The 57,230-nt window shown below is 64.6% G+C and carries 51 protein-coding genes (1 of these 51 running past the window's edge); 21 read left to right on the plus strand and 30 right to left on the minus strand.

Going from position 1 to position 57,230, the window contains the following annotated elements; genetic code table 11:
• Positions 1-281: 281 nt before the first annotated feature.
• The 4 genes from EN804_RS31825 to EN804_RS31840 all read right to left on the minus strand — a co-directional run bounded on the left by EN804_RS31825 (position 282) and on the right by EN804_RS31840 (position 4,541).
• Positions 282-1,370: a Gfo/Idh/MocA family oxidoreductase gene (locus EN804_RS31825; protein ID WP_135922076.1), complete on the minus strand. Its 1,089-nt coding sequence runs from the start codon at positions 1,368-1,370 to the stop codon at positions 282-284.
• A 274-nt stretch (positions 1,371-1,644) separates the two neighbouring features.
• The gene (locus tag EN804_RS31830) at positions 1,645-2,808 is read right to left on the minus strand and encodes an ABC transporter substrate-binding protein (protein ID WP_135922077.1); all 1,164 of its coding nucleotides are present in this window, start codon (positions 2,806-2,808) and stop codon (positions 1,645-1,647) included.
• Positions 2,809-2,874: 66 nt separating this feature from the next.
• On the minus strand, positions 2,875-3,717 hold the full coding sequence (locus EN804_RS31835; protein WP_135922078.1) for an ABC transporter permease: 843 nt from the start codon (positions 3,715-3,717) through the stop codon (positions 2,875-2,877).
• Entirely contained in the window at positions 3,714-4,541 is an 828-nt protein-coding gene (locus tag EN804_RS31840; RefSeq protein ID WP_135867728.1) for an ABC transporter ATP-binding protein, read from the minus strand. The genes EN804_RS31835 and EN804_RS31840 overlap by 4 nt, the downstream gene beginning before the upstream one ends.
• Before the next feature lie 314 nt (positions 4,542-4,855).
• On the opposite strand from EN804_RS31840, the gene EN804_RS31845 reads away from it, so the two are divergent.
• The 3 genes from EN804_RS31845 to EN804_RS31855 all read left to right on the plus strand — a co-directional run bounded on the left by EN804_RS31845 (position 4,856) and on the right by EN804_RS31855 (position 8,474).
• Positions 4,856-5,794: a MurR/RpiR family transcriptional regulator gene (locus EN804_RS31845; protein WP_135922079.1), complete on the plus strand. Its 939-nt coding sequence runs from the start codon at positions 4,856-4,858 to the stop codon at positions 5,792-5,794.
• 173 nt (positions 5,795-5,967) lie between these two features.
• Positions 5,968-7,764, plus strand: a complete 1,797-nt coding sequence (locus EN804_RS31850) for an NAD(P)/FAD-dependent oxidoreductase (RefSeq protein ID WP_135922117.1) — start codon at positions 5,968-5,970, stop codon at positions 7,762-7,764.
• A gap of 128 nt (positions 7,765-7,892) precedes the next feature.
• Positions 7,893-8,474 (plus strand): CatB-related O-acetyltransferase, encoded by a 582-nt coding sequence (locus tag EN804_RS31855; RefSeq protein ID WP_135883960.1) that lies wholly within the window; start codon positions 7,893-7,895, stop codon positions 8,472-8,474.
• Between the two features lie 53 nt (positions 8,475-8,527).
• Here EN804_RS31855 and EN804_RS31860 read toward each other — a convergent pair whose 3' ends face one another.
• Positions 8,528-9,763, minus strand: coding sequence for an amidohydrolase/deacetylase family metallohydrolase (locus EN804_RS31860; protein WP_135922080.1), 1,236 nt, complete (start codon positions 9,761-9,763; stop codon positions 8,528-8,530).
• 30 nt (positions 9,764-9,793) lie between these two features.
• A complete protein-coding gene (locus tag EN804_RS31865) occupies positions 9,794-10,159 on the minus strand; it encodes a RidA family protein (protein WP_135922081.1) in 366 nt (121 codons plus the stop codon).
• A 219-nt stretch (positions 10,160-10,378) separates the two neighbouring features.
• Between EN804_RS31865 and EN804_RS31870 the strand changes: the two genes are divergently transcribed.
• Positions 10,379-10,864 carry a hypothetical protein gene (locus EN804_RS31870; protein WP_135922082.1) on the plus strand — a complete coding sequence of 162 codons (486 nt, stop codon included), beginning with the start codon at positions 10,379-10,381 and terminating at the stop codon, positions 10,862-10,864.
• Between the two features lie 4 nt (positions 10,865-10,868).
• On the opposite strand, the gene EN804_RS31875 is transcribed toward EN804_RS31870, so the two are convergent.
• Positions 10,869-11,504 (minus strand): isoprenylcysteine carboxylmethyltransferase family protein, encoded by a 636-nt coding sequence (locus EN804_RS31875; RefSeq protein ID WP_135922083.1) that lies wholly within the window; start codon positions 11,502-11,504, stop codon positions 10,869-10,871.
• Between the two features lie 234 nt (positions 11,505-11,738).
• On the opposite strand from EN804_RS31875, the gene EN804_RS31880 reads away from it, so the two are divergent.
• From EN804_RS31880 to EN804_RS31890, 3 genes are all read left to right on the plus strand, one after another.
• The gene (locus EN804_RS31880) at positions 11,739-12,524 is read left to right on the plus strand and encodes a hypothetical protein (RefSeq protein ID WP_135922084.1); all 786 of its coding nucleotides are present in this window, start codon (positions 11,739-11,741) and stop codon (positions 12,522-12,524) included.
• Positions 12,525-12,631: 107 nt separating this feature from the next.
• Positions 12,632-13,315 carry a winged helix-turn-helix domain-containing protein gene (locus EN804_RS31885; RefSeq protein WP_135883964.1) on the plus strand — a complete coding sequence of 228 codons (684 nt, stop codon included), beginning with the start codon at positions 12,632-12,634 and terminating at the stop codon, positions 13,313-13,315.
• Positions 13,312-14,682, plus strand: a complete 1,371-nt coding sequence (locus EN804_RS31890; protein WP_135922085.1) for an ATP-binding protein — start codon at positions 13,312-13,314, stop codon at positions 14,680-14,682. Before EN804_RS31885 ends, EN804_RS31890 begins: the two co-directional genes overlap by 4 nt.
• 447 nt (positions 14,683-15,129) lie before the next feature.
• Here EN804_RS31890 and EN804_RS31895 read toward each other — a convergent pair whose 3' ends face one another.
• Positions 15,130-15,558, minus strand: a complete 429-nt coding sequence (locus tag EN804_RS31895) for an Lrp/AsnC family transcriptional regulator (protein WP_135922086.1) — start codon at positions 15,556-15,558, stop codon at positions 15,130-15,132.
• 122 nt (positions 15,559-15,680) lie between these two features.
• Between EN804_RS31895 and EN804_RS31900 the strand changes: the two genes are divergently transcribed.
• The gene (locus EN804_RS31900) at positions 15,681-16,784 is read left to right on the plus strand and encodes a saccharopine dehydrogenase family protein (RefSeq protein WP_135922087.1); all 1,104 of its coding nucleotides are present in this window, start codon (positions 15,681-15,683) and stop codon (positions 16,782-16,784) included.
• Positions 16,785-16,842: 58 nt separating this feature from the next.
• Here the strand turns inward: EN804_RS31900 and lpdA are convergent, their stop codons facing one another.
• The 4 genes from lpdA to EN804_RS31925 form a co-directional block, all read right to left on the minus strand.
• A complete protein-coding gene (gene lpdA, locus EN804_RS31905) occupies positions 16,843-18,240 on the minus strand; it encodes a dihydrolipoyl dehydrogenase (RefSeq protein ID WP_135922088.1) in 1,398 nt (465 codons plus the stop codon).
• Between the two features lie 239 nt (positions 18,241-18,479).
• A complete protein-coding gene (locus EN804_RS31915) occupies positions 18,480-19,808 on the minus strand; it encodes a dihydrolipoamide acetyltransferase family protein (RefSeq protein ID WP_135922089.1) in 1,329 nt (442 codons plus the stop codon).
• Positions 19,809-19,819: 11 nt separating this feature from the next.
• A complete protein-coding gene (locus tag EN804_RS31920; protein WP_135922090.1) occupies positions 19,820-20,833 on the minus strand; it encodes an alpha-ketoacid dehydrogenase subunit beta in 1,014 nt (337 codons plus the stop codon).
• A 3-nt stretch (positions 20,834-20,836) separates the two neighbouring features.
• Positions 20,837-22,069: a thiamine pyrophosphate-dependent enzyme gene (locus EN804_RS31925; RefSeq protein ID WP_135922091.1), complete on the minus strand. Its 1,233-nt coding sequence runs from the start codon at positions 22,067-22,069 to the stop codon at positions 20,837-20,839.
• A gap of 559 nt (positions 22,070-22,628) precedes the next feature.
• On the opposite strand from EN804_RS31925, the gene holA reads away from it, so the two are divergent.
• The gene (gene holA / locus EN804_RS31935; protein ID WP_127873598.1) at positions 22,629-23,672 is read left to right on the plus strand and encodes a DNA polymerase III subunit delta; all 1,044 of its coding nucleotides are present in this window, start codon (positions 22,629-22,631) and stop codon (positions 23,670-23,672) included.
• A gap of 35 nt (positions 23,673-23,707) precedes the next feature.
• Here the strand turns inward: holA and EN804_RS31940 are convergent, their stop codons facing one another.
• From EN804_RS31940 to mnmE, 7 genes are all read right to left on the minus strand, one after another.
• A complete protein-coding gene (locus EN804_RS31940) occupies positions 23,708-24,496 on the minus strand; it encodes a DUF2182 domain-containing protein (protein ID WP_135922093.1) in 789 nt (262 codons plus the stop codon).
• A gap of 33 nt (positions 24,497-24,529) precedes the next feature.
• Entirely contained in the window at positions 24,530-25,156 is a 627-nt protein-coding gene (locus EN804_RS31945; protein ID WP_127873596.1) for a DUF1326 domain-containing protein, read from the minus strand.
• A gap of 617 nt (positions 25,157-25,773) precedes the next feature.
• The gene (locus EN804_RS31955; protein ID WP_135867806.1) at positions 25,774-26,658 is read right to left on the minus strand and encodes a ParB/RepB/Spo0J family partition protein; all 885 of its coding nucleotides are present in this window, start codon (positions 26,656-26,658) and stop codon (positions 25,774-25,776) included.
• Between the two features lie 66 nt (positions 26,659-26,724).
• The gene (locus tag EN804_RS31960; protein ID WP_031251964.1) at positions 26,725-27,525 is read right to left on the minus strand and encodes a ParA family protein; all 801 of its coding nucleotides are present in this window, start codon (positions 27,523-27,525) and stop codon (positions 26,725-26,727) included.
• 55 nt (positions 27,526-27,580) lie between these two features.
• Positions 27,581-28,213, minus strand: a complete 633-nt coding sequence (gene rsmG, locus EN804_RS31965) for a 16S rRNA (guanine(527)-N(7))-methyltransferase RsmG (RefSeq protein ID WP_135922095.1) — start codon at positions 28,211-28,213, stop codon at positions 27,581-27,583.
• On the minus strand, positions 28,210-30,093 hold the full coding sequence (gene mnmG, locus EN804_RS31970) for a tRNA uridine-5-carboxymethylaminomethyl(34) synthesis enzyme MnmG (protein WP_135922096.1): 1,884 nt from the start codon (positions 30,091-30,093) through the stop codon (positions 28,210-28,212). Before mnmG ends, rsmG begins: the two co-directional genes overlap by 4 nt.
• A gap of 201 nt (positions 30,094-30,294) precedes the next feature.
• Positions 30,295-31,623: a tRNA uridine-5-carboxymethylaminomethyl(34) synthesis GTPase MnmE gene (gene mnmE, locus EN804_RS31975; RefSeq protein ID WP_135922097.1), complete on the minus strand. Its 1,329-nt coding sequence runs from the start codon at positions 31,621-31,623 to the stop codon at positions 30,295-30,297.
• A 73-nt stretch (positions 31,624-31,696) separates the two neighbouring features.
• Here mnmE and EN804_RS31980 point away from each other — a divergent pair, with 73 nt between their 5' ends.
• Positions 31,697-33,715 carry a thioredoxin domain-containing protein gene (locus EN804_RS31980; RefSeq protein ID WP_135922118.1) on the plus strand — a complete coding sequence of 673 codons (2,019 nt, stop codon included), beginning with the start codon at positions 31,697-31,699 and terminating at the stop codon, positions 33,713-33,715.
• An 80-nt stretch (positions 33,716-33,795) separates the two neighbouring features.
• Here the strand turns inward: EN804_RS31980 and rho are convergent, their stop codons facing one another.
• The 3 genes from rho to hemE form a co-directional block, all read right to left on the minus strand.
• A complete protein-coding gene (gene rho / locus EN804_RS31985; protein WP_027145740.1) occupies positions 33,796-35,061 on the minus strand; it encodes a transcription termination factor Rho in 1,266 nt (421 codons plus the stop codon).
• A gap of 166 nt (positions 35,062-35,227) precedes the next feature.
• The gene (hemJ, locus tag EN804_RS31990; RefSeq protein WP_135922098.1) at positions 35,228-35,764 is read right to left on the minus strand and encodes a protoporphyrinogen oxidase HemJ; all 537 of its coding nucleotides are present in this window, start codon (positions 35,762-35,764) and stop codon (positions 35,228-35,230) included.
• Complete coding sequence (gene hemE, locus EN804_RS31995; protein WP_135922099.1) at positions 35,764-36,795, minus strand: uroporphyrinogen decarboxylase; 1,032 nt, start codon at positions 36,793-36,795, stop codon at positions 35,764-35,766. The genes hemJ and hemE overlap by 1 nt, the downstream gene beginning before the upstream one ends.
• A 403-nt stretch (positions 36,796-37,198) precedes the next feature.
• On the opposite strand from hemE, the gene EN804_RS32000 reads away from it, so the two are divergent.
• The 5 genes from EN804_RS32000 (at position 37,199) to dnaQ (ending at position 41,116) form a co-directional block, all read left to right on the plus strand.
• Positions 37,199-38,020 (plus strand): pyruvate, water dikinase regulatory protein, encoded by an 822-nt coding sequence (locus EN804_RS32000; RefSeq protein WP_127276242.1) that lies wholly within the window; start codon positions 37,199-37,201, stop codon positions 38,018-38,020.
• A gap of 123 nt (positions 38,021-38,143) precedes the next feature.
• Positions 38,144-38,743: a Maf-like protein gene (locus EN804_RS32005; RefSeq protein ID WP_135922100.1), complete on the plus strand. Its 600-nt coding sequence runs from the start codon at positions 38,144-38,146 to the stop codon at positions 38,741-38,743.
• On the plus strand, positions 38,736-39,578 hold the full coding sequence (locus EN804_RS32010) for a shikimate dehydrogenase (protein ID WP_135922101.1): 843 nt from the start codon (positions 38,736-38,738) through the stop codon (positions 39,576-39,578). The genes EN804_RS32005 and EN804_RS32010 overlap by 8 nt, the downstream gene beginning before the upstream one ends.
• A complete protein-coding gene (gene coaE, locus EN804_RS32015; protein WP_135922102.1) occupies positions 39,575-40,156 on the plus strand; it encodes a dephospho-CoA kinase in 582 nt (193 codons plus the stop codon). The genes EN804_RS32010 and coaE overlap by 4 nt, the downstream gene beginning before the upstream one ends.
• 234 nt (positions 40,157-40,390) lie before the next feature.
• Entirely contained in the window at positions 40,391-41,116 is a 726-nt protein-coding gene (dnaQ, locus tag EN804_RS32020; RefSeq protein ID WP_127276253.1) for a DNA polymerase III subunit epsilon, read from the plus strand.
• A gap of 9 nt (positions 41,117-41,125) precedes the next feature.
• Here the strand turns inward: dnaQ and EN804_RS32025 are convergent, their stop codons facing one another.
• From EN804_RS32025 to EN804_RS32085, 8 genes are all read right to left on the minus strand, one after another.
• Positions 41,126-42,076: an alpha/beta hydrolase gene (locus tag EN804_RS32025; protein WP_135922103.1), complete on the minus strand. Its 951-nt coding sequence runs from the start codon at positions 42,074-42,076 to the stop codon at positions 41,126-41,128.
• Positions 42,077-42,094: 18 nt separating this feature from the next.
• Positions 42,095-42,775, minus strand: coding sequence for an isochorismatase family protein (locus EN804_RS32030; protein ID WP_135867826.1), 681 nt, complete (start codon positions 42,773-42,775; stop codon positions 42,095-42,097).
• A gap of 451 nt (positions 42,776-43,226) precedes the next feature.
• Entirely contained in the window at positions 43,227-44,531 is a 1,305-nt protein-coding gene (locus tag EN804_RS32040) for a Xaa-Pro peptidase family protein (protein ID WP_135922104.1), read from the minus strand.
• A 320-nt stretch (positions 44,532-44,851) separates the two neighbouring features.
• A complete protein-coding gene (locus tag EN804_RS32050) occupies positions 44,852-45,820 on the minus strand; it encodes a GlxA family transcriptional regulator (protein ID WP_135922105.1) in 969 nt (322 codons plus the stop codon).
• A 281-nt stretch (positions 45,821-46,101) separates the two neighbouring features.
• A complete protein-coding gene (locus EN804_RS32060) occupies positions 46,102-47,271 on the minus strand; it encodes a PLP-dependent aspartate aminotransferase family protein (RefSeq protein ID WP_135922106.1) in 1,170 nt (389 codons plus the stop codon).
• On the minus strand, positions 47,268-48,722 hold the full coding sequence (locus tag EN804_RS32065) for a pyridoxal-phosphate dependent enzyme (RefSeq protein ID WP_135922107.1): 1,455 nt from the start codon (positions 48,720-48,722) through the stop codon (positions 47,268-47,270). The genes EN804_RS32060 and EN804_RS32065 overlap by 4 nt, the downstream gene beginning before the upstream one ends.
• 1,233 nt (positions 48,723-49,955) lie before the next feature.
• The gene (locus EN804_RS32080; protein WP_135922108.1) at positions 49,956-51,299 is read right to left on the minus strand and encodes an FAD/NAD(P)-binding protein; all 1,344 of its coding nucleotides are present in this window, start codon (positions 51,297-51,299) and stop codon (positions 49,956-49,958) included.
• Positions 51,300-51,330: 31 nt separating this feature from the next.
• Positions 51,331-51,792, minus strand: a complete 462-nt coding sequence (locus EN804_RS32085; RefSeq protein WP_135922109.1) for an Rrf2 family transcriptional regulator — start codon at positions 51,790-51,792, stop codon at positions 51,331-51,333.
• Between the two features lie 633 nt (positions 51,793-52,425).
• Between EN804_RS32085 and tauA the strand changes: the two genes are divergently transcribed.
• From tauA to ssuD, 6 genes are all read left to right on the plus strand, one after another.
• Positions 52,426-53,439, plus strand: coding sequence for a taurine ABC transporter substrate-binding protein (gene tauA, locus EN804_RS32090; protein ID WP_135922110.1), 1,014 nt, complete (start codon positions 52,426-52,428; stop codon positions 53,437-53,439).
• 169 nt (positions 53,440-53,608) lie between these two features.
• Entirely contained in the window at positions 53,609-54,382 is a 774-nt protein-coding gene (locus tag EN804_RS32095; RefSeq protein WP_135922111.1) for a taurine ABC transporter ATP-binding protein, read from the plus strand.
• Positions 54,379-55,239, plus strand: a complete 861-nt coding sequence (locus tag EN804_RS32100; protein WP_135922112.1) for an ABC transporter permease subunit — start codon at positions 54,379-54,381, stop codon at positions 55,237-55,239. The genes EN804_RS32095 and EN804_RS32100 overlap by 4 nt, the downstream gene beginning before the upstream one ends.
• A gap of 19 nt (positions 55,240-55,258) precedes the next feature.
• Complete coding sequence (locus tag EN804_RS32105; RefSeq protein WP_135884001.1) at positions 55,259-55,447, plus strand: hypothetical protein; 189 nt, start codon at positions 55,259-55,261, stop codon at positions 55,445-55,447.
• A gap of 227 nt (positions 55,448-55,674) precedes the next feature.
• Positions 55,675-56,628, plus strand: coding sequence for a sulfonate ABC transporter substrate-binding protein (locus tag EN804_RS32110; protein WP_127873552.1), 954 nt, complete (start codon positions 55,675-55,677; stop codon positions 56,626-56,628).
• Positions 56,629-56,704: 76 nt separating this feature from the next.
• Positions 56,705-57,230 carry the 5' portion of an FMNH2-dependent alkanesulfonate monooxygenase gene (gene ssuD, locus EN804_RS32115; protein WP_189524607.1) on the plus strand. The gene runs 626 nt beyond the window's last position, so only the first 526 of its 1,152 coding nucleotides appear in the window; the start codon lies at positions 56,705-56,707; the stop codon falls past the right edge of the window.

The following is a 57,230-nucleotide window of genomic DNA, read 5'->3' on the forward strand; positions in this document are numbered from 1 at the left end:
TCTCTTCACCCGAAAGGCAATCCACAACAAACCGTAGCCGCTCGTCCATGATCCCAGTTTCTCGCCAAACCATCGCCGGTCCTCCCGGCGGACAAGAAAACTGTCACCCATGCTATCGGTCCATTCTGTTACCTATCTATCCGGTTCGGACACATCTCCCTTCTCCCCGTCACTATACGGGGAGAAGGTGCCGGCAGGCGGATGAGGGGCGGCGCATACTTGAAGCGATTATCCTCTCTTTGCCGGTGCTCTCACGGACGCTGTGGTGTCGCAGCACCGCATCAGCCCAGTTCCACCGTCCGCCCCAGCTCGATGCTCTGTTCGGCCGCGAGCACGATGCGCAGGCTGTTGACCGCCGCGTCCATCTGCTCGGTCAGATCGAGGTCCTCGCGGATGGCGCGCAGGAAGAAGGCCTGCTCGCGGTCGCACAATTCCTGATGGCCGGGCTCGTCCTCCATGCTGACGATCTCGTCCGGTTTCTTGAAGTTCTTGTCGCCGTCGACCGCGGCATAGTGGATCTTGAGCGCATCGGTCTTGGTGTGGCGATCGATGTCAGCGGAGTTCGACACTTCAGCGTCGGAAGCGGTGCTGGCGGCTTGTCCGGCGACGATCGACACCGCACCCTTCGGCCCGACGACGTCCTTCACGAAATAGGCCGTCTCGCTCATCATCGGCCCCCAGCCGGCCTCGTACCAGCCGACCGAGCCGTCGTCGAAGGTGACGTGCAGGTGGCCGTAATTCTGCTTGTCGGCCTCTGCCCACAATTTGGCGCCGATGCCGTGCACGCGGACCGGCTTCGCGCCGGTCAGCTGGCACATGACGTCGACATAATGCACGCCGCAATCGACGATCGGGATCAGCGAATCGATCAGGTTCTTGTGCCAGTGCCACGCGCTGCCGCTGCTCTGCTGGTTGAGGTTGAGGCGCATCACCAGCGGCTTTCCCAACGTTTTGCCGACCTCGATGAATTTGATCCATGAGGGATGGACGCGCAGGATATAGCCGAGCACCAGCTTGCGGTTTTTCGCCCGCGCGGCGGCCACCACCTTCTCGGCATCCTGGATGTTGGTCGCGAGCGGCTTTTCCATGAACACATGGCAGTTGGCCGCGATCGCCTTCAGCGCGTATTCGGCATGCGTGTTGGGCCAGCTGTTGATCGAGACGGCGTCCGGCTTGGTCTCCTTCAGCGCCACGTCGAAATCTTCGTAGAGCGGATAGCCGGCAAGTTCGGACGGGATCTTGGTGTTGCTCTTGATCGAGCGGCTCATGATGCCGACGATCTGAAAACCCTCGGAGCGGTGATAGGCGCTGGCGTGCGACGCACCCATATTGCCGAGACCCACCACCAGCACTTTTACCTTGTCGGCCACTACTGCCTCCCGTTCCTTAATCATTAAAACCATGTGCGAGGGGCTCAGTTGCCGCACGTGTTGATCGCTTGCCCGGGCAATCATCTTAGGTTTGCGCAGCCCCTCATTGCCCTGCCGGGCATTTCTCCCCGTATAGTGACGGGGAGAAAGACGCTGTCATCACCGATTTTCGCCAATCGCCAGCGTTGGAGCGCTTCCCTTCTCCCCGTCACTATACGGGGAGAAGGTGCCGGTAGGCGGATGAGGGGCGGCGCTGGCCTCGAAAATTGGCACCCTACTTCACCGCCGAATCGAACAGATGCGCCTTGATCTTCTCGACATCGAGCGCGGCGAAGCCTTCCGACAGTTTGACGCCGTCGGCATCAGCCTTGACCTTGGCCTTGTCGAAGTCGTTAGCGGCCGGGATCAGGTCGTTGGTGCAGACATCCTCGGCCTTCACCGGATTGGTGATCTGGCCGATCTTGTGGATCTCGTCGAAGAAGCCCTGCCAGCTCGCCATGTCGTGCGAGCCCCAGCCGCCGCGCTTGTCCATGTCGCCACGGAAGACGTTGATCTGCTGCAGGATCGAGGTGGTGCCGAGTTCCGGCCCGAGATTCTTGGCCAGCGTCGGGAACTGCTCGAACACCGCCTCGACCGCCGCGCGCGGATTTTGATACCCGAACTCCAGGCCCATCGCCCAGCCGCGCAGGTACTTTTCCAGGAACGCCTTCTTGTCGGGATCGGCGAGGTCGGCGGCGCGCACGACGAAGGTGTTGGCGGGCAGCTTGGAGTTCTTCACGCCGAGCCAGTATTCGAAGTCGAGACCCTTGGCGATCCATTCTGCGCGCAAGCCTTCCCATGACAGCGCCGCGTCGCCCTGGCCGCCGGCAAGCGCGGTGCCCCAGGTCGGCCAACCGGCCTCGACATATTTGACCTTCTTGATGTCGACGCCTTGCGCGGCCAGCAGCGGATCGGTGATCGACTGCCAGGCGGCGGAACCGAGCAGGATGGTCTTGCCTTCGAGCTTCTTCAGGTCGTTCGAGCCCTCGCCCTTGCGGAAGGCGATGGAGAACGTGTCGCGCGCGCCCATGTGGAACACCGACTTCAGCTTCATGCCGTTCTGGATGGCGAAGGAGAACACGCCGGGCGAGGGAAAGCCCATGTCGGCCTGGCCGACATCGACGAACTTCACCGTTGCCGTGCCGTCGGACGGTCCCGGCTGCATGTCGGTGTCGAGCCCATCGAAATAGCCGGCCTTCTTGGCCGCCCAGTAGGGATAGTCGTCGAGCACTTCGAGCGTGCCGCGCGGCGAGATCCAGGTGAATTTTCCATAGGCCTCGGCCTTGGCCTCGAGGCCCGACGCGCCGAGCGCGGTTGCCGTCACCAACCCGGCGCCGGTGACCTGCAGGAAGGTACGGCGGCTCATTCCCGCCTGGTGGATGAAATTGTCGTTGGTCATGGCATTCCCCTTTTTGTTTGATGTTGGTCAGGCGCCCTCCTCCGGGGCGCGGTCATTGCCCTCTGCTCAAGCCTCCCAGCTCGCCCATTTCTTGCCGATGAGGAAGAACAGCACGTAGATCAGAATGCCGAGCATCGACAGGATCAGCACCACGGCGAAGAATTGTGGCATCTGGATCATCGACGAATAGGTGGTGAGCCGGTTGCCGAGGCCGAAGCCGCCGCCCACCATCTCGGCGCCGACCGCGGTGAGCAGGCCGAAGATGGCGCCGATCATCAGCCCGACCAGGATCATCGGCAGCGCCATCGGCGCGCGGATCTTCCAGAAGATCTGCAAGGTGCTGGCGCCGTAGGACCGTGCCAGCGCGATCTTGGCGCTGTCGACGCGGCGAAAGCCGGTGGCGGCGTTGATCATCACCATCGGCCCGGCGGCCAGCGCCACCGCGATGATGCGCGGCGTGTAGCCAAAGCCGAAGCGCAGGATCAAAAGCGGCACCAGCGCCAGCATCGGCGTGGTGACCAGCAGCAATATGTAGGGCGCGACGATCTTTTCCGCGAAGGGGAACTGGGTGATGACGGCGGCCAGCACCAGCCCGATCACCGCGCCGATGGCAAAGCCGGACACCAGCTCGACCAGCGTGTAGCCGAGATGCGGCGCGATCAGCGGAAACTCGTCGAACAGCGCATAGGCGATCGAACTCGGCGGCGGCATGATGTAGAGCGGCACATGAAACAGCCGCAGCGCCAGTTCGATGCCGCCGATGATGAAGACGGCGACGGCGACGATAGCCGCCACCTCTTTCCCGGACTTGATGCCGGGGCCGCTGGCGAAGGCCGAGAGGTTGGTCAGGCTGACGTCCTGTCCATCACCCGACTTGGCCTTGGAGAATTCCGGGATGGCGGCGATCACGGCCTGATCCTCACGATCTCGGCGCTCGGGCGTTCCGGCGCCTTCGGCCTGGTGCGCTCACCGACAATGTCCATCTTGATCCGGTTGGTGAGGTCGAAAACCTCCTTCGTCGCCATGATCTCCAGCGAACGCGGCCGCGCGAACGGCACGCGATATTCCTTGGCGACTTTGCCCGGCCGCGCGCTCAGCACGACCACGCGGTCGGAGAGAAAAATCGCTTCCTCGATCGAGTGGGTGATGAAGACGATGGTGGTCTTGGTGTCGAGCCAGATCTCCTCGACCAGCCGGTTCATCTCCTCGCGGGTAAAACTGTCGAGCGCGCCGAACGGCTCGTCCATCAGCAGCACCGAAGGCTTCAGTGCCAGCGCCCGCACGATCGCCGCGCGCTGCTGCATGCCGCCCGAAAGCTCGCGCGGGAACTTGCCGCCGAAACCATCGAGGCCGACGCGGTTCAGGAGGTGCGCGATCCAGGCGCGGTCGGGTTTTTCGCCCTTGATCTCGAAGGGAAAGCGGATGTTGGCGTCGAGATTGCGCCACGGCAGAAGGTTGGCTTCCTGGAAGACGATGCCGATATCGGGATGTGGCCCGGTGATCGCCTTGCCATCGAGCCGGATCTCGCCGCTGGTCAGGCTGTGCAGGCCCGACATCGACCACAGAAGGGTGGTCTTGCCGCAACCCGACGGGCCGACGATCGAGACGATTTCATTGGCCCTGACGTCGAGGCTGCAGCGGTCCAGCGCCAGGAGGTCGCCGGACGCCGTGTGATAGATCTTGGTCGCTGCCTGCACGCCAAGCTTCGGCGTTGTTGCTTCGCCCGCGTTCATCCGCCCCTCGGAGATTGCGTGATGATCCAATAGGTCATCAGACTGCCAGAAATCAGTGTGTAACTATCCTACTTTGCTGTCAAGCGCCGGTGGTGGTAAGCGTATCATCAAAATCGTAGATGCAAGTTATCCGATTGTTTTTGCCACGTTTTCTTTGCCTTGAAATCCTTGTTGCTTTCCTACATAGTTAGATAGGCGCACACGGCGCCGTCCTTGCGGCACGGATCGGCTGCAACAGTGCCGGGCGCATGGAACGACGGCGTGCAAACATGTTAAGAGGTCAGGTCGAAAACGGGCTAGGGAACACCGCCTTCATGACCGAAGCTGCCAGCCATCCGATCGTGGACGAAGAAGGAGCCGGGGGCGAGCCCGTCCGGCGCATTCCCGACATCATCTCGCTCGTCAAGGATTCCTACGCGGAATTGCGCCCGGCCGAACGCCGCGTCGCCGATGTCGTGCTCGAAAATGTCAAATACGCGGTCGACGCCTCCAACGCGGCGCTGGCCCAGCGCGCCGGCGTCAGCGAGCCGACGGTGACACGTTTCTGCCGCGCCATCGGCTGCGAGGGCGTGCGCGACTTCAAGCTGAAGCTGGCACAGAGCCTCGTCGTCGGCGCGCTCTATCTGGACACCTCGCCGGCCAGGGAGGGCGACACCGGCATGTCGTTCTGGAACGCCGTGTTCGGCGAAGCGCGGCGGGCACTGCAGGAGGCCGAGCGGCAGCTCGATCCGGGTGAGCTGGAAAAGGCGGCCGAGCTGATCGCCCGGGCCCGCCAGGTCACCGTGTTCGGGCTCGGCGGCAGCTCTTCGGCGCTGGCGCAGGAGACGCAGTACCGGCTGTTTCGCTATGGCATCTCGATCAGCGCCCAATGCGACCCCTACCTGATGCGCATGACCGCCTCGACGCTGAAGCCCAGCGACCTGGTGATCGCCATCTCCGCGACCGGGCGAACCCGCGAAGTGATCGAGGCCGTCGAACTGGCCAAACACTACCGTGCCAACGCGATCGCCGTGACTGCGCCCGACACCGAGCTCGCCCGTGCCTGCGACGTCAGGCTGACGGTCGCCGTGCCCGAATATCCCGACACGCTGAAGCCGACCGCCTCGCGCTATGCCTTCCTGGCAATGATCGACCTTTTGGCGGTCGCATCGGCCTACAAACTCGACGGCTCGGCCCGCGAGACGGTCCGCCGCATCAAATACAACGCCCAGATCCACCGCACGGGCAAGGAAATGGAGCCGCTCGGAGATTGATGAGGCGTTCTTCCTTCTCCCCTTGTGGGAGAAGGTGTCGCCGAAGGCGACGGATGAGGGGTGTTCCAGCTTGGCACCGACGGCACCCCGTGGCGCACCCCTCATCCGTCTCGGCGCTGCGCGCCGATCCACCTTCTCCCACAAGGGGAGAAGGAAGAAGAAAGAGGGAAGACATGCTCGAAATGGCACCGACGAAACAGGCAGCCGCATGGCTCGCATCCCTGGCGCAGGCGCTCGCAGCCGGCGATGTGACCGCCGCAAGCAACCTGTTCGTCGACGATTGCTACTGGCGCGACCTGCTGACCTTCACGTGGAACGTCACCACCATGGAAGGCCGCGCGGCCATCGCCGGCATGCTGAAGTCGACTTTGGCGACGACCAGGCCAACCGGCTGGCGGATCACCGGCGAAGCGACCTCGGATGAAGGCACCATCGAGGCCTGGTTCACCTTCGAAACGGCGGTGGCCACGGGACAAGGCATCATGCGTCTGCGCGATGGGCGCTGCCGCACCCTGTTCACGGCGATGACCGACCTCACGGGGTTCGAGGAGCGCAAGGGACCGACGCGGCCGCTCGGCGTGCGCCACAAGGCCGATCCCGAACGCGAGACCTGGTCGGAGGCGCGGGCACGCGAGACGCGCGAGCTCGGCGTCTCGGAGCAGCCCTATTGCCTGGTCATCGGCGGCGGCCAAGGCGGTATCATGCTCGGCGCACGGCTGCGTCAGCTCGGCGTGCCCACCATCGTCATCGAGAAGAACGCAAGGCCGGGCGATTCCTGGCGCAACCGCTATCGCACCCTCGTGCTGCACGACCCGGTCTGGTACGACCATCTGCCCTACATCCCGTTCCCCGACAACTGGCCCGTCTTCACGCCCAAGGACAAGATGGGCGACTGGCTGGAGATGTACACGCGCGTCATGGAGCTGAATTACTGGGTCGCCACCAGGTGCCTCAGCGCCAGTTACGACGAGGCGGAGAAAGAATGGACCGTGGTGGTCGATCGTGTCGGTCGTCAGATCACGCTGAAGCCGAAGCACATCGTCTTTGCCACCGGCGCCTACGGTCCGCCGCGCAAGATCGAGCTGCCCGGCGCGGACCAATTCAAGGGCGAGTTGCTGCATTCCAGCCAGTATGCCAGCGGCGAGAAATTCCGCGGCAAAAAGGTCGCCGTCATCGGCGCGGCCAGCTCCGGGCACGACGTCTGCGTCGATCTCTGGGAGAGCGGCGCCGACGTCACCATGATCCAGCGCTCGCCGACCACCGTGGTCAAGTCGGACACGCTGATGCAGGTCGGCTTCGAAATCTTCTCCGAGGATGCGCTGGCGCGCGGCATCACCACCGAAAAGGCCGACATGATCGTCGCCTCGACGCCATTCGCGCTGGTGCCCAAGGGCCAGCGCGCGCTCTACGACGTCATCCGCGCGCGCGACGCGGCCTTCTATGAGCGTCTCGCCGCCTCCGGCTTCGCGCTGGATTTCGGCGACGACGAAACCGGCCTGCTGATGAAGGCCTACCGCACCGGCTCGGGCTATTACATCGATGTCGGCGCCTCGGACCTGATCATCGACGGCAAGGTCGGCATCCGCAGCGGCGTCGCCATCAAATCACTGACGCCGAAAGGCATCCTGTTCGAGGACGGCAGCGAGCTCGAGGCCGACGCCATCGTCGCCTGCACCGGCTACCAGTCGATGAACGAGAATGTGGCGGCGCTTGTCTCGCGCGAAGTCGCCGACAAGGTCGGCCCGTGCTGGGGGCTCGGCTCCGGCGTCAAGGGCGACCCCGGCCCCTGGCAAGGCGAATTGCGCAACATGTGGAAACCGACCGCACAGGAAGCCCTATGGTTCCACGGCGGCAATCTGGCCCTGTCACGGTTTTATTCGAAATATGTCGCGCTGCAGATCAAAGCGAGGATGGAGGGGATCGATACGCCGGTTTATGGGCCGCCGAGCAATTCCTCACATCAGGTTTGACGGTTTTGATCGCGCCCGCAGATTGCCGCGAGCGCCACCGACCAGCCAAGGATCGAAGCCACCTGCGAAGTTTTTAGCTGCAGACAGGATTCCCGCTATAATGTCCGGCGACACGCGGAGGAAGGCCGATGGGACTGCTGAGAGGACTTCGCATAAAGCTGGGGCTGAAGAAGGATCCGTTGCCGCCGCTGCCAGGTGTCGAGATCGGGCGTCACACCTACGGTCTCAGCAAGAAATCGTTCTTCGTTCCGCATAAAGACGTGCCGGTGCGGATAGGGTCGTTCTGCTCGGTTGGTCCGGATGTTCTGTTTATCTGCGCGGCGGAACACCGCACCGACACCGCAACCACCTATCCGATCGAATTTGCGGGCGGAAAGATCCACAACGGACACGGAACCGTCGGCAAAGGGCCGATCACAGTCGGCCATGATGTCTGGATCGGTGCTCGCGCCATCATCCTCAGCGGCGTCACCATCGGCAATGGTGCTGTCATAGGTGCCGGCGCCATCGTCACGGGAGGGATTCCGCCCTACGCCATCGCGGTCGGCAATCCAGCTCGTATCCTGCGGTATCGGTTCGCGCCCGATGTCATCGATCGCCTGCAGTCGTTGAAATGGTGGGACTGGAGCGATGATCTGATCCGCACGCGGATCGAGCTTTTGACGACGATGGGTGCCTTGAGCTTCCTGAACGCGCTGGGCCCGGCATGACTGCCTCGGCAGTCAGAGGACCGCTGACTGAGCCCTAACCCCGCAGGCAGGCCTCACTCATGCCGGTGCCCAAAGTGCCGCGCCGCCACCTCGACATGCGTATGTCGCTCATGCGCTTCGAAACGCTCGGTCTCCCCAAGGTCGTTCGCCGCTTCGTTCGGCCACCAGGTGCCGCCGATGACGATGCCTTCGCAGACCAGCCGCTGATCGGCGGTGAGCGAGGCGCCAACCGCATCGACGAAGGTGAAGCGGCCTGGGCGCTGCCGCAGCACGGCGACGTCGCCGACGGTACCGACCGCCAGCGTGCCGAGGTCCGGCCGGGCGATCGCCCGCGCCGGCGCTTGCGTCGCCGCGCGCAAGACCTCGGCCACCGGCATGCCGAGCGCCATCAGCTTCGACATGCAGACCAGAATGTCGAAGGCCGGCCCGTCGACGCAGTAGAGATGCACGTCGCTCGAAATGACGTCGGGCGCCAGCCCTTCGGCCAGCATCGCGCGCGCGACGTCGAAGTCGAACGAGCCCATGCCGTGGCCGAGATCGAAGATGACGCCGCGCTCGCGCGCCAGCCGCATGTCGGGCCGCACCATGCCGGAAGCGAAGACCGGCGCGTTGGGAAACGGCCGGAAGCAATGGGTGAGGATGTCGCCCCGGCGCAGGCGCGGCAGCACTTCGGAGCGGCCGGGCGGCGGCTCGTCTATATGCGCCATCAGCGGCAGTCCGGCTTTGTCGGCGGCGTCCAGCGCCAGATCCACCGGCGCGATGCCGCTGGTGCCGCCTGCATGCTTGCCGGAGCGGACCTTGACGCCGACCACGACGTCGGCGTGCTCGCGCGCCGCGGCCACCACCTCGCGCGGCTCGCAAAGCCGGAGATCGCTGCATTCGCCGACCGACACCGTCTGCGAGAAGCCGAAAATGCCGGCAAAGGAAACGTTGACATAGGCCAGGATGCGCACCTTCGAGCGCTCCATGACATGGCGGCGGAAGCCGAGAAAATTGCCCGCACCGGCGCTGCCGGCATCGATGAAGGTGGTGGTTCCGCTTTTCGCTGCGAGCCGATCGGCATCGACGCCGAGCGAGGTGCCGCCCCAATAGACGTGGCTGTGCAGGTCGACGAGGCCGGGCGCGACGATGCAACCGGTCGCATCGACCACCTGCGCGGCGCTGGTCACGGGGATGTCGGCGTCGACCGCGGCGACAAGGCCATTGGCGATAGCGACATCGCGCGGCGCGTCGATGCCGGACGCCGGATCGATCAGCCGTCCGCCCTTCAGCAGGAGGTCGAATTGCATGGAGATGCCTCCGCCTTGTTACTTCGTCTTTCAGGCCGGCCTGTACGCGACGGCCTCGACCTCGATCTTGATGTCGATCATCAGCCGCGATTCGACCGTCGTGCGCGCCGGCGGATTTTTGGGAAAATGCCTGGCATAGACCGCGTTGAAGGAGCCGAAGTCGCGCGCGTCTTCCAGCCAGACAGTGGTCTTGACCACGTCGTCCATCGTGCAGCCGGCCAGCGCCAGCGCGGCCTTGACGTTGGCGAGCACCTGCTCGGTCTGTTCCGTGATGCCACCCTTGACCACGATGCCGTCGCCGCCGACCGGAACCTGGCCCGAGATAAAGACGAAATCGCCGGCCCGCACGGCGGGCGACAGCGGCACGTGGGACGTTCCAAAAGTCTGCTTGGGCACGGGATGGCTCCTCCGATGACGCGGCGAGGCACCGAGGCGGCGCCCGCTTTGGGGGGAGATTTACCGCGATCGGGGCGATCCCGATAGGGGCCTTGTTGGAAAGCAACATTCTTCGAAATCCGTGTTGCTTTATTACAGAAGCGCTTGCATCGTACGCGCTTGCCGGACGGGCTCGACGCCACGACGGACAGACGCCCTTGCGAGACGGAGACCCCGACAATGACCTTCGACAAGAACCCGTTTCCTTCAGGCGACGCCGACCGCCACGCGCTGTGGGAGATGCTGGTGCGGCGCGACATCGACGCCTTCATCGGCCAGGACTGGTCCATGGTCGAGAAGGACTTCGTCGCCGAGAGCTTCTTTGGCATGCACGCGCATTTCCTGGCCAACGCCGATGCCTGGCGGCTGCAATTCCCCAGGCTGGAAATCTATCGCGACGAGTGGCTGCGCCAGGCCAAGGAGACGGCGGCGACCAAATTCGCCGAGCCGCTGCGCGAGGCGCTGTTTCGCGTCACCAATCTGCGCGACATCGATGTCGACGGCGACCGCGCCGTGCTGCACAAGAAGTTCGACGGCAGCGTCGCCAAGGCGGATGGCAGCGTCGACCGGCTGAAATGGCAGACGCTGTATTTTTGCCGGAAGGTCGGGGCGAACTGGAAGATATCAGGCTTCGTCGGCTACATGCCCTATCCGCTGGGCGGCTAGGCGCTCAGTAAAGCGTGACGAAGGCCGGGAACATCACGCCGGTCTCCCGCAAATACTCGATAAGCTCGATGGCCGGGAAGATGGCGAGGAAATAGAGTCCGTCAAAGAAGGTGCGCCGCAGCGCGCGCGTCGAGAACTGCAGCTCGTCATTGTCGCGGTAGAGCAGCGGGTTCGGCCAGAACCGGGGCGTCGCCTTGATATAGGCTGTATAGGCCGCGCCGAACTTGCCCAGGAGATATTCGGCTTCCTTGCGCGCCGTGACGCGGAAGATGAGGAAGCTGGCAACGCCAAGGGCGGCGGCGGCCACCAGCGAGCCGTAGAGCAGGCCGATGCCGACCGCGCCGACCGTCGAGAAGAAGTAGAGCGGGTTCTGGCTCATCGAGAACGGTCCCGTCGAAACCAGCTCCTCATTCTTCTTGCCGCCGACATAGAGGATGCTCCACAGCCGGCCGGCGACGCAGATCAGCACCAGGCAGAAGCCGACCAGTTCGAGCGTTTCGTGCCCATCCGAGCCTTCGCTGAGCGCCGGTTTGGTCAGGAACAGGAGCAGCACCGCCAGCGCCGCCGCGATGCGGATGAAAATCAGCCGCTTGCGCTGATCGAAAGCCTTCGAAACCGGCTTGAGGGAGGCGTAGGTCATTCGGGTTTTCCTGGGGCGCTCCGTGCGAGCCCGGCCACTGGGGCACGCCATTGATGGCGGATACAAGGCGCTCGCCCTCTATCAGCGCACCGCGAGGCTTTCGTAAAGGCCTTTTGCGTCAACGACAGCGATCCTTACGAATTTGTATGCCAGCGGACAGGCTGGGGTGAAGCCGCTTGCCTATTGTCCGGATGCCGGATCGCCACCGCAACCATCGACATCGGGATATCTGCCATGCTCGCGCTTCCCACCGCACCAAACCAAAACAGGGTTCCCGACGTCACTCTCGATTTCTGGCTGATCAAGCTGATGGCCGTCACCATGGGCGAGACGGCGGCCGACTATCTCGCCGTCAACCTCGGTCTTGGGCTGACCGTCACCTCGCTGATCATGACCGGCGTCCTGATCGTCGCCCTTGCCGTCCAGTTCGCGCAGAAGCGCTACGTGCCCTGGGCCTACTGGCTGGCGGTGGTGCTGATCAGCGTCGTCGGCACGCTGATCACCGACAATCTCGTCGACACTTTCGGCGTGCGTCTCGAAACGACCACGATTGCTTTCAGCGTCGTGCTCGCGGCGACGTTCGCGGTCTGGTACGCAGCCGAACGGACGCTGTCGATCCACACCATCTTCACGACCCGGCGCGAGATCTTCTACTGGCTGGCGATCCTCTTCACCTTCTCGCTCGGCACCGCCGCCGGCGATCTGGTCGCCGAGAGCTTCGACATGGGCTATCTGACCACGGGCCTGCTGTTCGGCGGCGTCATCGCGCTCATCGCTCTCGCCTACTATCTGCTCCGTCTGGACGGCATCCTGGCCTTCTGGCTCGCCTACATCCTGACGCGGCCGCTTGGCGCGTCCTTCGGCGATTGGCTGTCGCAGCCCGTCGAATATGGCGGCCTCGGCTTCGGCACCATCTTCACCAGCCTGGCCTTCCTCGGCTGCATCGTCGCCCTTGTCCTCTACATGACGCTCAGGAAGAATGCCGACGAGCTCGACGAGATGTTGCTGGACTCGGATTGAACCCAGGCGGCGAGCGCCGCGGGATCGGCCAGCTTCACCGCGGTCCTAGGAACCGACCCGTGCCGGTGATAGCCTGCCTCCGACATCGGCAATCAACCGGAACAGCGATGCGACTTCTTCTTGTCGAGGACGACCAAAGGACGGCCGATTACGTCGTCAGGGGCCTGACCGAGGCCGGCCATGTCTGCGACCTCCTGCGCGACGGTCATGACGCGCTTTTCGCGGCGACCAGCGGCGCCTACGACGTGATCATCGCCGACCGCATGATCCCCGGCCTCGACGGCCTGTCGATGGTCAAGGCGGTCCGCGCCGCGGGCGTGCGCACGCCGGCGATTTTCCTCACCTCCGTCGGCGGCATCGACGACCGCGTCGAGGGCCTCGAGGCCGGCGGCGACGACTATCTGGTCAAGCCCTTCGCCTTTTCCGAGCTGCTCGCCCGCATCAATGCGCTCGGCCGGCGGCCGGCGGCGCAGGAGCAGAAGACGGTGTTGAAGGTTGCCGACCTGGAGATGGACCTCATCATGCGGCGCGTCGTCAGGCAGGGCCAGCCGATCGACCTGCAGCCGAGGGAGTTCAGCCTGCTGGAGGTGCTGATGCGCGGCGAGGGCCGCGTCATCACCCGCACCATGCTTCTGGAGCGCGTCTGGGACTTTCATTTCGATCCCAAGACCAGTGTCGTCGAAACCCATATCAGCCGGTTGCGGGCCAAGGTCGACAAGCCGTTCGAAACCCAGCTCATCCATACCATCCGCAACACCGGCTACAGTCTGCACGCGCCGCTTTCCGCATGACGGAGGCATGGACCCGCCTGCTGCGCAGCACGCCGTTCCGGCTCGCCCTGACGTTCGCCTTCCTGTTCATGCTGGCCTTCGTGCTGGCGGGCGCGATCGTCTACCAGATGATGAGCGCCGATCTCGCCGAGCAGCTTGACGACACCATCAAGGAAACCTATGCCGTCATCGCCTCAGCCTATGCCGACAACGATCCCAAGGAGCTGGTCGAGATCGTGGAGAGCCACGCCACGCTCAGCCCGAAGAAGGAGCAGCTGTTTTCGCTGACCGACTCGGCCGGTAACCGCCTGGCCGGCAACTTCACCGCGGCCGGGCTTCCCGACGGCTTCTCGATGTTCGGCGCCGAGATGCCTGGCCTGCCCGCTGGGACCGAATACCGCGCCTACTCCGGTTCGGTCGGCGCCAACACCTTGACCGTCGCCTTCAGCCTCTCCGAGACGGAGGAGCTGGAAACGATCATGCTGATGAGCTTCGGCTGGGCGACCCTGATCATCACCGGCCTGGCCGTCACCGGCGGCGCCCTGCTCGCCTCGCGCGTCCAGCGCCGTCTCGACGGCATTGCCGCCACGATGGTCGACGTCTCGCATGGCCGGCTGGATACCCGCATCCCGCTGACCGGCAAGGGGGACGACATCGACATCGTCTCCAGCCAGGTCAACGCCGCGCTCGATCGCCTGTCGGCGCTGGTCGAAGGCATGAAGCAGGTCAGCGCCGACATCGCGCACGATTTGAAGACGCCGCTCAACCGGCTGCAGATGATCCTGGAGAGCGCCGCCGACAAGGCCGCGCGGCGCCAGGACGTTTCCGACGATCTGGCCGATGCGCGCACCGAGGGCCATCAGATCAACGAGACCTTCGATGCGCTGCTGCGGATCGCGCAGATCGAAGCCGGCGCGCGCAAGGCGCGCTTCACCGATGTCGATCTCGGCGAGATCCTGCAGACCATTGCCGAGATCTACACCGACGTGGCCGAGGATGACGGGAAGGTGCTGTCGCCCACGCAGCTGAACGAAATGGTGGACCGGGTCCATGGCGACCGGGAACTGTTGACGCAGATGTTCGCCAATCTGGTCGAGAACGCGCTGCGCCATTGCCCGCCCGGCACCTCCATCAAACTGTCGGTGACGCGTCAGGGCGACCGCGTGCTTGCTGGCGTCTGCGACAACGGCCCGGGCATTCCCGCCGACGAACGTGAAAAGGTCTTTCAGCGGCTCTACCGGCTGGACCACAGCCGCTCGACGCCGGGCAGCGGCCTCGGCCTCAGCCTGGTCAGGGCCATCGCCGACCTGCATGGCGCGACCATCACGCTGGAGGATTGCCACCCCGGCCTTGCCTTGGTGGTGGGGTTCCCCGTGCCGACGGATTAGCCGATGAAATTGCCGGTTCTGGCCAATCCAGCTTGGGTTCCTCGCCCCCGCTTTGGCTACGCTATGAACACATCTTCTGTGACTGGCGTGACTGACCGACGTGAGCTCGATTGCCGCGTGGTTCCCCCAATCCGTCGCGGCTTCGCCGCGCCACCTTTCCCCCCTCCGGAGGGAAAGGAAGGGGAGCCTTGCTGGACAGCGTTGACGGCAAGGAGCTTGGCGCCTTTCCTCTCCCCCGTCGATCGGGGGGTCCGAAGGACGGGCGAGACCGGTGGCTCGCCCCGGCAAGTGGCTCGGCGAAGCCGAGACGGAGTGGGGGTCGACCAGCGCAGCATAGGACAATGCATGCGCCAAGCTGCCATGCACGCTATCGCCAAAGACCAGCCGCTGGAAATGTGCGCATGCTTAGCGCCTCTGGCGGGAGCGAGGAGCCCGAGTCCTGAGTACTCACCTGTCGATCCGCGTCGACAGGATGATCGAAGACGCGGTCCGCTCGACCCCGTCCATGGCGCCGATCTGGTCGAGCAGTGTGTCGAGGTCGCGGATCGACGGCGCGTCGACGATGACGATCATGTCGAAATTGCCACTGACCGAGTGCAGCGTCCTGACGGGAGGCAGCGCCTGCAGGGCGCGCACCACTTTGTCGGCGAGCTTGGGCGTGACGGTGAGCAGCACATGCGCCCTGACCAGCCCCTGCTCATAGTCCGGCGACAGCCTGACGCCATAGCCCGTGATGATGCCGCGGTGCTCCAGCCGCTCGATCCGGCTTTGCACCGTCGTGCGCGACACGCCGAGCTGGCGCGCCAGTTCGGCCGTCGAGGCGCGCGCGTTGGCGCGCAGCAGCGAAAGCAGGGCCTGTTCGGCATCACTGAGCATTTCGACGAATCCTCTCGGCAAATCGACTAGAGATAGGGTTCACATTGCAGGATTCCACGCTTCCTTTCGACAGGCAAGCAGCGATGATCCCGGCAAACGCGCATCGCAGGGGAATTTAGACCATGAACAAAGTCGTTATCGTCGGGGCCGGCAAGATCGGCTCGACCATCGCCGAAATGCTTGCTGAAACGGGCGACTACCAGGTCACCCTCGTCGACCGCTCGGCGGCACAGCTCACTGCTGCCGAGGTGCCCGATGGCGTCGAGACGCTCGAACTCGACATCGCGGCGGTCGGTGCGCTCGAGGCGGCGCTCACCGGCAAGTTCGCGGTGCTGAGCGCCGCCCCCTTCCATCTCACCACGCGCATCGCCGAGGCGGCGGCCAGCGCCGGCGTGCATTATCTCGACCTCACCGAGGATGTCGTCTCGACCAGGCGCGTCAAGGAGCTGGCCCGTTCCGCCAAGAGCGCCTTCATCCCGCAATGCGGGCTGGCGCCGGGCTTCATCTCGATCGTCGCCAACGACCTCGCCAGCCGCTTCGACACGCTGGAAAGCGTGCGCATGCGCGTTGGCGCGCTGCCGCAATACCCGTCCAACGCGCTGAACTACAATCTGACCTGGAGCACCGACGGCGTCATCAACGAATATTGCGAGCCTTGCGAGGCGATCGTCGAAGGCGAGCTGGTCGAAGTGCCGCCGCTGGAAGAGCGCGAGGAGTTCTCGCTCGACGGCGTCACCTACGAGGCCTTCAACACCTCGGGTGGGCTCGGCACCTTGGCCGAAACGCTGAAGGGCAAGGTGCGCACGCTGAACTACCGCACCATCCGCTATCCCGGCCATGCCGCGATCATGAAGGCTTTGCTCAACGATCTCGGGCTCCGCCACCGCCGCGACGTGCTGAAGGACATTTTCGAAAGTGCTTTGCCGGCGACGCTGCAGGACGTGGTCATCGTCTTCGTCACCGTCAGTGGCCGCAGACAAGGCCGTCTGCTGCAGGAGACCTACGCCAACAAGATCTATTCCAGGCGCGTCGGCCAGACGGTGCGCAGCGCCATCCAGATCACCACGGCTTCCGGAATCTGCGCCGTGCTCGACATGCTGGCTGACGGCTCGCTGCCGGCGACAGGCTTCGTCAAGCAGGAGGAGATCGCGCTCGACGCCTTCCTCGCCAACCGCTTCGGCCGCGCCTATGCCCAGCACGATATGGTAAGCCGGCTGGCGGGGTGAAGAGCGCCAGCCTTTCTCCCTTCTCCCACAAGGGGAGAAGGAAAGACCAACGCCGCGCTCAAATATGCAGCGCGTGCCCCAGCGCCTTGAGCGCCGCTTCCTGAAACCCCTCGCCTTGCGTCGGGTGGGCATGGATCGTTCCGGCGATGTCCTCCAGCCTTGCGCCCATTTCCAGCGCCAGCCCAAAGGCCGCCGACAGTTCCGAAACGCCCTGGCCTACCGCCTGGATGCCGAGCACTAGGTGATTGTCGGCGCGTGCCACGACGCGGACGAAGCCCTCCTCGCCGAGCTTGGTCATCGCGCGGCCATTGGCGGCGAAGGGGAACAGGCCGATCTTGATCTCGCCGCCGAGTGCTTTGGCCTCTTCGGGCGACAGCCCCGCCGTCACCAGTTCGGGATCGGTGAAGCAGACGGCGGGGATCGAGCGCTTGTCCCAGCTGCGCTTGTGGCCGGCGACGATCTCGGCGACCATCTCGCCCTGCGCCATTGCCCGGTGCGCCAGCATCGGCTCGCCGGTGACGTCGCCGATGGCGAAGACGCCGCGCATCGAGGTGCGGCACTGGTCGTCGATCCTGATGAATTTTCCGGCCCTGTCGAGATCGATCTGCTCGAGCCCCCAGCCCTCGGTCACCGGCTTGCGGCCGACCGTCACCAGGATCTTGTCCGCGGCGACCTTGCCGCTCTTGCCGTCGGAGGTCTCGACCAGCAGCGCGTCGCCTTTCGTCGACAGGCCCTTGGCCTTGGCGCCTGTCATCACCTCAATGCCGAGCGCGGCGAGCCGTTTGACCACGGGCCGGGTCAGTTCCGCATCATACTGCGCCAGCACGCGCGGCAGGGCTTCGACCACGGTCACCTCGGCGCCCATCTTGGCAAAGGCCATGCCGAGCTCCAGCCCGATATAGCCGCCACCGACGACCGCGAGTTTCTTCGGCACTTCGCTCAGCGCCAGGACTTCCGTGGAGGAAATGACAGGCCCGCCAAACGGAAGAAAAGACAGTTCGACCGGCGCCGAGCCCGTCGCGATGACGATCGTCTCGGCCCGGATCGCCTGGCTTCCCGTCTCGGTTTCGACCTCGACGGTCTTGCCGTCGCGGAAGGTCGCCCAGCCCTGCACGGTCTTCACCCCGGCCTTCTTGAGCAGGCCGGCAACGCCACTGTTGAGCCGGCTGACGATCCCGTCCTTCCAGGCGACGGTCCTGGCGAGATCGAGCACCGGTGCCGTGACCGAAATGCCGAGCGGGCTCTTGCCGCCGGCCATGTGCGCGACCTTCTCGAACTCCTCCGCCGCGTGGATCAGGGCCTTTGAGGGGATGCAGCCGACATTGAGGCAGGTGCCGCCGGGCTTGCCGGCCTCGACGATCACCGTATCGACACCGAGCTGCCCGGCACGAATGGCGCAGATGTAGCCGCCGGGACCGGCGCCGATGACGAGCAGCTTGCAGGAGATTTCTTTCATGATGTGACCCTTCGATCCGAGGGAATGCTCCGTCGAGATCCTTCACGCCCCCCTCTGCCTTGCCAGGCATCTCCCCCACAAGGGGGGAGATTGGCAGCTTCGTCGCTTCGCTCATTCTTGCGACGATGGAGATTGGCGAAAGCCGGCGTGGCGTCCAATCTCCCCCCTTGTGGGGGAGATGCCTGGCAAGGCAGAGGGGGGCGCTGTCCCGCAGTCATCTCGGTCATTCCGCCGCCCCTCTAATCCACGAAAATCAGCGCCGGCGTTTCCAGCAGCGCCTTGATCCGTTGCACGAACACCGCCGCGTCCCAGCCGTCGATGACGCGGTGGTCGAAGCTCGACGACAGGTTCATCATCTTGCGCGGGATGAACTGTGTGCCGTCCCACACGGGCCGCACCATCATCTTGTTGACGCCGATGATCGCGACCTCCGGATGATTGATGACCGGCGTGGTCGCCACGCCGCCCATGGCGCCGAGCGAGGTGATGGTGATGGTCGACCCGGACAGCTCGTCACGGGTCGCAGTGCCCGACTTGGCCGCCTCGGCCAGCCTGGCGACCTCAGCGCCGCAATCCCAAATGTCGCGCGCCTCGGCATGCTTGACGACAGGCACCACCAGCCCCGACGGCGTCTGCGCGGCGATGCCGATATGGATGCCGCCATGCTGGTGGATGATGCCGGCCTCGTCGTCGAACAGCGAATTGAGTTGAGGCTGGTCCGCGATGGCCTTGACCATCGCCCGCATCAGGAACGGCAGCAGCGTCAGCTTGGGCCTCTCCGCGCCTCCCTTGGCCGGGCGCTTTTCCTTGTTGAGCGCGGCGCGCAATTCCTCCAACGGGGTGACGTCGATCTCCTCGACATAGGTGATGTGCGGGATGCGCGACTTGGACAGCGTCATCTTCTCGGCGATCTTTCGCCGCAGGCCGACCAGTTTGATGTCCTCGATCGCATCGTTGCGGGCGAGACCCGATGTCTTGGCCAGTTGCGGCCCGCGCGCCAGGAACGCCTCGATGTCTTCGTGGCCGATGCGGCCGGCCGGGCCGCTGCCCGCGATTTGCCTGAGATCGATGCCGGCCTCTTTCGCCCGCAAGCGGACGGCTGGCGACGCCAGCGGCTTTTCGCCTTCCGGGCGCGGCGCGCCGGCCGAGGCCCGTGCGGTGGTCTTCGCGGCAGCCTGCGGCGGTGCGGGTTTTACCGGTGCCTCGGCGGGCTTTGCCACCTTGGGCGACGGTGCGGTTTCGGGTTTCGGGCTCGGCAGCTTGGCGGGCGCTTCGGCCTCTGCGGTTGGTTCCGCTTCTTTGCCGGCGCCCTTCACATTGCCCTCGCCGGCCACCTTCAGCCGCACGATTGGCGAACCGATCGCCACTGTGTCGCCGATCTCCGCGCCCAGCCACAGGATCTCGCCATCGACCGGCGACGGGATTTCGACCGTCGCCTTGTCGGTCATGACGGCGGCAAGCACCGTGTCCTCGCGCACGATGTCGCCGATTTTCACATGCCATTCGACGAGTTCCGCCTCGGCGACGCCCTCGCCGACATCGGGCAGCTTGATGATGTGTTCGCCCATCTCAGGCCTCCCTAAGCTTGCAATGTTTCGATGAGGGCACGGCCGACGCGGGCGGGCCCCGGAAAATACTCCCACTCCTGCGCGTGCGGATAGGGCGTGTCCCAGCCGGCGACGCGGGCCACCGGCGCCTCCAGATGGTAGAAGCAGTTTTCCTGCACCAGCGCCGAGAGTTCGGCGCCGAAACCGGAGGTCAGCGTGGCCTCGTGAACGACGACGCAACGTCCGGTTTTCTTCACCGAGGCCACGATCGTGTCGAGGTCGAGCGGCAGCAGCGTCCTGAGATCGATGATCTCGGCGTCGATGCCGGTTTCCGCGGCCGCGGCCTGGGCGACATAGACCATGGTGCCGTAGGCGAGCACCGTGACCGCCGAGCCCGCCCTGCGGATCGCCGCCTTGCCGAGCGGCACGGTGTAATGGCCGTCGGCGACCTCGCCGAGCTCGTGCTTCGACCATGGCGTCACCGGCCGGTCGTGATGGCCGTCGAACGGACCGTTGTAGAGCCGCTTCGGTTCGAGGAAGATCACCGGGTCCGGGTCCTCGATCGCCGCGATCAGCAGGCCCTTGGCGTCATGCGGGTTGGACGGCACCACCGTCTTCAGGCCCGACACATGGGTGAACAGCGCTTCCGGGCTCTGGCTGTGCGTCTGGCCTCCGAAGATGCCGCCGCCCGTCGGCATGCGCACCACGATCGGGCAAGTGAAGTCGCCATTGGAGCGATAACGCAGCCGCGCCGCTTCCTGCGTCAGCTGGTCGTAGGCCGGATACATGTAGTCGGCAAACTGAATTTCGACGCACGGCTTCAGGCCATAGGCGGCCATGCCGATGGCCGAGCCGACAATGCCGGATTCGTTGATCGGCGCGTCGAAGCACCGGGTCTTGCCGTACTTTGCCTGCAGGCCTTGGGTGCAGCGGAAGACGCCGCCGAAGAAGCCGACATCCTCGCCGAACACGACGACTTTGCCGTCGCGCTCCATCGACACGTCCATGGCGTCGCGAATGGCCTCGATCATGGTCCGCCTTGGCATGGCTCAGACTCCCGCCTGCTGGCGTTGGCGTCTGAGATGCGGCGGCATCTCGGCAAACACACCTTCGAACATCTCGCGCGTCGACGGCTTGCCGCCGGCATGCAGCGTGCCGTGGCTTTCCGCCTCCTTCTGCGCCGCGATGACCGTGTCGAGGATTTCGGCCTCGGCCTGCGCGTGCCGCTCGTCCGACCAGACGCCGAGCTTGATGAGATGGTTCTTCAGCCGCATGACTGGGTCGCCGAGCGGCCAGGCGTCGGACTCGGTCTTCGGCCGGTAGGCGGAGGGGTCGTCCGAACTGGAATGAGCGCCGGCGCGGTAGGTGACGTATTCGACCAGAGTCGGCCCGAGATTGTTGCGAGCCCGCTCGGCCGCCCATTTGGCCACCGCGTGGACGGCGAGATAGTCATTGCCGTCGACGCGCAGCGAGGGGATGCCGAAGCCGAGGCCTCGGGCCGCGAAAGTGCCCGAGCCACCGCGCGCGATGCCCTGGAAGGTCGAGATCGCCCACTGGTTGTTGACGACGTTGAGCACCACCGGCGCCTTGTAGGTGGAGGCGAACACCAGCGCCGAATGAAAATCGGACTCCGCCGTCGAGCCGTCACCGATCCAGGCCGCGGCGATGCGCGAATCGTTGGAGATCGCCGAGGCCATCGCCCAGCCGACCGCCTGGATATACTGCGTCGCCAGATTGCCGGAGATGGAGAAGAAGCCGTGCTCCTTCGACGAATACATGATCGGCAGCTGCCGGCCCTTCAGCGGGTCGGCCTCGTTGGAATAGATCTGGTTCATCATCGTGACCATCGGATAGCCGTCGGCGATCAGCAGCCCGGCCTGCCGATAGGTCGGAAAATTCATGTCGCCGGGCGCCAGCGCCTTGCGGAAGGCGCAGCTCACCGCTTCTTCACCGAGATGCTGCATGTAGAAGGACGTCTTGCCTTGCCTCTGCGCCATCTGCATGCGCGCATCGAAGGTCCGCAGCGTCATCATGTTGCGCAGGCCTTGCAGCAATTCCTCGCTGGAAAGCAGCCCGGCCCACGGCCCGACCGCCTCGCCATCGCGGTTGAGCACGCGGATGATCGAGAAGGCCATGTCGCGGATGGTGCGTGGATCGACATCGATCTCGGGGCGCGGAACCGAGCCGGCCCCGGCGATGGTCACGTTGGAGAAATCAGGCGTGCCGCCCGGCCGCACTTCCGGCTCCGGAACGTGAAACCGCAACATCCCAGCATCGGCCATGACCTCAGATCCTCCAATGTTGCCTGGGTGCGGATATTTGCACATCCGTGCATCCAGGCCAGTGCGAATTCGCCTGGCAAGCCCTTCGGCATCGGTTCCGGCCACGCCGGCCGATCCGGCCTCCCGCGCTCAAGATGAAGATATGTCCGCGAAATTTCTTGTCGATGTTGAGCGGCGGCACGCAATTTGGCGAATGGTTGCGGGCAGGTTGCCGCCAGATAAGGTGATTGACGGCAAACCTCGCGCCTTTCCTCTCCCCCGTCGATCGGGGGAGAGGTGTCGAGCGAAGCTCGACGGAGTGGGGGTCGACCTGGCTCTGCCGCTGCTATTTCAAGTCGGGGCATGTCTCGCCCTGATCGAGGCCCTATGCTGAGTTGTCAGCGGCAGCGCGTCTGACGACCGGATTCCCCCACTCCGTCCCGGCTTCGCCGGGCCACCTCTCCCCCCTCCGGAGGGAGAGGAAGGGAGCCAGGAGTGGCGAGCTCGCGCCTTTCCTTTCCCCTCCGAGGGAGAGAAACCCAAGCTGGAAGCCCTCACCGCATCATGCTAACCACCCTGCATGGCACAGAAGAAAGCATTCGAGGTCGACGGTTGGCTCGCGCGGCCTGATCCGCGCATCTCGATCGTCCTGCTCTATGGCCCCGATCGCGGCCTTGTCTCGGAGCGGGCGAAGGCCTTTGCCGGGAAGACCGGCTTGCCGCTCGACGATCCGTTCTCGGTGGTCAGGCTCGAGGGTTCGGAGGTCGACCGCGACGAGGGCCGCCTGCTCGACGAGGCCCGCACCGTACCGATGTTTTCCGACCGGCGGCTGCTCTGGGTGCGCAACGCCACCGGACAAAAGGCGCTGGCCGACGACGTCAAGGCGCTGACGGCGGAGCCGGCGAGGGACGCCATCATCCTGATCGAGGCCGGCGATTTGAAGAAAGGCGTCGGGCTGCGCGCGGTGGTCGAGGGCGCCGACAATGCCATGGCCTTGCCCTGCTACGCCGATGAGGCCCGCGACATCGACACCGTCATCGACGACGAGCTGCGCAAGGCCGGCATGTCGATGACGCTTGAGGCGAGGCAAGCGCTGCGCCGCAATCTCGGCGGCGACCGGCTGGCCTCGCGCGGCGAGATCGAAAAACTCGCCCTCTACGCCCACGGCCAGAGGGAAATCGGGCTGGAAGAGGTGCGAGCCATGTCCGGCGACGTGTCCGGCGCCTCGTTCGACGACGCCGTCGACGCGCTGCTCGAAGGCAAGGTCGGCGACTTCGACACCGCCTTCACCCGCCATTGCCAGGGTGGCGGCCCGCCTTTCCTGGTGCTGTCCTCGGCGATGCGGCAGTTACAGCAGATCCAGGTCATGCGCGGCCAGATGGAGACCGGCGGCCGCAACGCCGCTTCCGTCGTCGCCGCCGCCCGCCCGCCGGTCTTTTTCTCCAGGCGCAAGCTGGTGGAAAAGACGCTGGAGCGCTGGAACAGCGAAGCGCTCGGCCGCGCGCTGAACCGCCTGCAGTCAGCCGTGCTGCAGACGCGGCGCCGGCCGGACCTGTCGGTGGCGCTGGCTCGGCAGGCGCTGCTGGGGATCGCGGTGGAAAGCGCGCGGCTGGCGCAAAGGTAGCAGAGCGATCTCCCCTTTTCGGTGCCGAGCGCTGGTTAATTCATGCTCATGGCGCCCACCGGCTGAAAGGTTGGCAGCGCCTGTGGAAAGACCAGCACCGCCGCGCCATAAAGGAGCAGAGCGACACCCGACATCTTTGCGATCCGATCTCCTGCCGGAAGGGTCTTTTCCGCAAGGACCAGCAAGGTGACCACGGCCATTGCGGCGACGTTCATGATCCCGAGAGGAAAGAGGGCGAGAAACAAGAGCCAGCAGCAGCCCAGGCAGAAAAGTCCGTGCTCCAGGCCCATGCGAACCGCGCCCCAGTAACCGTCGCGCCATGAGGTCAGGATGAAGCCGATCGGCGTGCGGCATTTGGCCAGACACAGATCCTTCAGCGGGGAGAGTTGATAGACGCCGGCAACCATCAGCAGCGCGCCGCCGATGCGCGCGGCCGTCGCCGTGGACAATCCCACACGTCCGGCAAGCATCTCCGCACCCGCCGCGCCGGCAAAGGCGATAACGCCCATCACGCCCCAAACCAGCATGTACCCTGCCACGAACACCCAGCTCGAGACAAAGGTCTCGCCGCGGCCCTGTTTGCCGGCCTGGACCTTGTGAAAGGTCAAGATCATGGGCGCGGCCGTCGGAAACATCATGGCGATCATCATGATCATCCAGACGGCAAGGAACAGCGGCGCCCTCATGCCCATGGTGAGTGAGTACATTTCCATGCGCATGTCCGCGTCCATGCCCATCTGTTGCCAGACAAGCAGGGCCCACGCCGCCGCGGCGATGGAGATCAGCAGCGCGAGAATGATGTATCGCTGGAACGTCGGCGCCATGGACAAGTACGTTCCGTACCATGCGGCCAGCTTCTACTGCTGGCCAGACCAATTGATCGGGGCGTAATGTCCGTTTCGGCGGGAATTGTCCCAGCTCATGCCATGGTCGCTGAATGTGCTGCCTTCCGCCCCCATCGCCATGGCGAGCCAGTCGGGATTGACAGGATGGCCGGTGGCCGCCCACATCTGCCCATCCTCGCGCATTGTCGGCAGTGGCTCGACAGCCATCCGCATGATGCCCGCAATCTCCGCCGACCGCTTGTTGCCGTCTATCCGGTAGCTTATCGGCACCTTCTTGGCGCCGAGGTTCGTGCCGATCATGGGTGCCAATACCGCCATGGGGCCGCCGGCCGCGCCAGTGAAGATGGCACCTAGCGCCTCTGTTTGCCCGTCATCGGCCCGTTCGTCGATATAGGCGGCGGCCGTCCAGTCGCCGTTTGCCATCGGACCCGGCGTGTGAGCAACCATCGCGACGCTCAGCCCATCCAATCGAACGTCGCCGTAATTGCCGGTATCGATGTGAAAGACCAAACCAACGTCGCAAACGCCTCTCGTCGGCTTCGATGTCAGCTGCGCGTTGGTGGACAGCAGGCAAGGACACACGACATCGCAGCTACAATTTTCGAAGTAACTTCCGGACAATTGCCAACGGACCGCCATTTGCACCTCCCGTTTGCGTCAGGCGCGTCGGCATATCGTTTTGGCGAGGCGATGCCATTCATGGGCATGTAGGAATGGCAGACAGCCCTCGCCGCGGCTGACCGGCACGCTAGGGCAGATAATTCAAGCCATCTCTAATTGAGGTTATACCGTTGCCCGGCACTGTCAAGCCGCGAGCGCCAGGGCTGGCGAGAGGCGTTGCAGGGGATCGCCGTGGAGAGCGCGAGGCTGGGGCAGTGGTAGGCGCCCTATTCCTTCTCCCCCCTGTGGGAGAAGGTGGATCGGCGCGTAGCGCCGAGACGGATGAGGGGTGTTCCAGCGGAGTGATACGTTGGCGTTCCCTGGAGCACCCCTCATCCGTCGCCTTCGGCGACACCTTCTCCCACAAGGGGAGAAGGGAGAACCGCGCGAAACATTCGCCGGCTAAATACCAAGCATCCCGGGAAAAGTTTGTCGCGGCCTCTCGCTCTAACTTATTGTTTTTACGCGATTCCCAAGGGGAAGCGCTACGCGCTTCTCCCGGAAAAACCGCTACGCACTTTTCCTGGAATTACTCTAACTGCGTGGAAACAACAGTCAGAACGGATTGGTAGTCCAGTGAATCACCGGGGCCACCTCTAATCCTGCTTCAACCTCCGGCACAGCTCATCCAGCTGCTCCAGGCTCCGATACGCAACCCGCAGCACCCCGCCCTTGCCCTTGTGGTCGACCGTTACGATCATGCCGGTCGTGTCGGTGAGCAGCTTTTCCAGCGCCAATGTGTCGGCGTCCTTTTCCGCGGCCGGCGCGGCGGGCTTGGCGGCGTTGGAAGGTGTGCCGGCCGGCATCTGCGCCAGCGCTTCGGCCTGGCGCACGGAAAGGCCTTCCTCGACGATGCGCTTGGCGAGGCCGGCGGGATCCTCCGCCGTCACCAGCGTGCGGGCGTGGCCGGCCGACAGCGCGCCGTCGACCAGCATGTCGCGGATCACGTCGGGCAGCTTCAACAATCGCAGCGTGTTGGCGACATGGCTGCGGCTCTTGCCGATCACCTGGCCGAGATCGGCCTGGGTGTAGCCATGGTCGTCGATGAGCTGCTGGTAGCCCTGCGCCTCTTCGACCGGATTGAGGTCGGCGCGCTGGACGTTCTCGATGATCGCCAGCTCCAGCGCCGTGCGGTCGTTGACATCGCGGATGATGACCGGGATCTCGGTCAGCCCGGCGCGCTGCGCCGCGCGCCAGCGACGCTCGCCGGCGATGATCTCGTAACGGCCCGCCTGGGTGGGCGACGGCCGCGCCACCACCGGCTGCACGACGCCATGCTCGCGGATCGACTGGGCGAGATCGGTCAGTTCGGCATCGCCGAAATGCCGGCGCGGATTCTTCGGATTGGCGCTGATGAACTCGATCGGCACCTTGCCATCGGCGCTCATGCCCGGTTTTTCCGGTGCGGCCGGGCGGTCGATCTCACCGATCAAAGCTGCCAGCCCGCGACCCAGTCTTTTCCTCGAGAGATCTTCGTTCATCTTTATTCCACGTCTATTTCGAATCGTTTCGGTATCGAATCGGCTGTTGATTATGCATCTGCCTAATCAAGCGGCGCGCAATTTACGCTCGCGGCGGATCACTTCGGAGGCCAGCTGCAGATAGGCCTGGCTGCCAGAGCATTTCAGGTCGTACAGGATCGCCGGCTTGCCATAGGACGGCGCTTCGGACACGCGCACATTGCGCGGTATGATGGTCTCATAGACCTTATCGCCCATATGCTCGCGCACGTCCTGCACCACCTGGTTGGCGAGGTTGTTGCGGCCGTCATACATGGTCAGCACGATGCCCTGGATGGTGAGATCCGGATTGATCGAGCGGCGCACCTGCTCGACGGTTTCGAGCAACTGGCTGAGGCCTTCCAGCGCGAAGAACTCGCATTGCAGCGGCACGAGAACGGAGTCGGCCGCCGCCATGGAATTCAAGGTCAAAAGATTGAGCGAGGGTGGGCAGTCGATCAGCACATAGCCGAAGGGCGCCCCGCGCTCGGTCGCGGCACGCAGCGCATTGCGCAGCTTCAGGACCCGGTCGGGCGCCGATGCGATCTCCATCTCGATGCCGAGCAGGTCGAGCGTCGAGGGCACGATCGACAGGCCGGGCACCGCGGTCGGAATGGCCGCGGCTTCCAGGTCCAGTTCGCCCGTCAGCACATCGTAGGACGAGACCGTCCGGTCCTTGCGGTCGATACCGAGGCCGGTGCTTGCATTGCCTTGCGGGTCGAGGTCGACGATCAGCACTTTCTCACCGATCGCCGCCAGCGCGGTGGCCAGGTTGATGGCGGTGGTCGTCTTGCCGACACCGCCCTTCTGGTTGGCTACGGTGATGATTCGAGGGCCGTTCTTCATCATGGGCTTATGCCAGAAATTCATCTTTGGGTCGCCGAATAATCAGGCCGGTCTCGGTTCAGACAGGCCGCACATTGGACAATTCGAGGATGACGCCGCTGGCGTCGGTCACGCTCGGATGTTCTACCAGATCGAAGGTCCACCGGTTAACGCTTTCTTGCACTTCGGCGCGGTAATCCCGGCCTTTGTGGAACAATCCGCGCGCGCCCGAGGTCAGCCATGGCGCGGACAGGTCGAGCAGGACCGGAAGCGAAGCCAGCGCCCGCGCCGTGACGATTTGCGGCTTCGAAACAAGCACATGGCTGCCCTCGATACGGCGCGCCACGACCCGCGCCGGCAAGCCGAATTGACCGATGACGGTCTGCAGGAAAGAGGCCTTCTTGCGGTTGCTTTCGACCAGATCGATGCTGGCCCCCGGGCGCTCGGCGAGCAGAAAGGCCATGATAAGCCCAGGAAAGCCGCCGCCGGAGCCGATGTCGACCCAATGCCTGGCTTCAAGCTCTATCCGAGCGAGCTGGGCGCTGTCCAGTATGTGGCGCTGCCAGACATCGGCCGAGGTCGACTGTGCCACGAGATTGATGCTGCGATTCCATTTCTGGAACATGTCTTCGAACGCCACCAGGCGCTCGAATGTTTCACGTGAAACCGGACCGGCAGCGTCCTGCAGGCTCTTCAGGGAAAACGAGCTCACGCAACGTCCCTCTGCTCGGCCTTTTGTGCGGATTCCCAATGGCGGACATGCGCGACGATGATCGCCAGCGCTGCCGGCGTCATGCCTTCCATGCGCTGTGCATCCGCGATGGAGCGCGGCCGCCTCGCCTGCATCTTCTGTTTCAGCTCATTGGACAGTCCGGGCACGCCGGCGAAATCGACCGTCTCCGGGATCAGCCGGCTCTCTTCATGCCGGATCTGCGCGACATCCGTGCTCTGGCGATCGAGATAAACCGAATATTTCGCTTCCGTTTCGAGACGCTCGGCGGTCTTGGCGTCGATGTCGTGAAACTTCGGCTCGACCCTGGCCAGCCAGGCCACGTCGACACCGGGATAGGCCAGGAGTTCAAAGCCGGACCGGCGCACGCCGTCGCGGTTGATCTCCAGACCGTGCCGTGCCGCCTCGTTCGGCGTCATGGTCAGCGAAAGCGCCAGCTGGCGCGCTTCGTCGAGCCGCCGCATGACATCGGCATAACGCTGCATCCGTCGCGCCGGGGCGATCCCAAGCTTGTCGGCCAGCGGGGTCAGCCGCTCATCGGCGTTGTCGGCGCGCAGCGACAGCCGGAACTCGGCCCGCGAGGTGAACATCCGATAGGGTTCGCTGATGCCGCGGCTGGTCAAATCGTCGACCATCACGCCGATATAGGCCTGGGTGCGGCTGAGGACGACCTGCTTGCCCCCTCCGGCGCGCCGCGAGGCATTGAGGCCGGCGAGCAGGCCCTGTCCAGCCGCCTCTTCATAGCCGGTCGTGCCGTTGATCTGCCCGGCGAGAAAGAGCCCGGCGACGCGCTTGGTCTCCAGTGTCTGATGCAGTTCGCGCGGATCGACGTGGTCATATTCTATGGCATAGCCGGGCTGCAGCATGACCGCACGCTCCAGCCCCGGAATGGTCTTGAGGATATCGAGCTGAACGTCTTCCGGTAGCGAGGTCGAAATCCCGTTGGGATAGACAGTGTGGTCGTCGAGCCCTTCCGGCTCGAGAAAGATCTGGTGCCCGTCCCGATCGCCGAACTTGACTATCTTGTCCTCGATCGACGGGCAATAGCGCGGCCCGACGCCTTCGATCGAGCCGGAATACATGGCCGAACGGCCAAGATTGGCGCGGATCAGCTCATGCGTCGCCGTCGTCGTGCGGGTAATGCCGCAATCGATCTGCGGTGTGACGATGCGGTCGGTCATCAGGGAGAACGGCACGGGATGCTCGTCCGCCGCCTGGCTGTCGAGCGATGCCCAGTCGATGGTCCGCCCATCGAGCCGCGGTGGCGTGCCGGTCTTGAGCCGCCCGAGCTTGAATCCGGCGCGGTCCATCGTCGCCGACAATCCGATGCTGGCCTTCTCGTTTATGCGGCCGGCGACGATCTTCTTATCGCCGATGTGGATGAGACCGCGCAGGAAGGTTCCCGTCGTCAGCACCACGGCGCCGCAGGCAAGCCGGCGGCCGTCCGCCAGCAGAACCGCGGCGATCTTTCCATCTGGCATTTCGAAATCGAGAACTTCGCCCTCGACGACGTCGAGATCATTCTGCTGCCGAATCGCTTCCTGCATGGCAAGGCGATAGAGCTTCCTGTCGGCCTGCGTCCGCGGACCCCGCACCGCTGGCCCCTTGCGGCGGTTGAGCAGACGAAACTGGATCCCGGCGGCGTCCGCCACGCGGCCCATCAGCCCGTCCATGGCGTCGATCTCGCGCACCAGATGCCCCTTGCCGAGACCGCCGATCGCCGGGTTGCACGACATGACGCCGATCGTATCGAAACGCAGCGATACCAGAGCGGTGCTGGCGCCGGCGCGCGCGGCCGCGCTGGCAGCCTCGCAACCGGCATGGCCGCCGCCCACCACAACCACATCATAGTGATCGGTCATTTTACATAGGTCCCGGACTCAATGAGATGAGCGACACATGTCCCTGCGAGGCCATGCTGTCAAGAAAACTTCCGCGCGACGTTTCACGTGAAACAGGGAAAGGCTGCTTCTGTCCGCGTTTCACGTGAATCACGGCCCCAAGACTGTTTCACGTGAGTCAGTCGGAGGAGGCCTGCCAGCGACCGCAGTGTTTCACGTGAGTCACTTTCCGATGCAGAACTGGGAAAAGATCACGTCCAGCAAGTCCTCGACGTCTACGGCGCCCACGATTCGCCCCAGCCGGTCGGCTGCCAGTCGCAGTTCTTCGGCGCGCAGTTCCTGCGCGGTCCGTTCATCGGCGGCGCGGTGCAGATGCCGGTTCGCGGCATTGAGCAGCTCGACATGGCGTAGCCGCGACGGCAGCACATCGCCGGCAGCGCCCGCTGCCTGACTGGCGCGGCGCCCGATCTCCGCCAGCAATCCATCCACGCCCGTCCCGTCGATCACCGATATGCCAAACTCATAGCGCCGAACCCCATTGTGAGCCGCTTCGCTGTCAAGCAGATCAAGCTTGGTGCCAACGCGCAATGCCGGCGCCGTCACTGTCAGCGGACCCGCATCCCTTGGGTTGGCGGCGTCCTCGAGCAACAGCACGAGATCGGCGCGATCCGCCTTGGCTTTCGCCTTCTCTATGCCAATCGCCTCGACCTTCCCCGGCGCATCCCGCAACCCGGCCGTATCGGTCAGCCTGACACACAGGCCTTCGAGATCCAGCACCACCTCCAGCAGGTCGCGGGTAGTGCCGGGTTCATCCGTTACAATAGCCGCATCGCGCCGCGCCAAGGCATTGAACAGGCTGGACTTGCCGGCATTGGGCGCGCCGAGGATGACGACTTCGAAGCCGTCGCGGATGATTTCGGCGGCGTGGAATCCCGCTATATGGCGGTCAATTTCCGACATCATCGACCGCACGTCTGACCAAACCGTATCCGAAACGGAACCCGGCACGTCATCCTCATCGGCGAAGTCGATCTCCGCCTCGATCATCGCCCGCGCATGGATCAGGCGCCGACGCCAATTGAGGTAGAGCTCGCTCTGCGCGCCTTCGGCATTTTGGATAGCAAAACGCCGCTGCGCTTCCGTCTCGGCGTTGACGAGGTCGGCCAGCGCCTCGGTCTCGACCAGGTCGACCTTGCCATTGAGGAACGCGCGGCGCGTGAATTCTCCAGGTTCGGCATGCCTGACGCCGTCAAAGCCAGCGATCGTCTCCAGCATCCTGGCCACCACGGCGCGGCCGCCATGAACATGAAACTCGGCGACATCCTCACCCGTGAAACTGGCCGGACCGGGGAAGAAGACGACCAGCCCAGTGTCGAGCACCGTCTCATCCGCAGCCCTGAACTTGCGCAGAACCGCGCTCCGCTCTTTAACCACGCCGCCGGCAATCGTTTCGACAACGAATCGAGTCCGTGGGCCGGATATGCGCAGCACCGCGACACCGGCGGGGAGCCGGCCGCTCGACAGCGCCACGATCGATTCGCCTGAAATCATTTGCCCGCTCTACCGAACCGCCCTAGCTTCCGCCTCATCACCGCCCCCGGATTGCCCCGAAAGTTTGGCCCTTGTGACTTTGCCCGCGCGAAACCTGCTTGCCGACGAGGCCAGCCCCTATCTGCAGCAGCACAGCGGCAATCCCGTGCACTGGCGGGGATGGTCGCCGGCATCGCTGGAAGAAGCAAAGGCGCTGGACAGGCCTATCCTGCTCTCCATCGGCTATGCCGCCTGTCACTGGTGCCATGTCATGGCCCATGAAAGCTTCGAGAATGACGACGTCGCCGCCGTCATGAACCGTCTGTTCGTCAATATCAAGGTCGACCGCGAGGAGCGCCCCGACATCGACCAGATCTACATGGCGGCCCTGTCCTCAATGGGCGAGCAGGGCGGCTGGCCGCTGACCATGTTCCTGACGCCGGACGGCAAGCCGTTCTGGGGCGGCACCTATTTCCCGCGCGAGCCGCGTTATGGCCGTCCGGGATTCATCCAAGTGATGGAAGCGGTCGACAAGGCCTGGCGCGACAAGCGGGCGAGCCTGCACCAGAGCGCCGATGGCCTGACCTCCCATGTCGAGGCGCGGCTCTCGGCCGCGCATGCCAAGGCACTTCTCGATCGCGATACGCTGTCCGACCTTGCCGGCCGCATCGGCGGCATGGTCGACCGCGACCGCGGCGGCCTCGCCGGCGCGCCGAAATTCCCGAACGCGCCATTCATGCAAACGTTGTGGCTGTCCTGGCTGCGCGACGGCAATGCCGCGCATCGTGACGACGTTTTCACCAGCCTCGAACATATGCTGAGCGGCGGCATCTACGATCACATCGGCGGCGGGCTCAGCCGCTATTCGACGGACGCCGAATGGCTGGTGCCGCATTTCGAGAAGATGCTCTACGACAACGCCCAACTCATCCGTTTCTGCAACTGGGCTCACGCGGCAACCGGCAACGATCTGTTCCGGATACGAATCGAAGACACGGTCGACTGGCTGCTGCGCGAAATGCGGGTCGACGGCGGCGCCTTTGCCGCCAGTCTCGACGCCGACAGCGATGGCGAGGAAGGGCTGTTCTACACCTGGAGCAGGGAAGAGATCGAATCCGTCCTTGGCGGCGATTCAGATTTGTTTTTCAAATACTTCACGCTTTCCAGCCCGCCCGGTTGGGAAGGCAAGCCAGTGGTCCACCAGACCCTCTCCCAGCAAGCGCTTGGTGTGGGGGACCGGGACCAGTTGGTGCCGCTCAAGGCAAGGCTTCTCGCTGTGCGGGAAGAACGCGTCAGGCCGGGCCTGGATGCAAAGACCCTTACCGACTGGAACGGCCTGATGATCGCCGCCCTCACCGAAGCTGGCCGCTCGCTGGCCCGCCCGGATTGGGTCGAGGCGGCGGCAAAGGCCTTTGCCCATGTCAGCGCCGCCAGCCGCGACAATCGCTTGCCGCATTCCATGCTCGGCGCCCGGAAATTGTTTCCCGCTCTGTCGAGCGACTATGCCGCTATGACCAACGCCGCGATCTCGCTGTTCGAAGCCACGGGCGATTGGAATTATGTCGAAAAGGCCAGCCAGTTCCTCGAACAACTGGACCGTTGGCACGCCGACGCCGAAGGGGCGGGCTACTATCTGACGGCCTCGGACAGCACCGACGTGCCGATCCGCATCAGGGGGGATGTCGACGAGGCCATTCCGTCGGCCACCAGCCAGATCATCGAGGCGCAGCTCCGGCTCGCCTCCCTCACCGGCAATCTCGACTTGCAGGAGAAGGCGTGGAAAACCGCCGAGCACGCCGCCGGCCGCGCCGCGCATCAGGCCTATGGCCAGACGGGCATCGTCAATGCCTGCGCGCTTGCCATCGAGCCGCTGAAACTGGTCATCGTCGATGGGCCGGACGATCCGAAGCTCATTCCGGTCGCGAATCGAAATCCCGATCCGCGTCGCGTCGATATCGTCGTGCCGATCGGTACGGCGGCGAATCGACCCCTGCTGCCCGGCGGAATCCTGCCGCCGACCAACCGGCGCGGCGCCTGGTTCTGCACCGGCCAGGTCTGCCTGCCGGTGGTTACGGATCCGGATGAGCTGGAAGGATTGGTGCGGCGACCCTAACTCGCCGCGAGATGATAGGGCAGGAAGCGGACACGGCGCAGATCCGAGAACGAAGAGGAGGGGGCGAACCCCCTCCGAACTCAAGTGTTCATCGAATCGAAGAAATCGCCATTGGTCTTGGTCTGCTTCAGCTTGTCGATCAGGAACTCGATCGCGTCGGTGGTTCCCATCGGCGCCAGGATACGGCGCAGCACGAAGATCTTCTGCAGGTCCTGGCGCGACACCAGCAAATCTTCCTTGCGGGTACCGGACTTCAGGATGTCGATGGCCGGATAGATGCGCTTGTCGGCCACCTTGCGGTCGAGCTGGATTTCGCAGTTGCCGGTGCCCTTGAACTCTTCGAAGATGACTTCGTCCATGCGGCTGCCGGTGTCGATCAGCGCCGTGGCGATGATGGTCAGCGAGCCGCCTTCCTCGATGTTGCGGGCGGCACCGAAGAAGCGCTTCGGCCGCTGCAGCGCGTTGGCGTCGACACCACCGGTCAGCACCTTGCCGGATGACGGCACGACGGTGTTGTAGGCGCGGCCGAGGCGAGTGATCGAATCCAGCAGGATCACCACGTCGCGGCCGTGCTCGACCAGGCGCTTGGCCTTCTCGATGACCATTTCGGCGACCTGGACGTGGCGCACGGCCGGCTCGTCGAAGGTCGAGGAGATCACCTCGCCTTTGACCGAACGCTGCATGTCGGTCACTTCCTCCGGTCGCTCGTCGATCAGAAGCACGATCAGATAGCATTCCGGATGATTGGCGGTGATCGAGTGCGCGATGTTCTGCAACAGCACCGTCTTGCCGGTGCGCGGCTGCGCGTTGATCAAAGCGCGCTGGCCCTTGCCGATCGGCGCCACCAGGTCGATCACGCGAGGCGATATGTCCTTGCTGGGCGGATTGTCGACCTCCATCTTCAGCCGCGAGGTCGGATAGAGCGGCGTCAGATTGTCGAAGTGGATCTTGTGACGGATCTTTTCGGGATCGTCGAAATTGATCGTGTTGACCTTGAGCAGCGCGAAATAGCGCTCGCCCTCCTTCGGGCTGCGGATCGGTCCTTCGACCGTATCGCCGGTCTTCAGCGAAAAGCGCCGGATCTGCGACGGCGAGATATAGATGTCGTCGGGACCTGGCAAATAGTTGGCATTGGCGGAGCGCAGGAAGCCGAAACCGTCCTGCAGCACCTCGACCACACCGTCGCCGATGATTTCGATGTCCTGGGCGGCGAGCTTCTTGAGGATCGCGAACATCAGTTCCTGCTTGCGCATGACACTGGCGTTCTCGACCTCGAGCGATTCGGCATAAGCGATCAGCTCTGGCGGCTTCTTGTTCTTGAACTCGGTGAGTTTCATTTCTTGCATTAGACGGACTCTGGGTAGGCTTTGGGGAAAAAAATCGGCGGGATGCGACAAATGCCGGGCGCGGCCGAAAGCAATGAGGGGCGGCGCATGACGGGAAGGAAGACCCGTCTTGTATCGTCGGTCGGCTGAAAGAGCAAGCCGCCTTTTGACGGGGCCGGATGAAGCCTCAGAAGGGCTTCACGACGACCAGGATCACGATTGCGATCATCAGCAATGTGGGGATCTCATTGACGATCCGCCAGTGCCTTGCCGTTTTTTCGTTGCGGTCCTCGGCGAATTTGCGCACCGCGGCGGCCAGATAGCCGTGAATGCCCGACATAAGCAGCACCAGGCCGATCTTGGCATGCAGCCAGCCGCCCTGGAACGCGAAGATCTTCCAGGCCAGCCACAGCCCGAACAGCCAGGTGAGGATCATCGCCGGATTGATGATGCCGCGCAGCAGACGCCGCTCCATCACCTTGAAGGTTTCGGATTGGACGGAGCCCCTCTCCGCGTCGACGTGATAGACAAACAGCCGCGGCAGATAGAGCATGCCGGCCATCCAGGAAATGACGGCGAGGATATGGATCGCCTTTGCCCAGGGATAGAAGCTTTCCGGTGCGAAGAAAAACAAAAGCGCGGTGAGAACAATCAGGACTGCGATGCCGACGGCCATGCGCTTCATCGCCTGGCCGGTGCTGTTGGTGTCATCCCTGTCAGCCATCAGCGTGCCGCGCTCCGAACCTGTTTCACCATCGCCTCGACATGCGCCACCGGCGTCTCCGGCGTGATGCCGTGGCCGAGGTTGAAGATCAGCGGCCCGTCCCCCAACGCCTGGAGGATCGCCTCGACGCCGTCGGCCAGCGCCTCGCCGCCGGCGACCAGCCGCAACGGATCGAGGTTGCCCTGGACCGCCCCTTGCCGCTGCAAGGCCTTCGCTGCCTCGAGCGGCACCGTCCAGTCGATGCCGAGCCCGGTCACGCCGGTCTTGGCGCGATAGCTCTGGTAGCGGGCTCCCGCACCCTTGGGAAAACCGATGATCGGCACGTCGGGATGGACGGCCCGCACCTGCCTGACGATCTCGGCCACCGGTTCGACGCAGCACTGTTCGAACGAGGCATCGTCGAGCACGCCCGACCAGGAATCGAAGATCTGCACGACATCCGCACCGGCCTCGATCTGGCGGATCAGGTAGGAAGCCGAATGATCGGCGAGCACCTTCAGCAGCTGCCGAAACGCCGCCGGCTCGCGGTAGGAGAACAGCCGCGCCGGCGCCTGGTCCGGCGTACCGTGACCGGCGATCATGTAGGTCGCCACCGTCCATGGCGCGCCGCAGAAGCCGATCAGCGTCGTCTCGTCGGGCAATTTCGCCCGCAGCCTCCGAACCGTCTCGTAGACCGGCCCGAGATTCACGTGAAACATCTCGCTTCCCAGCGCCGCGATCTCGGCCGCGGAAATCGGCGTCAGCAGCGGCCCGCGCCCTTCCTCGAAGCGCACGTCGCGGCCAAGCGCATGGGGAACGACAAGGATGTCCGAGAACATGATCGAAGCGTCGAAGCCGAAGCGCTCGATCGGCTGCAACGTCACTTCGACGGCAAGGTCGGGGTCGTAGCAGAGATCCAGGAAGGACCCGGCACGCTTTCGCGTTTCCCTATATTCCGGCAGATAGCGCCCGGCCTGGCGCATCATCCAGAGCGGAGGAGGAAACACCGCCTTGCCCTTCAGGACATCCAGCATGATCCGTCTTGCAGGCATCGAGCGCTCGCCTCTCCCGGCTTCCTCTTAATCAAATATCTTATTTTAAAAGAGTCTTCTGATTCTAAGAGTCTGTTGGTTGTGGTGGTTGTCACCTGTCCCGCTTTGGCCGCCAAAACGCCAGCAAGCATATTGTCGCGCACTCCCGATCGCGGTTTGCAGGGTTCTGGGGACAATCAGGAATCTCGCAGGCGAGTCAATGCGCTAGATCGACCACCCTCGAAGCCTCCCCTGTGGACAGGCGAAAGGCAAAACGTCTCGTCCACGAACTTGTCCCCAGCCGTCCGGCGAAGCTGACAGCGCATCGAATTGTGGACAAACCGGCATCTGATACAGTCGCCTCTGCCAGTACGCCCGCCTGTCCAACCTTATCCACATCCGCCCACAGCCCCAGGTGACCCCTGTGAACAAACCCCAGAGCTTCTTCCACCTGCATTTGATTTCCGACGCCACGGGGGAAACGCTGCTCGCCGCCGGCCGCGCCGCTTCGGCGCAGTACAAGGATGCGCGCGCCATCGAGCACATCTACCCGCTCATCCGCACCGAAAAGCAGATAGCCAAGGTGTTCGAGGACATAGAGGAGGAGCCGGGCATCATCCTCTACACGGTCGTCGACCAGAAGCTGGCGCGCGGCATCGACGAACGCTGCGCGGCCATGGGCCTGCCTTGCGTGTCCGTGCTGGAACCCGTGCTCACCGTGTTCCAGTCCTATCTCGGCACCCCGGCCGGCCGCCGCGTCGGCGCCCAGCATGTTCTCGACGCCGAATATTTCCGCCGCATCGATGCGCTGAATTTCACCATGGACCATGATGACGGCCAGCTGCCGGCAAACATGGATGACGCCGATGTCGTGCTGATCGGCATATCCCGCACCTCGAAGACGCCGACCAGCATCTATCTCGCCAACCGCGGCATCAAGACCGCCAACATCCCGATCGTGCTCGGCGTGCCGGTGCCCGAAAGCCTGGTCACCGCCAGGACACCGCTGATCGTCGGATTGATCGCCACCGCCGAGCGCATCTCGCATGTGCGCCAGAACCGCATCCTCGGCAATTCGAGCACCTATGTGTCGACCGACTATGTCGACCGCGCCGCCATCAACGAGGAGCTCGCCTACGCCCGCCAGATCTGCACCCGCCACGGCTGGCCGATGATCGACGTCAGCCGCCGCTCGATCGAGGAGACGGCTGCGGCCATCGTTGCCCTGCGGGGGAAGACGAGATAGGGCAGACGAGAAATGTGAGCATTCCGTGGCGCACCCCTCATCCGACCTCGCTTCGCGAGGTGGCCGAGCGCAGCTCGGACGGATGAGGGGTGCGCCACGGAACACTAATGCCGGTGAATCAGCATGACCGAAAAAATCATCCTCGCTTCAGGCAGCCCGTTCCGCAAGGCGATGCTGGTCGATGCCGGCGTCGACATCGAGACGGTTCCCGCGACGCTGGACGAGCGGGCGCTGGAAGCGCCCTTGCAGGACAGCGGCGCCTCGCCCGAGGACGTCGCCCTGGTGCTCGCCGAAGCCAAGGCCACCGAAGTCAGCGAGCGCCGGCCCGGCGCGCTGGTGCTCGGCTGCGACCAGACGCTGTCGCTCGGCGACGAGGTGTTCCACAAGCCGGCCGACATGGAAGGCGCGCGCCGCCATCTCCTGGCGCTGTCGGGCAAGACCCATCAGTTGAACAGCGCCGCCGTGCTGGTGCGAGACGGCAAGGTGCTGTGGCGCCATGTCGGCATCGCCTCGATGACCATGCGCAAGCTCGACCCCGCCTTCATCGGACGCCATCTCGCCCAGGTCGGCGCCAAGGCATTGTCGAGCGTCGGCGCCTATCAAATCGAGGGCGAAGGCATCCAGCTGTTCGAAATAATCGCGGGCGATCATTTTACCATTGTCGGCCTGCCGCTGCTGCCGCTGCTGGCGGAACTGCGCACACTGGGAGCCATCGATGGCTGAGGCAATGAAGAAGGCCTTCGTCACCGGCCATCCGATAAAACATTCGCGCTCGCCGATGATCCACGGTCACTGGCTGGCCGAACATGGCATTGACGGCAGCTACCAGGCGATCGACGTGGCGCCGCGGGATTTCGCCGATTTCCTGGCGAGCATGCAGGCCAATGGCTATCGCGGCGGCAACGTCACCATCCCGCACAAGGAGGCGGCCTTTGCCGGGGTCGCGCGCCGCGACCATGCGGCGGACGAAATCGGCGCCGTCAACACGCTGTGGCTCGAGGACGGCACTTTGTGGGGCGGCAACACCGACGGCCACGGCTTTGCCGCCAATCTCGACGATTACGCTCCGGGCTGGGCGTCCAGGGGCCCGGCCGTGGTGCTGGGTGCCGGCGGCGCCTCCCGCGCCGTCATCCACGCACTGAAGACGCGCGGCCTCAAAGACATCCGCATCGTCAACCGCACGCTCGCCCGGGCGATCGAATTGCGCGACCGCTTTGGCGCCGGCGTTTCGGCGCACGAAGTGGCCGCGACCGCCGAATTGCTGGGCGACGCCGGCCTGCTGGTCAACACCACCGCGCTGGGCATGCAGGGCAATGAGGGTTTGCCCGCCGACCCCACGCTGCTTCCCGACCATGCCGTGGTCAACGACATCGTCTACGTGCCGCTCGAGACCCCCCTGCTCGCCGCCGCGCGGGCACGGGGGCTGAAGACGGTCGACGGGCTCGGCATGCTACTCAACCAGGCGGTGCCCGGCTTCGAACGCTGGTTCGGCGTCAGGCCGAAGGTGACGGCGGAGCTCCGCGCGATCATCGTTGCCGATCTGGTGCGCAAACCATGATCGTGCTCGGCCTCACCGGCTCGATCGGCATGGGCAAGTCGACCACGGCCAGGATGTTCGCCGAGGCCGGCGTGCCGGTGCATGATTCGGACGAAACGGTGCACCGCCTCTATGCCGGCAAGGCGGCTCCCCTGGTCGAGGCCGCTTTTCCCGGCACCACCGCCGACGGAAGCGTCGACCGCGCAAAACTCGGCGCCCGTGTGCTTGGCGACGCGGCGGCCTTGAAAAAGCTCGAAGCCATCATCCATCCGCTGGTCCGTGCCGATGCCGACGCCTTCCTGGCCAAGCATCGTAACGCCGGCGAATCGATCGCGGTCCTCGACATCCCGCTGCTGTTCGAAACCGGCGGCCGTGGCCGGGTCGACAAGGTCGTCGTCGTCACCGCGCCGGCCGAAGTCCAGCGCCAGCGCGTGCTGGCACGGCCTGGCATGAGCGAGGAAAAACTGGCGGCGATCCTGGCCAAGCAGGTGCCGGATGCCGAAAAGCGGCGGCTGGCCGATTTCGTCATCGATACCGGTAACGGGCTGGACGCCGCGCGCGCTGCTGTTGCAGCGGTCATTGCGGAACTTCGGGGATAAGCGGGGCAGCTGAGGCCCTTTCCTTCTCCCCTTGTGGGAGAAGGTGGATCGGCGCGCCGCGCCGAGACGGATGAGGGGTGCGCCACGGGGTGCCGTCGGTGCCAAGCTGGAGCACCCCTCATCCGTCGCCTTCGGCGACACCTTCTCCCACAAGGGGAGAAGGGAAAAGAGGCATTGCCCATTGCCATTTTGTTCCGCTCTGGCGATTCTGCCTCCCAGGAGCGACCTGATTCGATGCGCGAGATCATTTTCGATACCGAAACCACCGGCCTCGATTCGCGCGACGACCGCGTGATCGAGCTTGGCGGTGTCGAGCTGGTCAATCGTTTTCCGACCGGCAGGACCTTCCATCACTATATCAACCCGCAAGGGCGCGCGATCCATGCCGAGGCGCAGTCCGTGCACGGCATCAGCGCTGCCGATCTCGCGGGCAAGCCGACCTTCGCCGAAATCGCCGAGGAATGGCTGCGGTTCACGGAAGGCGCCAAGCTGGTCGCCCACAACGCCACATTCGATATCGGCTTCCTCAATGTCGAATTCGGCCGGCTCGGTCATCCGCCCGTCGATAACGGGCTTGTCGTTGATACGCTGGCCCTGGCGCGCCGCAAGCACCCGATGGGTCCCAATTCGCTCGACGCGCTGTGCCGGCGCTACGGCATCGACAATACGAAACGCACCAAGCACGGAGCCTTGCTCGATTCCGAATTGCTGGCCGAAGTCTATATCGAGCTGATCGGCGGCAAGCAGGCGGCTCTCATTCTCGACAGCGCCACCGCGCCGGCCCAGGGCGAGAACGTCCGCCATATCGAGATCATCGTCGCCGAACGGCCGGCGCCGCTCGTGCCGCGCCTCACCGAAGCAGAGCGCGCGGCGCACGCCGCCATGGTCGCCACGCTTGGCGAAAAGGCGCTTTGGCTGAAGGCAACGTCGTCCGAGGCAAGTGCCGCGACCTCGTCGTAACCCGGACCTTCAGTACGGCCACTCACCTCGGCCCAGCGCGGCAACCGCCGCGATGATGCGCGCAAAGGCTTCCGCCGCGGCCGGCACTGTGATGCGAGCGCGCAGGAAACTGTGCACGAGGCGGGGCTCCTGATGCCAACACGCCTTGCCGCCGGCGTCCAAGATGCGGTCGCGATAGGCCTCGCCATCCGACGACAGCGGATCGCATTCGGCCGTTACGATCACCGTCGGCGGCAGGCCGGAAAAGTCCGTGTCGCGCAGCGGTGAAAAGGTCGGATCGTCGGGCGATTGCTTCCTGGCTGACCTGACGTCGCGATAGAAGGCGGCATCGCCTGTCGACAGCAGCGGCGCATCGGCGTGTTCGACATAGGAGCCCACCGCCTCGTTGCCGCCGAGATCGGGATAGATCAGCACCTGGCCGATCGCGGCGCGCGGATGGTGACGCGTGGCCTGCGCCAGCGCCGCCGCCAGACTGCCGCCCGCGCTTTCGCCGCACAGCACCAGCGGCAGGCCGCTGCTTGCGGCCGCCCATTCGAAACCCGCCAGCGCATCGTCGAAGGCGGCGGGGTGAAGGTGCTCGGGCGCCAGCCGGTAGTCGACCGACAGCACGTCGAAGCCGGTGCCGGCGCAGATTTCGGCGCAGATGTCGTCATGGCTTTCGAGCCCGCCGAGGATGAAGCCGCCGCCGTGGAAATAGAGCACTGTCGCATGCGGCGCCGCGCCGGCGAGCCGGTAACGGCGGACCGGGATGCCATGCTTGGAAGCGGCGACCAAGCTGTCGCGGGCCCTGACCCCGGGCGGTCTGCCCTGATGGAAGGCGCGGCACATCCTGGCATAGACCGCGCGCTGCTTGTCGACCGGCAGGCCTGATATCTCGGGCGGATACCAGGCGTTGACGCTGTCGATATAGGCCCAGAGTGCCGGATCGAGCCGGGTTTCGTATTTGCCGCGGCCGGTCATTTCAATCTGCGGGGCACATCAAAGCTCGGCATAGAGACGGGCGGCGTTTTCAAAGGTGAAGCGCAGGGGTACCGAGCCTTCGACCTGCCAGACGGTGACCGTCTCGCCGGCCAGCAGCCGGCAGGCGCCGTCGGTGTCGGCAACCGCGCCGCCATAGAGCCGGTTGGCGAGGTTGAGGATGCCGGTCTGGTGCATCGCCGCGCTGCCGCTGCCGCAGGCATCCTTGACCAGCAACACGCGAAAGCCCTTCGCCACCGCATCCTTTACGGTGGCGTCGATGCAGGCCTCGGTCCACACGCCCGCGACTACAAGCCATTCGATGCCTGAAGCCTCGAGCCGGTCGGCGGCCGGACCGCTGCGAAAGGCGCTGGCCTCGGCCTTGATCAGCAGCGCCTCGCCCTCCGCCGGCGCCACCTCATGGCAGATCTCGGTCAGCGGGTCGCTCTTGTCGGAAAAGGCCGACTTGCCGTCTTCGCCTGTGGGATGAAAGGGCCGGTCCTGGCTGTCGAGATCGACGATATAGGCCCAGTGATGGAGCGGCACATGGTTTTGCCGCGCCGCCGCCTGCAGGCGCTGGACGTTGGCGAGGATGTTTTCGTAGCCTTCGACGAGGTAGCGCGGGTCGTGCCGGTGCTCTTCCTGCAGGTCGATGAACACGGCGGCCACCGTGCCGCGCTTGATGGAGATGGGGGCTTTCATGCGGAGGCGCCTGGGTTGCAGGCTGAATCGACCTGGCGGTTGGCAGGCTGGTCAAAAGCCGACATCGTTGCTTTTAGCGGGTTGGCGCAAGCGGTGATGATTGGCCGAAGCCTCCCCGACTTCGTCATCCACGGGCGAAGCAGCCGCGCAGCGGCGTCGCGGAGACCCGAGGATCCATTCCGTGACGTCCATCGAATGGCGCAACGGAGCAGAATTCGGTAACCGTTGCGCGGCATCGACGCCACGGCATGGATCCTCGGGTCTGCGCTGCGTCGCTGCGCTCCTTGCTCCGCCCTAGGATGACGAAGGCGATGGGAGGCGCGTTGACGTCCCGGCATGGATCCTAGGGTCTGCGCCGCGTCGCTGCGCTCCTTGCTTCGCCCTAGGATGACGAAACGATGGGAGGCTGCGCCAACCGTAAAGGCTACGTCACCGAGTGGGGCAGCGGCTATCAAACCTCTTTCTCCAGAAACTCGTCCTCATAGGGGAAGCGCGATAGCAGCTCCGTGCCGGTGTCGGTGATCAGGATTTCGTCCTCCAGCTTGACGCCCTCGCGGCCGCCCTTCTCGCCGATATAGCTTTCCACGCTCACCACCATGCCTGGCACGATATGGCCGTCACGGCCATAGGTCTCGTAATCCATGGCATGCGCGATGAACGGTGTCTCGCCATGCATGCCGACCCCGTGCATGACCGAGGTGTAGCGCTGGTCGACGAAGCGGTCCGGGATCTTCCACGCCTTTTCGGCGATCTCGCGAAAGGCCATGCCGGGCTTGACGATCGAAATATTGTGCTGAACCTGGTCGTGCGCCATGCGGTAGAGCGACTTCTGGTAAGGGGTCGGCTTGCCCGGACCGCAGCGGAAGGTGCGGGAAAAATCGGAATAATAGCCATAGCAGCCGATCGTGTCGGTATCGAGCGCCAGCAACTCGCCTGGCCGGATCTTGCGGCCGCTGGCTTCGTTGAACCACGGGTTGGTGCGCTGGCCGGAGGTCAGGAGCCGCGTTTCGATGAACTCGCCGCCCTGGCGTATGACCTCGCCATACATCAGCGCAAACAGCTCGTTTTCGGAGACGCCGGGCTTGATCGCCTCGCGCACCGCATAGACGGCGGCCTCGGCGCCGGCCATCGACGCCATCAGGCATTTGACTTCCTCCGGCGTCTTGACCGCGCGCACCGCCAGGATTTCGCCTTGGCAGTCGCGGACCTCGCAGCCGCGCTTTTCCAGCGCCAGCGCCTGCAGGTGGCTGCAACGGTCGAGGCCGAGCTTCATCGAGCCGCCGCCATGCGTCTTCAGGAGCTCGGCGATCTCGTCGGCGAAGGGACCGGCGGTTTCGTCGTCGCGGCCCGACACGGAGGACCAGACAAGCTTGGACGGACGCGCCTCGTCGATAGTGTCGAGCACCATGGAGACATGGTAGCTCTGCGGATATTCGAACAGCACGATCGGCCCTTCGGTCGGAATGAAGAAGTAACGGGTCGAGTTGCGCAGGAAATAGCCGAACATGTTGCGTGAGCCGGTGGCGTAGCGCTGGTTGTAGGGATCGAACAGCACGACGCCGCCATAGCCCGCCTCGCGCATCCAGCCGCGGAGTTTCGCCAGCCGGCCTTTGCGCAAGGCATCGGCATCGATGAAGGACGGCTCGGTGTCCGACAGCCACATGCCGCCCGCCGGATCGGCCGCCACGGGGTGGCGCATGCGGTCCTTGAAGTCGACGTCCTCGGTGCTGTCGGGATCGAATACGACGATGCTCATGGGGGTTCGGCCTTGGCTGGGTTGCGAGGGCTGAGCATGGCGCAGGCGGGGCGGATGGATTGTGCGGAAAACCGCGTTTGTTGTGCGAGATGCCGCTGGCCAACAGGCGCCGTCGCGATCCTTCGCGCCCCCCTCTGCCCTGCCGGGCATCTCCCCCACGAGGGGGGAGATTGGCAGCTTCGCCAACCGCGCCTCCGTCTTCGATGTTGGAGATAGGCGAAAGCCGAGGTGGCAGCGATCTCCCCCCATGTGGGGGAGATGTCCGGCAGGACAGAGGGGGGCGCTGTCCCGCCAACATCTCACAGCTTCAGCGCGCGCGCCTAATGCCGTCGCGCCAGCTTCGGCGGATGCCCGTGCTCCTCGCGAAACGCCCGGGCAAAGCTCGACATCGAGGCAAAGCCGCAGGCGAGCGCCACGTCGCGCACGGCGAGCGTCGAGTGGGCCAGGAGATCGGCGGCGCGTTTCAGTCTGAGGCGCCGGTAGTAGCCGTTGGGCGAGATGTCGAGTTCGGAGCGAAAGGAGCGCTCGAGTTTGTCGGAGGAGACGCCGAGCTTGGCGGTGAGCTCCGCCATGCCGAGCCGCTCCTCCACCGCGTCTTCCATGATGGCGATGGCCGACAGCACCAGTTCGTTCTGCACCCCGGTACGCAGGCGCAAGGGCATCAGCTTGCGGTCGACGCTCGATCGCAGCTGGCTGTGCACGAACCATTCGGCGACGCCGGCGGCAAGCTCGGCGCCGTAATCCCGGGTGATGATCTCCAGCATCATGTCGAGGCTGCCGACGCCGCCGGCCGAAGTGAAGCGCTTGCGGTCGATGACATAGAGGTCGCGCCTGAGCTCGATGTTGGGAAACGCCTCGGTGAAGGCGGCCTGGCTGGTCCAGTGCAAGGTGCAGGCATGGCCGTCGAGCAGGCCCGCGCGAGCGAGGAAGAAGGCGGCATCCGCCACCGCGCCGATATGGGCGCCGCCGCGCAGGCTGCGGCGGATCCAGCTCGCCGCGTCCTCGGCGACGAGATGATCGGCGTCGCCGCCCGAGCAGACGACGATGCGGTCGACCTTGGGTGCTGCCTCGGCATAGAACCCTGGCTGGATGACGACGCCGTTCGACGCCTCGACCGGACCCTGGGTCGCACCAACGATTATCCAGCGGTAGCATTCCCGCTTCGCCAGCACATTGACGGCGCGCAGCGGCTCGATGACCGAGCTGAACGCCATCATCGGAAAACCGGGGAATACCAGTACCGCGAAGGTGAGGGGCTCGGTGGGTTCGGGTGGGTCGCGCGTGGCCATGGGGCGCAATAGTTCGGACAGATGGCGCTTGTGGTCAATTGCCATTCCGGAACGTTGGCGCCGCCCCTCATTACCCTGCCGGGCATTTCTCCCCGTATAGAGACGGGGAGAAAGAAGCAGCCGTGACCTCGGTGCCAAATCCTGCAACGTCGCCGATTGGCGAAACCGCCGAGGAAAGCGCCCTCTCCCCGTCACTATACGGGGAGAGGATGCCGGCAGGCAGGTGAGGGGCGGCGCCGACAACCGACAGGTATCGGCATAAGCCGCCCAGAGCGCTCGTGTCAGCCCCCCAGCGCCTGATCCAGATCGGCGATCAGATCATCGCCATCCTCTATCCCCGCCGACAACCGTACCAGCGAATCCGATATGCCGATCTCATCCCGCTTCTCGGCGGGAATGGAGCCATGCGTCATCAGCGCCGGGTGTTCGATCAGGCTCTCCACGCCGCCGAGGCTTTCGGCCAGCGTGAACAGCTGCGTGCGTTCAAGGAAGCGTTTGGTGCCGGCGAGGTCGCGGTCGAGCACGGCCGTGATCATGCCGCCGAAGGCATGCATCTGCTGGACGGCGATCGCGTGCTGGGGATGGCTGGCGAGGCCGGGATAGATGACGCGGCGCACATCTTTTCGCGCTTCCAGCCATTGCGCGATCTTCAGGCCATTGTTGGAATGGCGCTCCATCCTGAGCGCCAGGGTCTTCAAGCCGCGCAGCGCCAGGAAACTGTCGAACGGGCCCGATATGGCGCCCACGGCGTTCTGCAGGAATTTCAGGCGGTCGGCGAGATCCTTGTTGTCGCCGACGACGGCGACGCCGCCGACCATGTCGGAATGGCCGTTGAGATATTTGGTCGTCGAGTGGACGACGATGTCGATGCCGAGCTCCAGCGGCCGCTGGATATAGGGGCTGCAGAACGTGTTGTCGGCGACGGACAAAATTCCCTTCCGCCGGGCCAGGGCCGCGACGCCCTCGAGGTCGACGATGCGCAGCAACGGATTGGTCGGCGTCTCGACCCACAGCATTTTTGTCTCCGGCCGGATCGCGGCTTCAACCGCGGCCAGATTTGTGAAATCGACGAAAGAAACCTGCAGGTTGGCCGAGCGCTTGCGCACCCGCTCCATCAGCCGGAAGGAGCCGCCATAAATGTCGTCGGTGGCGACGATATGCGCGCCGGAATCGAGCAGTTCGAGCACGGTGGCGATCGACGCCAGGCCGGAAGCAAAAGCGAAAGCCGCCGAGCCGCTTTCCAGGTCAGCCACCGCGCGCTCGAAGGCGAAGCGCGTCGGGTTCTGGCTGCGGGCATATTCGAAACCCTTGTGCACGCCGGGCGACTGCTGGCCATAGGTCGAGGTGGCGTAGATCGGCACCATCACCGCCCCGGTCAGCGGGTCGTGGCTCTGGCCGCCATGGATGGTGCGCGTCGAAAACGCCAGGCGGTTCTTTCCGGATGTGGTCATCGTGCGCGCCTCAGATGGTTGATCAGGTCGATGCGGGTAATCAGGCCGACGAACTCGTCGCCGTCGAAGATGATGGCGACCTCGTTGCGGTCGAACACCGGCAGCAGCGCGTCCAGCGTCTGGCTGGCCTGCAGCGTGTGCAGGTTGGAGGTCATCGCCGTGCGCACCGGGCCGTTGAAGCGCTCCCAGCGTCCGTCATAGGGACCGTCGACATGGGCAAGGATGTCGCTTTCGTCGACGATGCCGACCAGCTTGCCATTGTCGAGCACCGGCAGCTGCGAGACATCCGAGCGGCGCATGCGGCCATAGGCGTTGAGCAGGCTTTCGTCCGGGCCGACGAACACCGTGTCGCCGGTGCGGTGGGTGCGCATGACGAGGTCGCGCAGATCGCCATGCTGTTCGTGTTCGGCCAGCCCCTGCTCGGCCAGCCAGAAATCGTCGAACACTTTCGACAGGTATTTGTTGCCGCTGTCGCAGACGAAGGTGACGACGCGCTTGGGCACCGTCTGTTCGCGGCAATAGCGCAGGGCCGCCGACAGCAGCGTGCCGGAGGAAGAGCCGGCCAGTATGCCTTCCCGCGACAGCAGATCGCGCACCGCCAGCATGCTCTGCTTGTCCGTGATGGAATAGGCTTTCTTGACCAGCGACAAATCGGCATTGGGCGGCACGAAATCCTCGCCGATGCCTTCGACCGTCCAGCTCCCCGCCTCTTCCATCTTGCCGGTCTTGATCAGCGGCGCCAGCACCGAGCCGACCGGATCGGCCAGCACCATCTCCGTCTTCGGCGACACGCCAGCGAAGAAGCGGCCAAGCCCGGTCAGCGTGCCGCCCGAGCCGACGCCGACCACCACCGCGTCGACATCACTGTTGAGCTGCCAGAAAATCTCCGGGCCGGTGGTCGCCTCATGCGCCAGCGGGTTGGCCGGGTTGGCGAACTGGTTGGCGTAGAAGGCGCCGGGCAGTTCGGCGGCGATCTTCTCCGCCATGTCCTGGTAATATTCGGCATGACCCTTGCCGACATCCGAGCGCGTCATGCGCACCTCGGCGCCGAGCGCGCGCAGGTGCTGGATTTTTTCACGCGACATCTTGTCGGGAACCACCAGGATGATGCGATAGCCCTTGGGGATGCCGACCTGGGCGAGGCCAAGGCCGGTATTGCCGGCGGTCGCCTCGACGATGGTGCCGCCCGGCTTCAGCCTGCCATCCTTCTCGGCCGCCGCGATCATCGACAGCGCGATGCGGTCCTTGATCGAGCCACCTGGGTTCTGGCTTTCGAGCTTGATGAACAGCCGGCATTTTCCAGTATCGAACCTGGTCAGCTCGACGATCGGCGTTTGCCCGATCAGATCGAGCACCGACGCATAGGGCGGGCGCAGACGCGACATTGCGCTGTCCGAGGCGGCGCTGTCCGAGGCGGCACTGTCGGCCGTGGCTTTTCTGTGCTCGCTCATGTCGGAGCCTCCATGGATCAACCTAGCGTCTTTTCCAGCCGATCGCAGTTGGAAAGAAGATAGATCGTGCCAATCCGGTGGCCAGACGGGGAATGAAATTCCAGCCGCCCGTCAGGGCGAGGCGATACGCTGCCGGACCGGGACGCCGGCGGGACAGCGCCCCCCTCTGCCCTGCCGGGCATCTCCCCCTCAAGGGGGGAGATCAACAGCTTCGCGGGCCGCACCATTTTACAAAGTCGACGAATGGCGAAGACGATGCCACAGCCAATCTCCCCACTTGAGGGGGAGATGGCCGGCAGGCCAGAGGGGGGCGCCGTAGGGCGCCGACCTCAACGGCCCCAAGCTGCGGCACCGTCTCATCCGTCCAACGAACCATCTCGTTCGTTGAAGCCGCCGATTTCACCATGCTAGCCGAACGTGCACATGGCAATGTGCGGTGCGCGACGGCAACCTGATCACCGGCCAGCAGAACTTATCCGGCGCCGAGACCGCGCGCGCCGTGTGTGAGGGATTGGGCGGCTGAACGCTATCCCTCCGGCTGACTGCGGGAGGGACTTCAGTCTCAGTTGAGCTATAGCTAATATACATATAGCTTGGTCATGCGGGGGACGATCCCAAATCGAAGCCTAACCCGCGATGGCCGGTGCGACCTGCTTTCAACCCAAGCATCCCCGCACCGGCCATTCTTTTCCCCCTTGGCAGCCTAGGCCAGCGTCAAATCGCAACCTGGGTGCAAGGATGAGAAGGGCCTTCCAGGCATCCTTTCGATCCGGACGGCGGAAGGCATTTTTTGCATCGCTCTCGCGCTCAAGACCGCTGACGCCACCGCAAACGCCGTCAAGGAGATCCGGTCGAAATCGGCCGTTGCGAGCTAAAAAGAAAGCCTGGCTCGAAACCGGGTTTCCGAGCAAATCGGCAACACCGAAAGCGCTGGAATCGCGCCTCCTTTGCAACGGGTCTGCGTCAAGTCACGTATATCTCAATTGACTAAAGTACGGAACGTCCAATGGACAAGTACGGAACGTTTGAAGGCCCCTCAGACCAAGGCCTACCGGCACGCAAGACTTTAGTCCTGCCGTCTTATAGTTAAGAACGGAAGTTGTTCGGCTGACATAGGGCCGCCCCGGATAAATACCAGACTGCACCCAGCCGACTATGGTGCGATCGCGGAAGCCGCTTTCGGGTCGAGCCGAAGACGGGTCGGCCAAAAATACGATCGCCGCCGGAATTGCTCTATCCCAGCAACCGCTTGCTCAGCCTGGCGCACTGGACGCGGATATCGGGAATGGCGTCGATCTCGAAGAAGGTGCCGCGCGTCAGCGGCCCGACGGCGAGGATTTTTCGCGAGACGGTGCCGTCGACGGCGATGATCTCGCAATCGGCCGAGACGTCGAGGCCGATGCGCAGCGGATCGGGCCGCGCCAGACCGCGGTCGACCAGCGAGCGCACCACGCTGTTCGACGAGGTCGAGATGTCGCGCACGATGCCGGAGCAATCATAGATGCGGGCGGCGTCGAATGTTTCGAGGCGCTGGGTGTGGCGCGATTGGACCTCCACCGCGAAGCCGTCGCCCGGCGTGACGCCGACGACGCGCCCGGCGATCGGCCGGATGCGCCCCGATTGCACCGCCTCCGTCACCCTGGCGTAGACCTCGGGTGCCATGCGGTGGCGATGGATGTCCCACCAGGCCTTGGTGTGTTCGACAAAGCGGCGCTTGGCCGAGGCGGGCCAGTTCTGCCAGATCTTCTGGTTGAAGGGGCGCAGGCCGTCGACGACGTCGCGCCAGTCGACGCCTGCCTTCTGGTTCTCGCGGATGAGGTCGCGGAACCAGCCGACGAAATAGGAAAGCTGGGTGCCGAGCGGGATGTCGGCGACGTCGAGCTTGATCGGATTGCCCTTGCGGTGCGGCGAGGGCAGCAGGCCGCGCCGCGACACCGCGATGATGTCGCCGCGATGGCCGCGCTGCTCCAGGGAAAGGAAGGCGTCGACCATGCTCAAGCCCGTGCCCAGCACCACGATCCGGCTGTCTGGATCGAGCGCGGTGTCGGCCTCCGATCCCATCCGGATCGCATGGCCCTGCGCGGGCTGTTCGTCATGGCCGGTGGCGAGCACGGCAAGGTGGGCGACCACGCTGGTGCCGTTGGCGAGTGCCACCTCGACCCCGGACGCGGTGGGCGAGATCGACAGGCTCTCCTCGCGGATCAGGCGCAGCCGTCCGGTCTCGCGCTCGCGCGTTTCCAGATCGTCGAGCAATTCCTTGAGATAGCGGGCATAGAGGCTGCGCGGCGCGTAGACCGGCGCCTGCTCTGCTGTCGCCAGCCCGCGCTCCAGCAGCCAGCGCCAGAAATTGCCGGGATCGTCGGCATAGGCACTCATGCCGGCCGCGCCGACATTCAGCACATGCGCCGACAGCAGTGCCGAATAGGCGATGCCCTGGCCGAAATGCGGGCGCTTTTCGATCAGCGTGACGCGCAGGTCCGGATTGGGCGATTTGAGCAGATGCGCGGCCAGCACGACGCCGCTGGCGCCGCCGCCGACGATGATGATGGAATTGATCGAGTTGGTTCGCCCGGTCATGCGCGAGCGAGCCCCGTACGAAGCGCCGGCTTCAGGCCAGGACCTTCACCGGCAGGTCGTCCCGCGCGACCGGGAGGTCGTCGGCAATGTCGCGCATCTCGGCGAGGCTGCGCTGGTCGAGCACCTCGGCGATCGCCTGCCGGACTTCCAGCATCAGATGTCGGACTTGGCATGTCGCCTCGTTGCAGTCTTCACAGCGCTGATATTGTGTTCGGCTGGCGCAGGGGATCGGGGCCAGTGGACCGTCCAGCACGCGCACGACGTGGCCGACCTTGATTTCGTCGGCGGATCGCGCCAGGCGGTAGCCGCCATCCTTGCCCTTGCGGCTCTGGACGAAGCCGGCATTGCGCAGCTCACCCAGTATGGCGTCGAGAAACTTCTTCGGGATGTTGTTGCCGGTCGCGATATCGCCAACGAAAGCGAGTTGCCCGGCCGGCATCCGCGCGAGATGGACGAGCGCCTTGAGGCCGTACTTGCCTTTTTTGGTGAGCATGGACCGAACGTTTCTCTGTCATGCGACGGCCGCAGGCCATCCGTTGCGAAACGCCTCGCGTGCCTCCCCGCCGCGCCGAAGCGTCCATGACACATAAATTCTAGTGACATGATATACAAGCCAATTGCGGTTGATCTTGCTTGATTTTCAACTCGTTGCGCGATTTTAGGCCCGCCTTGTGACATCGATGACACGGAAACATGGCTTGCTTTCACCAAGGCCTGCGGCCGGAACCCGGTGACGCCAGCGGTCGCCACGATACGCTTGACATGGCCTGTCATCGGCACTGCAACTCCTATGTCGATAAGGTTACTATACTTAACCGTCGGCAGCCGGAACGCGATTCTAAATTCATCGTCGTTTGAAGCATGGATTTGCTGGAGGCTGGGAGAGATCGGAATTCTGGTTCGAAACTGTCAGTATCCGCAATGGGCGGGGGCGAGCCTCGGGCAAAGTTGGTGGCCTCGCCGCGCTTGAACGACGGCAGCCGCCCTGTCCGCCATGACGGCCCGCCGCCAGTGGCTTTTTTCCAACAAGCCCTTCTTCCTTGGAAGGATGTAACTCTACAAGGACCATAGAATTAGCTGACTATGAACAGGCAATCCGGTTTTCCCCTTTTTCAAGGAGCCTTTCATGTCCAGCATTTCACGCCGCATCATTCTCCTGTCTTCGGCGGCCCTTGCCGGCGCCGCGTTCCTCGGTCCGGCCATGGCCGATGACCTGAAGATCACCATCGGCTACCAGACGGTGGTCGAGCCCTCCAAGGTGCCGCAGGCCGACGGCGCCTATGAAAAGGCCACCAAGGCCAGCATCGACTGGCGTAAATTCGATTCCGGCGCCGACGTCATCGCCGCGGTCGCCTCCGGCTCGGTCGATATCGGCTATGTCGGCTCGAGCCCGCTGGCGGCGGCCGCCAGCCGCGACCTGCCGATCCAGACCATCTTCGTGGTCGGCCTGATCGGACCGTCGGAAGCGCTGGTCGCCCGCAACGGCGCCGGTATCGAGAAGGTCGCCGACCTCGCCGGCAAGAAGGTCGCCGTGCCGTTCGTGTCGACGACGCATTACAGCCTGCTTGCCGCGCTCAAGCATGAGAATGTCGATCCGAAGTCGGTCCAGATCCTCAATCTCAGGCCGCCGGAAATCGCCGCCGCCTTCGCGCGCGGCGATATCGATGCCGCCTATGTCTGGGATCCGGCGCTGGGCCAAATCAAGACATCGGGCAAGGTGGTGCTGGATTCCTCGCAGGTCGCCGCTTGGGGCGCGCCGACCTTCGACGCCTGGATCGTGCGCACCGACTTCGCCGACAAGAATCCGGAAGCCGTGCGCGACTTCGTCAAGGTGACGGGATCAGCCTATGCCGAATATCTCGCCAAGCCCGACGCCTGGTCGGTGTCGTCGCCGCAGGCCGCGTCGATCGCTAGGCTTACCGGCGCCAAGCTGGAAGAAGTGCCGGAACTCCTGAAGGGTTATGTGTTCTCGACGCTTGAAGAGCAGGCCTCGGACAAATTCCTCGGCGGCGGCACGGTCAAGGCGGTCGCGGCCGCGTCCGCCTTCCTCAAGGAGCAAGGCAAGGTCGACGCGGTGCTGCCGGATTACTCGAAATACGTGACGTCGAAATACGTCACTGAGGCGCTGGCCTCGAACTGACGGCTTAACGCGCGGCTCACCTTCCCTGACGCCGTGCGTTGCCTGTCCCGGAGCCGCTGACGAGGCGCGGTTTCGGGCAGGCGGATTTTACCGAACCGATTCATCCCTGACGTAATTCCGGGCGGAAAACCGCCTGACACTTTTCCTGGAATTGCTCGGCGAGGCCCCCATGCCGCATCTCGTGCTCGACAACATCTCCATCCACTATGACGGCCAGCCGGCGCCCGCCGTCGAGCGGGTGTCGATCAACGTCGCCGGGAATGACTTCGTCGTTCTTGTCGGCCGCTCCGGCTGTGGCAAGACCTCGCTGCTCAACGTTGCCGCCGGCCTGGTCGCGCCCGCGCGCGGCACGGCCTCGATCAACGGCCAGCCGATCACCGGACCCGGTTCGGACCGGGCGGTGGTGTTCCAGAACGATGCGCTGTTTCCCTGGTTGACCGCCCGCGAGAACGTCGCCTTCGCGCTGCGGCTGCGCGGTGTCAGGCCGACCGAGCGGGCGCGGCGCGCCGACCGGCTGCTGGACCTGGTGAAGCTCGGCGACGCCGGCGACAAGCGCATCTGGGAGCTGTCCGGCGGCATGCGCCAGCGTGTCGGCCTTGCCCGCGCGCTCGCCGCCGAACCCGAATTCCTGCTGCTCGACGAGCCACTCGGCGCGCTCGACGCGCTGACGCGCGAACGCATGCAGACGACGCTGCTCGACCTTTGGACGGTAAGCCACGCCGGCGTGCTGATGGTGACGCACGGCATTGAGGAAGCGCTGGTGCTCGCCACCCGCGTCGTCGTGCTGGCGCCCGGCCCCGGGCGCGTGGTGCGAACCTTCGAGCCGGGCTTCTCCCGGCGCTATGCCTCCGGCGAGCCCATTCGCGCCATCAAGGCCGACCCGGCCTTCGCGGCGGCGCGCGGCGAACTGACCGACGCGATCTTCGAGGGAGAGGCGGCATGACCATTTCCTCCTACACGGAACGGCCCGGTTCAACGACGGACGAAACCGACGGCCTGTCGGTGCCCTGGTCGAGGCCACGGACGAAACGGACCGGCGTTTCGGCACGCATGGTCAGCGCCGTCACCATCCTGGCGGTGCTGGCGCTCTGGACGCTGTCGGCCCGCCTGCAGCTGGTGTCGCCGGTGTTCCTGCCTTCGCCGCTCGCCGTGTGGAACAAGTTCGTCGTCGTCATCCGCGACGGCTTCGTCGACGCGACGCTGCTGCAGCATGTCGTCGCCAGCCTCGGCCGCGTCTTTGCCGCGCTGGCCGCCGCCATCCTGGTCGGTGTGCCGGTGGGGCTCGCCATCGGCATCAGCACGGTGGGGCGTGGCATCTTCGATCCGCTGCTCGAATTCCTGCGGCCGATCCCGCCTTTGGCCTATCTGCCGCTGGTCATCATCTGGTTCGGCATCGGCGAGCCGTCGAAGATCCTGGTGATCGCCATCGCCATGCTGGCGCCGGTCGCCCTGTCGACCGCCTCGGGCGTCCGCGGCGTCTCGCGGGAGCGCATCAACGCCGCGCGTTCGCTTGGCGCGACGCGCGCCCAGGTGGTCCGCCACGTGATCCTGCCCAGCGCCCTGCCCTCGATCCTGACCGGCCTGCGCATCGCGCTCGGCGCCGGCTGGTCGACACTGGTCGCGGCCGAACTGGTGGCGGCGACGCGCGGCCTTGGTTTCATGATCCAGTCCGCGGCCCAATTCCTCGTCACCGACGTGGTGGTGATGGGCATATTGGTGATCGCGGCCATCGCCTTCGTGCTCGAATTCACCATCCGCCGGATCGAGCGCATGCTCGTCCCGTGGGCGGGGCGTGAATGATCGGAAAAGGAGAATGACGATGACCCATTCCACCGCCGTGTTGTTCGCCCATGTCGGCTCCTGGCTGCTCGGCCTTGCCGCCGAGGACAAAGCGGCAAAGGAAGACGGCCCGCGCTCGCCGGCGCCGGTCCATCTCCGCGCCGGGCACGACCGCCTGCCGCCGCGCGACGAGAGCTTTTATTGGGCCTGGCAGTACTGGTCGCAGTGAGTGGCTAGCAGTTGGCGAAACCGTTGAGAAAGGGTCCCCTGCTCCGTGAAGGGGAGAGAAGCTGGCACGGCCTTGCCGCTCGATCGGGATGTAGAAAACAATTCCCTCTTGCCGATCCATCTCGCAAAATTGTTCCTCTACTAAGTTTATAGACATACCTAGCCTGATCCCAACTCCGGTCGATCGGAAGTTTCTTGGCGCCGCCCGCGCATTGAAGGAGAGGGATCATGTTCAATCTGACGAGACGCGTTTTCGGCATTGGCCTTCTGGCCGCGACAGTCGTGCCGTCGTTCGGCGCCGCCGCGCAGGACCTGAAGCAGTTCAGCATCGGCTACCAGAAGACCGGCCTGCCGGTGATCGCCAGGCAGCAGCAGGTGATCGAGAAGGCGCTCGGCGACAAGGGCGTTACCGTGAAGTGGGTCGAGTTCACCGCCGGGCCGCCATTGGTCGAAGCGCTCAATGTCGGTGCCATCGATGCCGGCTGGACCGGCGACGCGCCGCCGATCTTCGGTCAATCGGCCGGCGCCAACATCGTCTATGCCGCGGCGCTGCCGTCCAATGGCGAAGGCGAGGCGATCTTCGTCAAGCCGGCCTCGCCGGTCCAGGCGGTCGCCGACCTCAAGGGCAAGCGCGTCGGCGTCGGCAAGGGCACCAGTGCGCATAATCTTCTCGTCGCCGCGCTGGAAAAGGCAGGTGTCGCGTTCGATCAGATCACGCCGGTCTATCTCAGCCCGGCGGATGCGGCCGCCGCCTTCGCCAGCGACCAGATCGATGCCTGGGCGGTCTGGGATCCGTTCTTTGCCATCGCCGAAACCCGCTACCAGCCGCGTGTGCTGGCCCGCTCCAGCGAGGTGCTCAAGGTCAACACCTATTTCCTCGCCAACAAGGATTTCGCCAAGGCGCATCCCGAAATCGTCACCACGACCATCGCCGCGCTCGGCGAGGCGGCGAAATGGGCGGACCAGAATCGCGACAAGGTGGCCGAGGCGTTGCATGAGGTCACCGGCGTGCCGCTCGACGCACAGACCATCGCCGCCAATCGCAGCAAGTTCGGCATCTTTCCGATCACCGACGAGATCGTTGCCGGCCAGCAAGCTACCGCCGACCGCTTCTACAAGCTTGGCCTGATCCCCAAGGCGGTGCGGATTTCCGACGCGGTTTGGACAGCGCCGGGCAATTGATTTTTCGTCACGCGGCGCCGGGTGGAGGAACGCCCGGCGCCGTTGCCATTGTGCCTTGACCTCCAGGAGGCCCGCCTTGACCACGCCAGCCAAGCCACTCGATTTCTTCTGGTTCATCCCGACGCATGGCGACGGTTCCTATCTTGGCTCCGAGCAGCAGCAGCGGCCGCCGGAGTTCGGCTATTTCAAGGAGATCGCGCAGGCAGTCGACCGGCTCGGCTTCCCCGGCGTGCTGTTGCCGACCGGACAGAACTGCGAGGATTCCTGGATCACCACCACTGGACTGGCGACGCTGACCGAAAGGCTCAAATTCCTCGTCGCGCTGCGGCCGGGCGTGACCCTGCCGACCTTCGCGGCGCGCCAGACGGCGGCTCTCGACCGTCTGAGCAACGGCCGCCTGCTGCTCAATGTCGTGGTCGGCGGCAATCCGGCCGAGCTTGCCGGCGACGGCGTCTTCCTGCCACATGACGAGCGCTATGCGCAGGCGCATGAATTCCTGACCATCTGGCGCGGTCTGGTGTCCGGCGAGCGCGTCAATTTCGACGGCAAATATTACCGCGTCGAGAATGGCCGCCTCGACCTTCTGCCATCACAGGAGCGGC

The sequence above is a fragment of the Mesorhizobium sp. M8A.F.Ca.ET.161.01.1.1 genome, from assembly GCF_004792105.1.
Classification (GTDB): domain Bacteria; phylum Pseudomonadota; class Alphaproteobacteria; order Rhizobiales; family Rhizobiaceae; genus Mesorhizobium.

What these genes read in the sequence shown, in the direction of transcription:
- EN804_RS31830 (WP_135922077.1), bottom strand. Translation starts at nt 2,808, where the DNA reads ATGACCAACGACAATTTCATCCACCAGGCGGGAATGAGCCGCCGTACC.
- EN804_RS31840 (WP_135867728.1), bottom strand. Translation starts at nt 4,541, where the DNA reads ATGAACGCGGGCGAAGCAACAACGCCGAAGCTTGGCGTGCAGGCAGCG.
- EN804_RS31845 (WP_135922079.1), top strand. Translation starts at nt 4,856, where the DNA reads ATGACCGAAGCTGCCAGCCATCCGATCGTGGACGAAGAAGGAGCCGGG.
- EN804_RS31850 (WP_135922117.1), top strand. Translation starts at nt 5,968, where the DNA reads ATGCTCGAAATGGCACCGACGAAACAGGCAGCCGCATGGCTCGCATCC.
- EN804_RS31855 (WP_135883960.1), top strand. Translation starts at nt 7,893, where the DNA reads ATGGGACTGCTGAGAGGACTTCGCATAAAGCTGGGGCTGAAGAAGGAT.
- EN804_RS31860 (WP_135922080.1), bottom strand. Translation starts at nt 9,763, where the DNA reads ATGCAATTCGACCTCCTGCTGAAGGGCGGACGGCTGATCGATCCGGCG.
- EN804_RS31870 (WP_135922082.1), top strand. Translation starts at nt 10,379, where the DNA reads ATGACCTTCGACAAGAACCCGTTTCCTTCAGGCGACGCCGACCGCCAC.
- EN804_RS31875 (WP_135922083.1), bottom strand. Translation starts at nt 11,504, where the DNA reads ATGACCTACGCCTCCCTCAAGCCGGTTTCGAAGGCTTTCGATCAGCGC.
- EN804_RS31880 (WP_135922084.1), top strand. Translation starts at nt 11,739, where the DNA reads ATGCTCGCGCTTCCCACCGCACCAAACCAAAACAGGGTTCCCGACGTC.
- EN804_RS31885 (WP_135883964.1), top strand. Translation starts at nt 12,632, where the DNA reads ATGCGACTTCTTCTTGTCGAGGACGACCAAAGGACGGCCGATTACGTC.
- EN804_RS31890 (WP_135922085.1), top strand. Translation starts at nt 13,312, where the DNA reads ATGACGGAGGCATGGACCCGCCTGCTGCGCAGCACGCCGTTCCGGCTC.
- EN804_RS31895 (WP_135922086.1), bottom strand. Translation starts at nt 15,558, where the DNA reads ATGCTCAGTGATGCCGAACAGGCCCTGCTTTCGCTGCTGCGCGCCAAC.
- EN804_RS31900 (WP_135922087.1), top strand. Translation starts at nt 15,681, where the DNA reads ATGAACAAAGTCGTTATCGTCGGGGCCGGCAAGATCGGCTCGACCATC.
- lpdA (WP_135922088.1), bottom strand. Translation starts at nt 18,240, where the DNA reads ATGAAAGAAATCTCCTGCAAGCTGCTCGTCATCGGCGCCGGTCCCGGC.
- EN804_RS31915 (WP_135922089.1), bottom strand. Translation starts at nt 19,808, where the DNA reads ATGGGCGAACACATCATCAAGCTGCCCGATGTCGGCGAGGGCGTCGCC.
- EN804_RS31920 (WP_135922090.1), bottom strand. Translation starts at nt 20,833, where the DNA reads ATGCCAAGGCGGACCATGATCGAGGCCATTCGCGACGCCATGGACGTG.
- EN804_RS31925 (WP_135922091.1), bottom strand. Translation starts at nt 22,069, where the DNA reads ATGGCCGATGCTGGGATGTTGCGGTTTCACGTTCCGGAGCCGGAAGTG.
- holA (WP_127873598.1), top strand. Translation starts at nt 22,629, where the DNA reads ATGGCACAGAAGAAAGCATTCGAGGTCGACGGTTGGCTCGCGCGGCCT.
- EN804_RS31940 (WP_135922093.1), bottom strand. Translation starts at nt 24,496, where the DNA reads ATGGCGCCGACGTTCCAGCGATACATCATTCTCGCGCTGCTGATCTCC.
- EN804_RS31945 (WP_127873596.1), bottom strand. Translation starts at nt 25,156, where the DNA reads ATGGCGGTCCGTTGGCAATTGTCCGGAAGTTACTTCGAAAATTGTAGC.
- EN804_RS31955 (WP_135867806.1), bottom strand. Translation starts at nt 26,658, where the DNA reads ATGAACGAAGATCTCTCGAGGAAAAGACTGGGTCGCGGGCTGGCAGCT.
- EN804_RS31960 (WP_031251964.1), bottom strand. Translation starts at nt 27,525, where the DNA reads ATGATGAAGAACGGCCCTCGAATCATCACCGTAGCCAACCAGAAGGGC.
- mnmG (WP_135922096.1), bottom strand. Translation starts at nt 30,093, where the DNA reads ATGACCGATCACTATGATGTGGTTGTGGTGGGCGGCGGCCATGCCGGT.
- mnmE (WP_135922097.1), bottom strand. Translation starts at nt 31,623, where the DNA reads ATGATTTCAGGCGAATCGATCGTGGCGCTGTCGAGCGGCCGGCTCCCC.
- rho (WP_027145740.1), bottom strand. Translation starts at nt 35,061, where the DNA reads ATGCAAGAAATGAAACTCACCGAGTTCAAGAACAAGAAGCCGCCAGAG.
- hemJ (WP_135922098.1), bottom strand. Translation starts at nt 35,764, where the DNA reads ATGGCTGACAGGGATGACACCAACAGCACCGGCCAGGCGATGAAGCGC.
- hemE (WP_135922099.1), bottom strand. Translation starts at nt 36,795, where the DNA reads ATGCCTGCAAGACGGATCATGCTGGATGTCCTGAAGGGCAAGGCGGTG.
- EN804_RS32005 (WP_135922100.1), top strand. Translation starts at nt 38,144, where the DNA reads ATGACCGAAAAAATCATCCTCGCTTCAGGCAGCCCGTTCCGCAAGGCG.
- EN804_RS32010 (WP_135922101.1), top strand. Translation starts at nt 38,736, where the DNA reads ATGGCTGAGGCAATGAAGAAGGCCTTCGTCACCGGCCATCCGATAAAA.
- coaE (WP_135922102.1), top strand. Translation starts at nt 39,575, where the DNA reads ATGATCGTGCTCGGCCTCACCGGCTCGATCGGCATGGGCAAGTCGACC.
- dnaQ (WP_127276253.1), top strand. Translation starts at nt 40,391, where the DNA reads ATGCGCGAGATCATTTTCGATACCGAAACCACCGGCCTCGATTCGCGC.
- EN804_RS32025 (WP_135922103.1), bottom strand. Translation starts at nt 42,076, where the DNA reads ATGACCGGCCGCGGCAAATACGAAACCCGGCTCGATCCGGCACTCTGG.
- EN804_RS32030 (WP_135867826.1), bottom strand. Translation starts at nt 42,775, where the DNA reads ATGAAAGCCCCCATCTCCATCAAGCGCGGCACGGTGGCCGCCGTGTTC.
- EN804_RS32040 (WP_135922104.1), bottom strand. Translation starts at nt 44,531, where the DNA reads ATGAGCATCGTCGTATTCGATCCCGACAGCACCGAGGACGTCGACTTC.
- EN804_RS32050 (WP_135922105.1), bottom strand. Translation starts at nt 45,820, where the DNA reads ATGGCCACGCGCGACCCACCCGAACCCACCGAGCCCCTCACCTTCGCG.
- EN804_RS32060 (WP_135922106.1), bottom strand. Translation starts at nt 47,271, where the DNA reads ATGACCACATCCGGAAAGAACCGCCTGGCGTTTTCGACGCGCACCATC.
- EN804_RS32065 (WP_135922107.1), bottom strand. Translation starts at nt 48,722, where the DNA reads ATGAGCGAGCACAGAAAAGCCACGGCCGACAGTGCCGCCTCGGACAGC.
- EN804_RS32080 (WP_135922108.1), bottom strand. Translation starts at nt 51,299, where the DNA reads ATGACCGGGCGAACCAACTCGATCAATTCCATCATCATCGTCGGCGGC.
- EN804_RS32085 (WP_135922109.1), bottom strand. Translation starts at nt 51,792, where the DNA reads ATGCTCACCAAAAAAGGCAAGTACGGCCTCAAGGCGCTCGTCCATCTC.
- tauA (WP_135922110.1), top strand. Translation starts at nt 52,426, where the DNA reads ATGTCCAGCATTTCACGCCGCATCATTCTCCTGTCTTCGGCGGCCCTT.
- EN804_RS32095 (WP_135922111.1), top strand. Translation starts at nt 53,609, where the DNA reads ATGCCGCATCTCGTGCTCGACAACATCTCCATCCACTATGACGGCCAG.
- EN804_RS32100 (WP_135922112.1), top strand. Translation starts at nt 54,379, where the DNA reads ATGACCATTTCCTCCTACACGGAACGGCCCGGTTCAACGACGGACGAA.
- EN804_RS32105 (WP_135884001.1), top strand. Translation starts at nt 55,259, where the DNA reads ATGACCCATTCCACCGCCGTGTTGTTCGCCCATGTCGGCTCCTGGCTG.
- EN804_RS32110 (WP_127873552.1), top strand. Translation starts at nt 55,675, where the DNA reads ATGTTCAATCTGACGAGACGCGTTTTCGGCATTGGCCTTCTGGCCGCG.